Origin of the sequence: Streptomyces sp. NPDC047971, from assembly GCF_040653355.1 — a bacterium.
Classification (GTDB): domain Bacteria; phylum Actinomycetota; class Actinomycetes; order Streptomycetales; family Streptomycetaceae; genus Streptomyces.
Genome location: NZ_JBEZNW010000014.1, coordinates 112,377 through 165,938, shown reverse-complemented (window position 1 = coordinate 165,938; position 53,562 = coordinate 112,377). Strand labels below are relative to the sequence as shown.

56 protein-coding genes and 1 tRNA gene (2 of these 57 running past the window's edge) are annotated in these 53,562 nt (G+C 72.5%); 27 read left to right on the top strand and 30 right to left on the bottom strand.

The genetic code is table 11. From position 1 onward, the window contains the following. The 4 genes from mshC to AB0D99_RS16345 all read right to left on the bottom strand — a co-directional run. On the bottom strand, positions 1–919 hold the 5' portion of the coding sequence (gene mshC, locus AB0D99_RS16360) for a cysteine--1-D-myo-inosityl 2-amino-2-deoxy-alpha-D-glucopyranoside ligase (RefSeq protein ID WP_362361443.1). 311 nt of this gene lie to the left of the window's left edge; 919 of the gene's 1,230 nt are visible here — the first part of the coding sequence; the start codon lies at positions 917–919; its stop codon lies beyond the left edge, outside the window. A 144-nt stretch (positions 920–1,063) separates the two neighbouring features. Continuing rightward, entirely contained in the window at positions 1,064–1,867 is an 804-nt protein-coding gene (locus tag AB0D99_RS16355) for an SCO1664 family protein (protein ID WP_362361440.1), read from the bottom strand. Beyond that, complete coding sequence (locus AB0D99_RS16350; protein WP_329122516.1) at positions 1,864–2,454, bottom strand: DUF3090 domain-containing protein; 591 nt, start codon at positions 2,452–2,454, stop codon at positions 1,864–1,866. Before AB0D99_RS16350 ends, AB0D99_RS16355 begins: the two co-directional genes overlap by 4 nt. Before the next feature lie 76 nt (positions 2,455–2,530). Further along, positions 2,531–3,220, bottom strand: a complete 690-nt coding sequence (locus tag AB0D99_RS16345) for a histidine phosphatase family protein (protein WP_362361437.1) — start codon at positions 3,218–3,220, stop codon at positions 2,531–2,533. Between the two features lie 131 nt (positions 3,221–3,351). Here AB0D99_RS16345 and corA point away from each other — a divergent pair, with 131 nt between their 5' ends. Then, positions 3,352–4,344: a magnesium/cobalt transporter CorA gene (corA, locus tag AB0D99_RS16340; protein ID WP_362361473.1), complete on the top strand. Its 993-nt coding sequence runs from the start codon at positions 3,352–3,354 to the stop codon at positions 4,342–4,344. Positions 4,345–4,368: 24 nt separating this feature from the next. Here the strand turns inward: corA and AB0D99_RS16335 are convergent, their stop codons facing one another. After that, the gene (locus tag AB0D99_RS16335) at positions 4,369–5,154 is read right to left on the bottom strand and encodes a ferritin-like domain-containing protein (protein WP_362361434.1); all 786 of its coding nucleotides are present in this window, start codon (positions 5,152–5,154) and stop codon (positions 4,369–4,371) included. Between the two features lie 213 nt (positions 5,155–5,367). Continuing rightward, positions 5,368–6,417 carry an LLM class F420-dependent oxidoreductase gene (locus AB0D99_RS16330; RefSeq protein ID WP_362361431.1) on the bottom strand — a complete coding sequence of 350 codons (1,050 nt, stop codon included), beginning with the start codon at positions 6,415–6,417 and terminating at the stop codon, positions 5,368–5,370. A 129-nt stretch (positions 6,418–6,546) separates the two neighbouring features. Here AB0D99_RS16330 and AB0D99_RS16325 point away from each other — a divergent pair, with 129 nt between their 5' ends. Continuing rightward, positions 6,547–7,533, top strand: a complete 987-nt coding sequence (locus tag AB0D99_RS16325; RefSeq protein ID WP_362361428.1) for an aldo/keto reductase — start codon at positions 6,547–6,549, stop codon at positions 7,531–7,533. Beyond that, positions 7,530–9,782, top strand: a complete 2,253-nt coding sequence (locus AB0D99_RS16320) for a helix-hairpin-helix domain-containing protein (protein WP_362361425.1) — start codon at positions 7,530–7,532, stop codon at positions 9,780–9,782. Before AB0D99_RS16325 ends, AB0D99_RS16320 begins: the two co-directional genes overlap by 4 nt. 91 nt (positions 9,783–9,873) lie before the next feature. Here the strand turns inward: AB0D99_RS16320 and AB0D99_RS16315 are convergent, their stop codons facing one another. After that, entirely contained in the window at positions 9,874–10,521 is a 648-nt protein-coding gene (locus AB0D99_RS16315) for a hypothetical protein (protein WP_362361422.1), read from the bottom strand. 47 nt (positions 10,522–10,568) lie between these two features. Here AB0D99_RS16315 and AB0D99_RS16310 point away from each other — a divergent pair, with 47 nt between their 5' ends. Next, complete coding sequence (locus AB0D99_RS16310) at positions 10,569–10,757, top strand: DUF5703 family protein (protein ID WP_362361419.1); 189 nt, start codon at positions 10,569–10,571, stop codon at positions 10,755–10,757. Between the two features lie 52 nt (positions 10,758–10,809). Here AB0D99_RS16310 and AB0D99_RS16305 read toward each other — a convergent pair whose 3' ends face one another. The 3 genes from AB0D99_RS16305 to AB0D99_RS16295 form a co-directional block, all read right to left on the bottom strand. Continuing rightward, the gene (locus tag AB0D99_RS16305) at positions 10,810–11,610 is read right to left on the bottom strand and encodes a chaplin (RefSeq protein WP_362361416.1); all 801 of its coding nucleotides are present in this window, start codon (positions 11,608–11,610) and stop codon (positions 10,810–10,812) included. 173 nt (positions 11,611–11,783) lie between these two features. Beyond that, positions 11,784–12,017, bottom strand: coding sequence for a chaplin ChpH (gene chpH, locus AB0D99_RS16300; RefSeq protein ID WP_329122503.1), 234 nt, complete (start codon positions 12,015–12,017; stop codon positions 11,784–11,786). A gap of 166 nt (positions 12,018–12,183) precedes the next feature. Further along, entirely contained in the window at positions 12,184–13,509 is a 1,326-nt protein-coding gene (locus AB0D99_RS16295; RefSeq protein ID WP_362361411.1) for a M20/M25/M40 family metallo-hydrolase, read from the bottom strand. A gap of 210 nt (positions 13,510–13,719) precedes the next feature. Here AB0D99_RS16295 and AB0D99_RS16290 point away from each other — a divergent pair. Continuing rightward, positions 13,720–13,807, top strand: a tRNA-Leu gene (locus AB0D99_RS16290). Between the two features lie 83 nt (positions 13,808–13,890). Here the strand turns inward: AB0D99_RS16290 and AB0D99_RS16285 are convergent. After that, positions 13,891–14,343 (bottom strand): hypothetical protein, encoded by a 453-nt coding sequence (locus AB0D99_RS16285; RefSeq protein WP_362361408.1) that lies wholly within the window; start codon positions 14,341–14,343, stop codon positions 13,891–13,893. 152 nt (positions 14,344–14,495) lie between these two features. Between AB0D99_RS16285 and AB0D99_RS16280 the strand changes: the two genes are divergently transcribed. After that, positions 14,496–15,422 carry an RluA family pseudouridine synthase gene (locus tag AB0D99_RS16280; RefSeq protein WP_362361405.1) on the top strand — a complete coding sequence of 309 codons (927 nt, stop codon included), beginning with the start codon at positions 14,496–14,498 and terminating at the stop codon, positions 15,420–15,422. On the opposite strand, the gene AB0D99_RS16275 is transcribed toward AB0D99_RS16280, so the two are convergent. The 4 genes from AB0D99_RS16275 to AB0D99_RS16260 form a co-directional block, all read right to left on the bottom strand. Beyond that, on the bottom strand, positions 15,406–16,035 hold the full coding sequence (locus AB0D99_RS16275) for an MBL fold metallo-hydrolase (protein WP_362361402.1): 630 nt from the start codon (positions 16,033–16,035) through the stop codon (positions 15,406–15,408). The genes AB0D99_RS16280 and AB0D99_RS16275 overlap by 17 nt on opposite strands. Then, a complete protein-coding gene (locus AB0D99_RS16270) occupies positions 16,035–17,123 on the bottom strand; it encodes an S-(hydroxymethyl)mycothiol dehydrogenase (RefSeq protein ID WP_362361399.1) in 1,089 nt (362 codons plus the stop codon). Before AB0D99_RS16270 ends, AB0D99_RS16275 begins: the two co-directional genes overlap by 1 nt. 136 nt (positions 17,124–17,259) lie before the next feature. Further along, positions 17,260–18,726 carry an amino acid permease gene (locus AB0D99_RS16265; protein WP_362361396.1) on the bottom strand — a complete coding sequence of 489 codons (1,467 nt, stop codon included), beginning with the start codon at positions 18,724–18,726 and terminating at the stop codon, positions 17,260–17,262. Positions 18,727–18,921: 195 nt separating this feature from the next. Next, positions 18,922–19,623 carry an FCD domain-containing protein gene (locus tag AB0D99_RS16260; RefSeq protein ID WP_362361393.1) on the bottom strand — a complete coding sequence of 234 codons (702 nt, stop codon included), beginning with the start codon at positions 19,621–19,623 and terminating at the stop codon, positions 18,922–18,924. Between the two features lie 139 nt (positions 19,624–19,762). On the opposite strand from AB0D99_RS16260, the gene AB0D99_RS16255 reads away from it, so the two are divergent. Next, complete coding sequence (locus AB0D99_RS16255) at positions 19,763–20,287, top strand: gluconokinase (protein WP_362361470.1); 525 nt, start codon at positions 19,763–19,765, stop codon at positions 20,285–20,287. Positions 20,288–20,350: 63 nt separating this feature from the next. After that, positions 20,351–21,748 (top strand): gluconate:H+ symporter, encoded by a 1,398-nt coding sequence (locus AB0D99_RS16250; RefSeq protein WP_362361390.1) that lies wholly within the window; start codon positions 20,351–20,353, stop codon positions 21,746–21,748. Positions 21,749–21,997: 249 nt separating this feature from the next. On the opposite strand, the gene AB0D99_RS16245 is transcribed toward AB0D99_RS16250, so the two are convergent. After that, a complete protein-coding gene (locus AB0D99_RS16245) occupies positions 21,998–23,653 on the bottom strand; it encodes an FAD-binding dehydrogenase (protein WP_362361387.1) in 1,656 nt (551 codons plus the stop codon). 93 nt (positions 23,654–23,746) lie between these two features. On the opposite strand from AB0D99_RS16245, the gene AB0D99_RS16240 reads away from it, so the two are divergent. From AB0D99_RS16240 to AB0D99_RS16220, 5 genes are read left to right on the top strand one after another with little or no spacing between them, the layout of a single operon-like run. Next, the gene (locus tag AB0D99_RS16240) at positions 23,747–24,382 is read left to right on the top strand and encodes a TetR family transcriptional regulator (protein WP_362361384.1); all 636 of its coding nucleotides are present in this window, start codon (positions 23,747–23,749) and stop codon (positions 24,380–24,382) included. Further along, a complete protein-coding gene (locus AB0D99_RS16235; protein ID WP_362361381.1) occupies positions 24,379–25,179 on the top strand; it encodes a glucose 1-dehydrogenase in 801 nt (266 codons plus the stop codon). The genes AB0D99_RS16240 and AB0D99_RS16235 overlap by 4 nt, the downstream gene beginning before the upstream one ends. A 35-nt stretch (positions 25,180–25,214) precedes the next feature. Then, positions 25,215–25,730 carry an NUDIX domain-containing protein gene (locus AB0D99_RS16230; RefSeq protein WP_362361378.1) on the top strand — a complete coding sequence of 172 codons (516 nt, stop codon included), beginning with the start codon at positions 25,215–25,217 and terminating at the stop codon, positions 25,728–25,730. Positions 25,731–25,739: 9 nt separating this feature from the next. After that, entirely contained in the window at positions 25,740–26,135 is a 396-nt protein-coding gene (locus tag AB0D99_RS16225) for a DUF202 domain-containing protein (protein WP_355116201.1), read from the top strand. Continuing rightward, the gene (locus tag AB0D99_RS16220; protein ID WP_362361374.1) at positions 26,132–26,452 is read left to right on the top strand and encodes a DUF202 domain-containing protein; all 321 of its coding nucleotides are present in this window, start codon (positions 26,132–26,134) and stop codon (positions 26,450–26,452) included. Before AB0D99_RS16225 ends, AB0D99_RS16220 begins: the two co-directional genes overlap by 4 nt. Positions 26,453–26,518: 66 nt before the next feature. Here AB0D99_RS16220 and AB0D99_RS16215 read toward each other — a convergent pair whose 3' ends face one another. Continuing rightward, on the bottom strand, positions 26,519–27,457 hold the full coding sequence (locus AB0D99_RS16215) for an NADP-dependent oxidoreductase (RefSeq protein WP_362361371.1): 939 nt from the start codon (positions 27,455–27,457) through the stop codon (positions 26,519–26,521). A 164-nt stretch (positions 27,458–27,621) separates the two neighbouring features. Here AB0D99_RS16215 and AB0D99_RS16210 point away from each other — a divergent pair, with 164 nt between their 5' ends. Together AB0D99_RS16210 and AB0D99_RS16205 are read left to right on the top strand one after the other, a co-directional pair. Continuing rightward, on the top strand, positions 27,622–27,918 hold the full coding sequence (locus tag AB0D99_RS16210; protein ID WP_362361369.1) for a hypothetical protein: 297 nt from the start codon (positions 27,622–27,624) through the stop codon (positions 27,916–27,918). An 87-nt stretch (positions 27,919–28,005) separates the two neighbouring features. Further along, positions 28,006–28,917: an MBL fold metallo-hydrolase gene (locus tag AB0D99_RS16205; protein WP_362361366.1), complete on the top strand. Its 912-nt coding sequence runs from the start codon at positions 28,006–28,008 to the stop codon at positions 28,915–28,917. Between the two features lie 19 nt (positions 28,918–28,936). Here AB0D99_RS16205 and AB0D99_RS16200 read toward each other — a convergent pair whose 3' ends face one another. Next, the gene (locus AB0D99_RS16200; RefSeq protein WP_362361363.1) at positions 28,937–30,190 is read right to left on the bottom strand and encodes an enolase C-terminal domain-like protein; all 1,254 of its coding nucleotides are present in this window, start codon (positions 30,188–30,190) and stop codon (positions 28,937–28,939) included. 133 nt (positions 30,191–30,323) lie between these two features. Between AB0D99_RS16200 and AB0D99_RS16195 the strand changes: the two genes are divergently transcribed. Both AB0D99_RS16195 and AB0D99_RS16190 read left to right on the top strand, forming a co-directional pair. After that, positions 30,324–31,346, top strand: coding sequence for a phosphotransferase family protein (locus AB0D99_RS16195; protein ID WP_362361360.1), 1,023 nt, complete (start codon positions 30,324–30,326; stop codon positions 31,344–31,346). Positions 31,347–31,351: 5 nt separating this feature from the next. After that, positions 31,352–32,566 carry an acyl-CoA dehydrogenase family protein gene (locus AB0D99_RS16190; protein ID WP_362361357.1) on the top strand — a complete coding sequence of 405 codons (1,215 nt, stop codon included), beginning with the start codon at positions 31,352–31,354 and terminating at the stop codon, positions 32,564–32,566. 55 nt (positions 32,567–32,621) lie between these two features. Here AB0D99_RS16190 and AB0D99_RS16185 read toward each other — a convergent pair whose 3' ends face one another. From AB0D99_RS16185 to AB0D99_RS16175, 3 genes are read right to left on the bottom strand one after another with little or no spacing between them, the layout of a single operon-like run. Then, positions 32,622–33,215, bottom strand: a complete 594-nt coding sequence (locus AB0D99_RS16185) for a TetR/AcrR family transcriptional regulator (protein ID WP_362361354.1) — start codon at positions 33,213–33,215, stop codon at positions 32,622–32,624. Between the two features lie 26 nt (positions 33,216–33,241). Next, entirely contained in the window at positions 33,242–34,900 is a 1,659-nt protein-coding gene (locus AB0D99_RS16180; protein ID WP_362361351.1) for an AMP-binding protein, read from the bottom strand. Beyond that, positions 34,897–35,661, bottom strand: a complete 765-nt coding sequence (locus AB0D99_RS16175; RefSeq protein ID WP_362361348.1) for an SDR family oxidoreductase — start codon at positions 35,659–35,661, stop codon at positions 34,897–34,899. Before AB0D99_RS16175 ends, AB0D99_RS16180 begins: the two co-directional genes overlap by 4 nt. A 152-nt stretch (positions 35,662–35,813) precedes the next feature. On the opposite strand from AB0D99_RS16175, the gene AB0D99_RS16170 reads away from it, so the two are divergent. From AB0D99_RS16170 to AB0D99_RS16160, 3 genes are all read left to right on the top strand, one after another. Beyond that, positions 35,814–37,109: a DUF1343 domain-containing protein gene (locus AB0D99_RS16170; RefSeq protein ID WP_362361345.1), complete on the top strand. Its 1,296-nt coding sequence runs from the start codon at positions 35,814–35,816 to the stop codon at positions 37,107–37,109. A 109-nt stretch (positions 37,110–37,218) separates the two neighbouring features. Next, the gene (locus AB0D99_RS16165; RefSeq protein WP_362361342.1) at positions 37,219–38,541 is read left to right on the top strand and encodes an erythromycin esterase family protein; all 1,323 of its coding nucleotides are present in this window, start codon (positions 37,219–37,221) and stop codon (positions 38,539–38,541) included. A gap of 111 nt (positions 38,542–38,652) precedes the next feature. Further along, entirely contained in the window at positions 38,653–39,864 is a 1,212-nt protein-coding gene (locus tag AB0D99_RS16160; RefSeq protein WP_362361339.1) for an alpha/beta hydrolase, read from the top strand. On the opposite strand, the gene AB0D99_RS16155 is transcribed toward AB0D99_RS16160, so the two are convergent. Further along, positions 39,865–41,280, bottom strand: coding sequence for a hypothetical protein (locus tag AB0D99_RS16155; protein ID WP_362361336.1), 1,416 nt, complete (start codon positions 41,278–41,280; stop codon positions 39,865–39,867). It lies immediately after the preceding gene. A gap of 120 nt (positions 41,281–41,400) precedes the next feature. Between AB0D99_RS16155 and AB0D99_RS16150 the strand changes: the two genes are divergently transcribed. The 3 genes from AB0D99_RS16150 to AB0D99_RS16140 all read left to right on the top strand — a co-directional run bounded on the left by AB0D99_RS16150 (position 41,401) and on the right by AB0D99_RS16140 (position 43,899). Beyond that, positions 41,401–42,012 (top strand): hypothetical protein, encoded by a 612-nt coding sequence (locus AB0D99_RS16150; RefSeq protein WP_362361334.1) that lies wholly within the window; start codon positions 41,401–41,403, stop codon positions 42,010–42,012. Continuing rightward, a complete protein-coding gene (locus tag AB0D99_RS16145) occupies positions 42,009–42,704 on the top strand; it encodes a 3-keto-5-aminohexanoate cleavage protein (protein WP_362361331.1) in 696 nt (231 codons plus the stop codon). Before AB0D99_RS16150 ends, AB0D99_RS16145 begins: the two co-directional genes overlap by 4 nt. 124 nt (positions 42,705–42,828) lie before the next feature. Further along, positions 42,829–43,899 carry an RNA ligase (ATP) gene (locus AB0D99_RS16140; RefSeq protein WP_362361328.1) on the top strand — a complete coding sequence of 357 codons (1,071 nt, stop codon included), beginning with the start codon at positions 42,829–42,831 and terminating at the stop codon, positions 43,897–43,899. Between the two features lie 158 nt (positions 43,900–44,057). Here the strand turns inward: AB0D99_RS16140 and soxR are convergent, their stop codons facing one another. After that, the gene (soxR, locus tag AB0D99_RS16135; RefSeq protein WP_362361325.1) at positions 44,058–44,543 is read right to left on the bottom strand and encodes a redox-sensitive transcriptional activator SoxR; all 486 of its coding nucleotides are present in this window, start codon (positions 44,541–44,543) and stop codon (positions 44,058–44,060) included. Positions 44,544–44,673: 130 nt separating this feature from the next. Between soxR and AB0D99_RS16130 the strand changes: the two genes are divergently transcribed. Continuing rightward, on the top strand, positions 44,674–45,135 hold the full coding sequence (locus AB0D99_RS16130) for a MaoC family dehydratase (protein ID WP_362361323.1): 462 nt from the start codon (positions 44,674–44,676) through the stop codon (positions 45,133–45,135). Here AB0D99_RS16130 and AB0D99_RS16125 read toward each other — a convergent pair. The 3 genes from AB0D99_RS16125 to AB0D99_RS16115 all read right to left on the bottom strand — a co-directional run bounded on the left by AB0D99_RS16125 (position 45,126) and on the right by AB0D99_RS16115 (position 47,321). Beyond that, positions 45,126–45,752 (bottom strand): TetR/AcrR family transcriptional regulator, encoded by a 627-nt coding sequence (locus AB0D99_RS16125; RefSeq protein ID WP_362361320.1) that lies wholly within the window; start codon positions 45,750–45,752, stop codon positions 45,126–45,128. The two genes, AB0D99_RS16130 and AB0D99_RS16125, sit on opposite strands and share 10 nt — an antisense overlap. Before the next feature lie 59 nt (positions 45,753–45,811). Further along, complete coding sequence (locus AB0D99_RS16120; protein WP_362361317.1) at positions 45,812–46,099, bottom strand: YiaA/YiaB family inner membrane protein; 288 nt, start codon at positions 46,097–46,099, stop codon at positions 45,812–45,814. 70 nt (positions 46,100–46,169) lie between these two features. After that, positions 46,170–47,321 carry an acyl-CoA dehydrogenase family protein gene (locus tag AB0D99_RS16115; RefSeq protein ID WP_362361314.1) on the bottom strand — a complete coding sequence of 384 codons (1,152 nt, stop codon included), beginning with the start codon at positions 47,319–47,321 and terminating at the stop codon, positions 46,170–46,172. Between the two features lie 73 nt (positions 47,322–47,394). Here AB0D99_RS16115 and AB0D99_RS16110 point away from each other — a divergent pair, with 73 nt between their 5' ends. The 3 genes from AB0D99_RS16110 to AB0D99_RS16100 all read left to right on the top strand — a co-directional run bounded on the left by AB0D99_RS16110 (position 47,395) and on the right by AB0D99_RS16100 (position 49,838). Then, positions 47,395–48,072: a TetR/AcrR family transcriptional regulator C-terminal domain-containing protein gene (locus AB0D99_RS16110; RefSeq protein WP_362361311.1), complete on the top strand. Its 678-nt coding sequence runs from the start codon at positions 47,395–47,397 to the stop codon at positions 48,070–48,072. Between the two features lie 111 nt (positions 48,073–48,183). Next, positions 48,184–48,879, top strand: coding sequence for a winged helix-turn-helix domain-containing protein (locus AB0D99_RS16105; RefSeq protein WP_362361308.1), 696 nt, complete (start codon positions 48,184–48,186; stop codon positions 48,877–48,879). Positions 48,880–48,911: 32 nt separating this feature from the next. Continuing rightward, positions 48,912–49,838 (top strand): DMT family transporter, encoded by a 927-nt coding sequence (locus AB0D99_RS16100; protein ID WP_362361305.1) that lies wholly within the window; start codon positions 48,912–48,914, stop codon positions 49,836–49,838. Here the strand turns inward: AB0D99_RS16100 and AB0D99_RS16095 are convergent. The 4 genes from AB0D99_RS16095 to AB0D99_RS16080 form a co-directional block, all read right to left on the bottom strand. Beyond that, positions 49,835–50,914, bottom strand: coding sequence for a Zn-dependent alcohol dehydrogenase (locus AB0D99_RS16095; protein WP_362361467.1), 1,080 nt, complete (start codon positions 50,912–50,914; stop codon positions 49,835–49,837). The genes AB0D99_RS16100 and AB0D99_RS16095 overlap by 4 nt on opposite strands. A gap of 82 nt (positions 50,915–50,996) precedes the next feature. Further along, the gene (locus AB0D99_RS16090; protein WP_362361302.1) at positions 50,997–52,388 is read right to left on the bottom strand and encodes an aldehyde dehydrogenase family protein; all 1,392 of its coding nucleotides are present in this window, start codon (positions 52,386–52,388) and stop codon (positions 50,997–50,999) included. A 123-nt stretch (positions 52,389–52,511) separates the two neighbouring features. After that, complete coding sequence (locus AB0D99_RS16085) at positions 52,512–52,994, bottom strand: DUF3574 domain-containing protein (RefSeq protein ID WP_362361299.1); 483 nt, start codon at positions 52,992–52,994, stop codon at positions 52,512–52,514. Positions 52,995–53,202: 208 nt separating this feature from the next. Then, positions 53,203–53,562, bottom strand: partial view of a class F sortase gene (locus tag AB0D99_RS16080; protein WP_362361296.1) — the final stretch only. It continues 432 nt past the right edge of the window; the window shows 360 of its 792 coding nt (coding positions 433–792); its start codon lies beyond the right edge, outside the window; it ends in the stop codon at positions 53,203–53,205.

Genomic DNA, 53,562 nt, shown 5'->3' with positions numbered 1-53,562 from the left:
GGTCGACGCCCTCGCGGCGCAGCGCGGAGACGAAGACGAGGTTGCCCTTGGACTTGGACATCTTCTCGCCGTGCAGCGCGACCATGCCGGCGTGGACGTACGCCTTGGCCATGGGGAACTCGCCGGTCAGCGACTGGGCGTGGGAGGCGCCCATCTCGTGGTGCGGGAAGATCAGGTCGGATCCGCCGCCCTGCACGTCGAAGCCCATGCCCAGGTGGTCGAGGGCGATGGCGACGCACTCGATGTGCCAGCCGGGGCGGCCGGGGCCGAGGGAGCCGCCGTCCCAGCTCGGCTCGCCCTCGCGGGCGGCCATCCAGAGCATGGGGTCGAGCGGGTTCTTCTTGCCCGGGCGGTCCGGGTCGCCGCCGCGCTCGGCGGAGAGGTGGCGCATCAGCTCGGTGTCGTAGTTCGACACCTGACCGAAGTGCGGGTCGGCCTCGACGGAGAAGTAGATGTCGCCCTCGAGTTCGTACGCGGCACCGGAGTCCCGCAGGCGCTCGACGAGCGGCACGATGCCCGGTATGGCCTCGACGGCGCCGATGTAGTGCTGCGGCGGCAGCATCCGCAGGGCGGTCATGTCCTCACGGAACAGGGCGGTCTCGCGCTCGGCCAGGCCGACCCAGTCGATGCCGTCGCGCAGCGCCCGCTCCAGGAGGGGATCGTCGACGTCGGTGACGTTCTGGACGTAGTGGACCTGCCGCTTGGTGTCGAGCCACACGCGCTGAACGAGGTCGAACGCGTTGTAGGTCGCCGCGTGACCCATGTGGGTCGCGTCGTACGGCGTGATGCCGCAGACGTAGATACGGGCGACGGGGCCGGGGGCGAGGGTCACTCGTCCGCCGGTCGCGGTGTCGTGGATCCGGAGGTCGCGGCCCTTGCCGGGCAGGGCGGGGACCTCAGAAGCGGGCCAGGCATGCATGACCTGAGCGTAACCGGACACCTGTTCCGGATACGAACCGGATGGGGGATCTTGGCCGACAAGGCGGTCTTGCAGCTCGCGGCCGTTCGTGCATACCCCCTGGGGGTTCGACGCCACCCTTCCGGCTTGGCCGGATCCGATCGGTCAGACCGGTGGCCAGGGAATCGCCGGCCACTGCCCGGAGGGCTCAGGGTGCCGGCCGCCGGCGCGCAGGGCGCTCACCCGGCCGCGCAGGGCGTCCACCTCGGCCGCGGTGAGCAGCTCCGCCAGCCGGGTGGTGAGCGGTGTGCCGGGGGCCAGGGAGCCCTGGAGCCGGTCGAGCACCTCGGCGGCCTCGGCGGGCAGCTCCTCGCCCGCCCAGCCCCACAGCAGGGTGCGCAGCTTGTCGTCCACGTTGAAGGTCACACCGTGGTCGATGGCGTACAGGCGCCCGTCCGCGGCCGGCAGCAGATGCCCGCCCTTGCGGTCGCCGTTGTTGATGACCGCGTCCAGGACGGCGAGCCGGCGCAGATCGGGGCTGTCGGCATGGACGAGGAGCGCGGTGCGGTCCTCGCCGATCTGGGCGGGGCCGACCGCCTTCCAGCCCTCCGCCGCCCGCTCGTCCTCGGTGAGCGCGAGCAGGTTCGCCGAGGGGTCGGCCTCGATCCACAGCTGGACCATGCCCTCGCCGTAGGGGCCGTCGCGCAGCACGGTGGGCGGTACGAGCCCCCAGCCGGTGGCCTCGGAGAGCTCGTAGGCGGCGACCTCGCGCTGGGCGAGGGTGCCGTCGGGGAAGTCCCAGAGCGGCCGCTCGCCGGCCACGGGCTTGTAGACGCAGGAGACCTCCTCACCCGCGTGGGCGACGGAGCAGAGGAGCACCGCGTTGGACGCCTCGCGCACCTGGCCGCGCACGGTCAGCTCCCCCTTGGTGAGGAGGTCGATCACCGCCCGTTCGTCGGGACCGCTCATGCGCCGCGTCGGTATCCGTTCTGGCGCGGGCACACATGGCCCTCGGGGTCGAGCGGCAGGCTGCACAGGGGGCACGGCGGGCGGCCCGCGTTGACCACGTCGAGAGCGCGCTTGGCGAAGGCCCTGGCCTGGGCGCCGGTGAGGCGGACGCGCAGCATCGGCGGGCCGTTCTCCTCGTCCTGGAGCATCCGCTCCTCGGCCTCGGCGAGGTCCTCGTCGGTCTCGGCGTCGAGTTCGACCAGCGCCTGCGCCTCGACGATCATGCGCTGTTCCTCACCGTCCCAGGCGAGCGCCATCGTGCCGACCCGGAACTCCTCCTCGACCGGGATGTCGAGGGGGGCGGTGTCCGCGATGTCGGCGGGGGCGACGGCGGGGACGGGTGCGTTCCCCCCGGTGCGGCGCACGACCTCGTCGAGGAGTTCGTCGATGCGTTCGGCGAGCGCGGCGACCTGGGTCTTCTCCAGGGCCACGCTGGTGACCCGGCCCGCCGCGGACGCCTGAAGGAAGAACGTACGGCGGCCAGGCAGCCCGACCGTACCGGCCACGAAACGCTCCGGTGGGTCGTAGAGGAACACCTGACGGGACACGTCCCTGACTCCCTTGAGTCTCGACAGTGGTGGAGCCCGCGCTACAGCGGCCCGTCCACCCTACTGCGCGGATGGATCACGGTGCGCCCGCACCACCCCCGACCTCGGCGGCCCCGCCCGTGTCGCCGCCCTCCTTGGGGGCGAAGCCGGTGAAGTCGCCGGTGTCGCCGAGGCGTACGAGGAAGGGGCGCAGCCGCGTGTAGCGGATGGCGGTGACCGAACAGGGGTCGACGTGGATCCGCTGGAAGAGGTCGAGGTGCATCCCGAGGGCGTCGGCGACGATCGACTTGATGACGTCTCCGTGCGAGCACATCGCGTAGACGGCGTCCTCGCCGTGCTCGGACTCGATCCGGGCGTTCCAGTCACGCACGGCGTCGACCGCGCGCGTCTGCATGGCGCGCATCGACTCGCCGCCGGGGAAGGCCGCGGCGGAGGCGTGGCCCTGGACGACCTCCATCAGCGGCTCGTCGCCCAGTTCGGCGAGCTTGCGGCCCGACCAGTCGCCGTAGTCGCACTCGTTGATCCGCTCCTCGGTGTGGAACGGCAGACCGGGGCGGGCGTCGAGGAGCGGCCGCACCGTCTCTCGGCAGCGCTGCAGCGGGCTGGAGACGACGGCGGCCAGCGGCACCCCCGCCAGGCGTCCGGGCAGGGCGGCGGCCTGCGCGGCGCCCCGCTCGTCGAGGGCGACCCCGGGCAGCCGTCCGGCGAGGACCCCTGAGGTGTTGGCGGTGGAGCGTCCGTGACGGACGAGGATCAGCGTGGCCATGGCGGCAAGCGTATGCGCCCGCACGCGCGCGCGGGCGGGCCTGTGGACGATCAGGGGCGCACGCGCGCGTACCGGGCGCGCGGAGGATCCGGGCGCGCGCAGGGGTGCGGGACGGGTGCGGGCGGGGAAGAATACGCCGCGTGATCGTGGACTCCGCCATCTATCGCGAGGGGCGCCGCAAGGACGGTCCCGCCGACCTGTCGGACGCCCTGCGGGAGGCGAGGGCGTCCGGCGACGCGTTCCTGTGGGTGGGGCTGTACGAGCCGACGGAGGCCGAGTTCGACCACGTCTCGGCCGAGTTCGCACTGCATCCGCTGGCCGTCGAGGACGCCTTGAAGGCCCATCAGCGGCCCAAGCTGGAGGTCTACGACGACTCGCTCTTCATGGTCCTCAAGCCGGTGCTGTACGAGCCGGAGAGCGACCGGGTCTCCACGGGCGAACTGATGGTCTTCGTCGGTGACTCGTTCGTGGTGACGGTCCGGCACGGCGAGGGCGCGCCGCTGGCCGCCGTGCGCCGCCGTCTGGAGGCCGAGCCCGAGGTGCTGCGGCACGGCCCGACGGCCGTCCTGTACGCGATCGGTGACGCGGTCGTCGACCACTACATCGAGGTGGCCGGCGAGCTCCAGGTGGACCTGGAGGAGCTGGAGACCGACGTGTTCGCGCCGGCCGGCGGGAACCCGGGGAGCACGGCGGAGCGGATCTACACCGCCAAGCGCCAGGTGCTCGAGTTCCGCCGGGCCGCGGGTCCGCTGGCGGCGCCGGTGGAGAGGCTCGCGACCGGCGCCGTGCCGTTCGTGAACCGGCACGCGCAGCCCTTCTTCCGGGATGTCAGCGACCATCTGATCCGTGTCAACGAGCAGGTGGAGGGCTTGAACCAGCTGCTCTCGGACGTGTTGGCGGCCCATCTGGCGCAGATGGGCGTGCGGCAGAACGACGACGTGCGGAAGATCTCGGCGTGGGCGGCCATGGCCGCGGTCCCCACGATGGTCGCGGGGATCTACGGAATGAACTTCGAGCACATGCCGGAGCTCGGCTGGGTCTGGGCGTATCCGGCCGTGATCCTCGTGATGGTCGGCATCGAGGTCGGTCTCTACCGGATGTTCAAGCGCCGCGGCTGGATGTAGCCGCGGCGCCTTCGGCCCGTGGGGTCAGAACGCGGGGGCGGGGGTCATGGGGCCGCCCAGCGCGTCGAGCCGCTCGGGCATCGCCAGGCCGACCATCTTGTGCCAGCCGGCGGCCCGTTCCCATGCGTACATGCCGTGGATGCCGGCCACGAGGGCGGCCGACTTGGGCTTCGGCCAGCCGAGGATGCGGCCCATGTGGCTCATCACGGCGAGGCTCACATCGCGGTAGACCTTGATCTCGGCGAGCGCGGACTCCCGCAGGGTGTGCTGGATGAGGCGGCCGTGGCCCGCGCGGGCGAGGCGCAGCAGCTCCTCGTGGCAGTAGGCGAGGTGGTTCACCTCGTCGTTGTCGATCATGTGAATGGCCTTGCCGAGCTCGGGGTGGTCCCCGAAGTACTTGACCAGCATGTCCATCTGGTCCGCGGCCCGTTGCTCGGTGACCCTGCTGTGCGCGAGGTAGACGACGATGTCCTGCTCGGTCAGCGGCTCGTCGCGGCGGAGCTTGTCGTGGGCGAGGCCGATGCCGCGCTGTTCGAGGAGCATCGTGTAGTCGGTCTCGGGCGGCACCGGCACCGGGTCGAGGCCGCGCTTCTTCAGCAGGGCGTTGAAGATCCGGCCGTGCTTGTCCTCGTCGGCGCCGTGCCGGGTGATCTTGGGTGCGAGATCCCGCATCCCCGGCGCGACCAGGGCCGCGATCCGGGCGTTCTCCCAGCCGCCCTGGGACTCGCCGCTCGCGGCGATGGAGCAGAAGAGCCGGAAGGACTCGTCGTCGTCGATGATTTCCTGGAACAGGCCCTTGGCCGTGAGCATGGCTGCCACCTCCCATGCGGGCGTCCGCACGCCGCACGTCCGCAGAGAACGAGTCAAATGCGGGATCGGCGAGCGGGCAACAGGAGCGGCGGGGGACTCGGCCGAAAGAAGGAACGCCGTGCTCGTAACCAGGAGCTCCCTGGCGCGTTGTGCTGGATGACGGCCGTGGCGGGGAAGACCCCCCGAGCCCCCACCACGGCCGCAGACCTTCCGTTACGCGAGGCCGGCCCGCTCCAGCGCCTCGGTGCCCGCCCGCAGCGCCGTCAGCCGCTCGTCGAGGGTGAAGCCGGCGGGGGCGAGGGTGAGGGTGGTGACGCCGGCCTCCGCGTAGGCCGTCATCCGGTCGGCGATCCGCTCGACGGAGCCGAGCAGGGAGGTCTGGTCGATGAGCTGCCGCGGTACGGCGGCGGCCGCACCGGTCTTGTCGCCCGCCAGGTACTTGTCCTGGATCTCGGCGGCCTGCTTCTCGTAGCCCATGCGCTGGGCGAGCTGGTTGTAGAAGTTCTGCTTGCGGCTGCCCATGCCACCGACGTACAGGGCGGTGTACGGACGGAAGATGTCGGCGAGGGCGTCGATGTCGTCGCCGAGCGCGAGCGGCAGCGTGGGGTGGACGTCGAAGCCGTCCATGGTCAGTCCGGCATTCTCACGGCCGGCGCGGAGGTGACGCAGCGCGGTCTCCTCCAGGTGCTCGGCCGAGGGGAAGATGAGCAGCGCGCCGTCGGCGATCTCGCCGGTCTGCTCCAGGTTCTTCGGGCCGATCGCGGCGATGTAGAGCGGGATGTGCTCGCGCTGGGGGTGGACGGTGAGCTTGATGGGCTTGCCCGGGCCGTCCGGCAGCGGGAGCGTCCAGTGCTCGCCCTCGTAGGTGAGGCGCTCGCGCGACATGGCCTTGCGGACGATCTCGACGTACTCGCGCGTGCGGGCCAGCGGCTTGTCGAACTTGACGCCGTACCAGCCCTCGGAGACCTGCGGGCCAGAGACGCCGAGGCCGAGCCGGAAGCGGCCGCCGGAGAGCGAGTCGAGGGTGGCGGCGGTCATCGCCGTCATCGCGGGCTGGCGTGCCGGGATCTGCATGATCGCGGAGCCGACGTCGATCCGCTCCGTCTTGGCGGCCACCCAGGAGAGCACGGTCGGCGCGTCGGAGCCGTACGCCTCGGCGGCCCAGCACACGTCGTAGCCGAGGCGGTCCGCCTCCTGGGCGACGGCGAGATTGTCGCCGTCCATGCCGGCGCCCCAGTAGCCGAGGTTGATGCCGAGCCTCATGACCACACCCTCTTTACTGATCAGTAACGTCCCTTGGCCCGGACTCTAGCGCGCGGGTGCGCGATCCGTCAGGGGGAGGTTGTCCACAGGCTCTCTCCGCGTGGGGTCTTGGCCAGTAATCTCGCGCCCATGGAGCAGAGGCATCTCGGCCGTACCGGCCTGCGCGTGTCCCGGATCGGCCTCGGCACCCTCACCTGGGGCCGGGACACCGACGAGCACGACGCCGCCGACCAGTTGAAGGCGTTCTGGGACGCGGGCGGCACGCTGGTCGACACCGCGGACGTGTACGGCGGCGGCGAGGCGGAGTACGTGCTGGGGCAGCTCATGGAGCGGCTCGTGCCCCGGCGCGATCTCGTCGTCTCCACGAAGGCGGGGAGCGTGCCCGATCCCGACCGGAGGACGGACGGATCGCGCGGGCACCTGCTGGCCGCGCTCGACGCCTCCCTGGCCCGCCTCGGCACCGACCACGTGGATCTGTGGCAGCTCCACGCCTTCGATCCGCACACCCCGCTGGAGGAGTCCCTGCAGGCGCTGGACATCGCCGTGAGCAGTGGACGGGCGCGGTACGTGGGGGTGTCGAACTTCTGCGGGTGGCAGCTGGCGAAGGCCGGGACCTGGCAGCTCGGCTCCGGGGGCGCGGCGAGGACGCGGCTGGCGGCGACGCAGATGGAGTACTCGCTGCTGCAGCGGGGCGTGGAGCGGGAGGTGCTGCCGGCCGCCCTCGATCTGGGAATAGGTCTGCTCCCGTCCTCGCCGCTGGGCCGAGGGGTGCTGACGGGCAAGTACCGGCACGGCACCCCGACGGACTCGCGGGGCGGCTCGGAGACCATGGCTCCGTTCGTGGAGCCCTATCTGGACGAGGCGGCGAGCCGGATCGTGGACGCCGTCGCGACGGCGGCGGACGGCCTGTCGACGACGCCTCTCCAGGTGGCGCTCGCCTGGGTGCGCGACCGTCCCGGGGTGACCGCCCCGATCGTCGGCGCGCGCAACGCGCAGCAGCTCACGGCGGCGTTGTCAGTGGAGAGCCTTAGTCTTCCTGACGAGATCTGCCGGGCGCTCGACGATGTGTCTGCGCCCGTGCACCGCTATCCGGACCAGGACTGGAGCACCCTGTGACCGAGCCTTCCCGGGAGACCCCTCCCGAGGCAGCCGAGCCCGCGCCGGGCGAGGACGAGGCCACGACCGAGCGTCCCGTGGAGGGCGCCGACGACGGCGAGGTCCGAGCGGGTGCCGCCGACGCGGCGCAGTCCGCCGACGAGGACACCGCGTCGGCCGTGGACGCGGAGCCGGCGCGGGACGAGGCGGCCGACGGCGGCGAGGCGACGTCCGCCGAGCTCTCGGAGGCCCAGGCCGAGCTCGCCGCGCAGCGCGAGCTGCGGGCCCGGATCGAGCAGCGCAAGGCGGAGAAGGAGGGGCCCGTAGCCGCCGGCGCCAAGCTGAGCGGCAAGGCCGCCGATCTCCTGGCGGCGGTAAGGGCCGTGGAGAGCGGTACGAAGCCGGTGGGCTCGCTCCTGGAGGCGCCCGAGCCCGAGACCCGGCGCCCGGCCCCCGCGGCGGCGCCGGCCACGACGGTGCGCCCGGCCCCGGTCGAGCGGGCGGCGGCCTCCGCCGAGACGCTGACGGCCGTGCGGGAGGTCCTGGCGCTCGGCGGGGCACCGGAGTCCCTGACCGGACAGGTCGCCGCCGTGCTCGGCGAGGGCGCGGCCGAGGTGCTGCGCGAGGACCCCTGGCAGCTGCTCTCGGTGCCCGGGGTCCAGCCCGAGCACGCGGACGGCTTCGCGCGGGCCCTGCTCGGCGCGGAGTGCGGTCCCGGCGATCCCCGCCGCTCGGTCGCCCTGGTGGCCTGGTTGCTGGAACGGGCCGCGCTGAAGGGACACACGGCCCTGGAGGACGCGGCGGTGCGCGCCGGCCTCTCCACGATGTCGGTGCCGGACCCGGAGGAGGCCGTGCAGCAGGCGGTGTCCGAGGGCGCGGTGCTGGTGTTCCAGGAGGAGGACGACCAGGTCGCCGAGGAGGACGCCGAGAAGGACGAGGAGGCGGCGCCGGAGGAGGTGGACGTCCCCGTCCTGCTGGGGCTCGACCGGTACGCCCTCGCGGAGGAGAGCCTCGCGGACGGCCTCGCCCGGCTGGCCAGGACCGTCACGGCGGACGACTGGGAGGGGCCGGAGCTGGTCCGCGCGGCGGGCGCGCACGGGCTGGTGGCGCACACCGGTGGCGAGGCGGCCCGCGGCGAGCCGGTCGCGCTCGCCGAGGCCGCCCGGACTCGCGGTCTGCGCGTCGCGGTGGCGGCGCACAGCGAGAACGGAGTGCGCCGCCTGAGGTCGCTCGCTCCGGCCGGCCGGGGCGCCGAGCCGTCGTCCGCCGACACGGCGGAGTCGGCGGGACCGGCCGGCGGGCGTCCGGACACGGACCCGGTGACCGTCGCCGCCCTGCTGTCCGGCGCGGCCGGACCGGGGCGCGACGAGGAGGGCGCCCTCGCCCTGGACCTGCTGGTGGTGCTCGACGCGCCGCAGCTGGACGTCGAGACCGCCGCGATGCTCGTGGAGTCGCTGCCGGACGGCTGCCGTCTGGTGCTGAGCGGCGATCCCGGGGTCCTCGGCTCGGCGGGGGCCGGCCGGGTGTTCGGCGATGTGCTGGCGGCTCGGGTCTGCCCCCAGGTCGCGTCCCGGGTGCCGGATCCCGGACCGATCGGCGAGCTCGTCTCGGGCATCGGCGTCGGCGAGCTGAACCAGGTGGAGGCGCCCGGCAAGGAGATCGTGATCGTTCCGGTCCGGGACGCGGGCGAGGCGGTCCACCGGACGGTGCAGCTCGTCGCCGACTCCGTGCCGCGGGCGATCGGCGTGCCGGCCGAGCAGACCCAGGTGATCACGGTCGGCCACGGCGGCTCGGCGGGCACCCGCGCGCTGAACGCCGCGCTGAAGCAGCGGCTCAACCCCGGCCCGGGACGCTTCGGCGGCTTCGACCCGGGCGACCGGGTGGGCTATGGCACGGCCCCCGGCCACACGGTGACCGGGACGGTCGTCTCGGCCGACGCGGAGGGCCTGCGGCTGGAGTGCGAGGGCGAGGAGCTCGTGGTGCCGAAGGAGCGGGTGGAGTCGGCCCTCAGGCACGGCTGGGCGCTCACCGCGCACCAGGCCGCCGGGATGCGCTGGCCCGCCGCCGTCGTGGTGCTGCCGGGGGACGCGGCCCAGGGCCTGGACCGCGCCTGGGTGTACACGGCCTTCGGCCGCGGCGAGCGCCATCTGTCGGTCGTCCACGGCGTGGACCAGGCGCTGCCCCGCGCGGTGTCGGAGGGGGTGGCACAGGAGCGTACGACCCGGCTGCGGCCGCTCCTGGAGGCCCTGCTGGCCGCCGGGGAGGAATGACCCGACGGGGAGGGCGGACGGAGAACGGCGGAGGGCGGGACACTCTGAAGGTGTCCCGCCCTCCGCCGTGCGTCCGCCGCATGCGTCCGGATCAGGCGTCCTGCCGCTCCATGCCGTCGTCCGGTTCGTCGTCGAAGACGGCGCTGACGTCGAAGCGGCAGACGATCTGCTCGGGATCGGCGTGCTCGAAGGGGGCGTTCAGCCACTCCCCCGGGTCGGGCAGCTCCTCCGCGGCCGAGACCCAGAGGGTGGAGTCGCCCTCCTCCAGGCCGAACTCCTTGTGCCGCGAGGCGATCTCGTCCGGTTCGTACTCCCCGAAGAGCACGCCGAGGGCAGCATGTGTGCTGGTGCCGACGACGGCCGTGGCGTCCGCGCCCTCCTCGTCGCTCTCCAGATCGGCGATGCGCTGTGCCTGGGCGAGCAGCCGCTTCGGCTCCACCACCGCGTAGTCGCGGCGGATCAGCACGCTGAGGGCGTGCGGCTCCTCGGGACCCGCGTACGGCGGCAGGGAGCCGTCGGCACCCGGGATCTCGAAGGGGGTGACCTCGTCGTACCGGTCGTAGAGCCGCTCGTCGTACGCCTCGGCCGCCGCGGCGAGGGCGTTGAAGGCTTCGTAGACGGCCGGGTCGTCGTCCCCCGAGCGGCGCTCGACCGCCTCGAGGTGACGGTCCAGTGCGGCTTTGACCGCCTCGGCGGCGGCACGTACCTCGGCAGCGGTGGGCTGCGCAGCATCAGACATGAGACGCACGCTATCCGTACCGGGCCGGTGCCCGCACAATAGATGCGATGCCGGAATACGAATTTGTCGACGTGTACGTGCCGCGCGGCGTCTCCCGCAAGGAGGCGACGCGGCTCCTGACCGACCATGCCGAGTACGGGCACTGGGAGTTGGACCGACTGACGCTGCACCGGGACGGCAGCCGCAGGGTGCGGCTGCGCCGGCGCGTCATCCGTCAGGTCCGCGCCACCTGGTGACATGAGAAGGGGCCCCGCCGCGCGGGGCCCCTGTTTGCGTCGCGCGACCGTCCTAGGCGGAGTGGCGGGCGCGGCGGTAGAGCAGCGATCCGGCCAGCAGCAGACCTGCGCCGGCCGGGACGATCATCCCGAGCGGGCCGGAACCGGTCTCCGCCAGCTCCTCGGTCCCCTCCGGGTGCGTGATCGTGTGCGTACCGGGCGTGTTCGGCCCGTTCGGCGTGCCGGGACCGCCGGGCTCGCCGGAGTCACCGGGGTTGCCCGGAGTCCCGGGGTTGCCGGGCGTGCCCGGGTTACCGGGGTTGCCCGGGTTCCCAGGGTTACCGGGGTTTCCGGGATTCCCAGGGTTGCCCGGGTTACCGGGGTTGCCCGGGTTCCCAGGGTTACCGGGGTTTCCGGGGTTGCCCGGATTCCCGGGGTTGCCCGGGTGGGTGGGCTCGACGCCGTTGCCGCACCCGTTGCCGAACGCGGGGTTGATGCCGCCGATGACCGTGACGCTGTTGCCGCAGGCGTTGACCGGGACGTGGACCGGGACCTGCACGGTGTTGCCCGAAGCGACGCCCGGCGAGTTGCTCGTGCCGCCCTCGGCCGAGGAACCGCCGCGTCCCGGCTTCGAGACATTGGCGCACGTGTTGCCGAAAGCCGGATTGATCAACCCGATGACGCTGATGGTGTTTCCGCAGGCGTTCACGGGAACGTGAACCGGCACCTGGACGGAGTTCCCGGACGCGACGCCCGGGGAATTCGTGGCCTTGCCGTTCGCACCCGAATCGGCATTCGCGTAACCACCACCGAGGGCGATGACGCCGCCCGCGGCCGCGATGGTGATCAGACCCTTGCGCGTGACCTGTCGCATAGTTGTTCCCTGCCTTCTCGGCTTCTGCCTTCCGAGCTTCGGAGCCGCCGAGCCTTGGAAGAAGAGGGCCACCGGGCACGGCGCCCGGGGCGGAAATGGCCACCGGCCCCGGAGTGCATGGCACGCACTCCGGGGCCGGACCGGCTCAGACCCTCACGGGTCGAGGCACAACGTCAGGCGTTGATGCAGGTGTTGCCGAAGGTGGGGTTCAGCAGCCCGATCACGGAGACCGTGTTGCCGCACACGTTCACGGGGACGTGAACCGGCACCTGGACGACGTTGCCCGAGAGCACGCCGGGGGAACCGATGGCGGCACCCTGGGCACCCGAATCGGCAACGGCCATGCCCGCACCCGCGAGAACGAGACCGCCGGTGGCAGCCGCAGCAGCGACGACCTTCTTGATCATTATTCCTCCTTGTTGGCAATGCGATCCCAGCCGCGGACCGCACCACCTGTAACGAGGGGGAGGTATTGGGGCTACGAGCCTATGAGCGCATTCACTCTTTCCGGTCACATGCGTACGCGCGGCCGAATAGCGGACGGCGCCGCGGAAAGAGCGCGGAACGCCGGGCTCAGGAGGCGTCGATGAAGCGGTCGAGGACGCGGACGCCGAACTTCAGCCCGTCGACCGGCACGCGCTCGTCCACGCCGTGGAACATCCCGGCGAAGTCGAGCTCCGGGGGGAGCTGGAGCGGCGCGAAGCCGAAGCAGCGGATGCCGAGGTCGTCGAAGGACTTGGCGTCCGTGCCGCCGGAGAGCATGTACGGCACGGCCCGGGCGATCGGGTCCTCGGCCTTGAGCGCCAGCTGCATCGCGTCGACGAGGTCGCCGTCGAAGCTGGTCTCCAGGGCCTTGTCCCCGTGCACGTCCTCGCGCTTGACCCGCGGCCCGAGGATCCGGTCGAGATCGGCCAGGAACTCCTCCTCGTACCCCGGCAGGAACCGGCCGTCGACGTGTGCCGTGGCCTGGCCCGGGATGACGTTGACCTTGTACCCGGCACCGAGCATGGTCGGGGCGGCGGAGTTGCGCAGCGTCGCGCCGACCATCTTGGCGATACCGCCGAGCTTGGCGAGCGTCGCCTCCATGTCCTCGGGGTCGAGCGGGGTGCCCAGGGCGTCCGAGAGCTCGTCCAGGAAGGACCGCACGGTCTTGGTGACCCTGACCGGCCACTGGTGACGGCCGAGCCGGCCGACGGCCTCGCAGAGCTCGGTGATCGCGTTGTCGTTGTTCGTCATCGAGCCGTGGCCCGCGGTGCCCTCGACGGTCAGCCGCATCCAGTGCATGCCCTTCTGGGCCGTCTCGACCAGGTAGAGCCGCAGGTTCTCGTTGACGGTGAAGGAGAAGCCGCCGACCTCGCCGATCGCCTCCGTCACCCCGTCGAAGAGGTCCCGGTGGTGGTCGACCAGGTGCCGGGCGCCGTACGTGCCGCCCGCCTCCTCGTCGGCGAGAAAGGCGAGGACGATGTCGCGCGGGGGCTTGCGGCCGCTGCGCATCCGGTCCCGGACGACCGCGAGGGTCATCGCGTCCATGTCCTTCATGTCGACCGCGCCCCGGCCCCAGACGCAGCCGTCGGCCACCTCGCCCGAGAAGGGGTGGTGGGTCCAGTCCTCGGCGTTGGCCGGCACGACGTCGGTGTGGCCGTGGATCAGCAGGGCCGGCCGGGAGGGGTCCTCGCCCTCGATGCGGGCGACGGTGGAGGCCCGGCCCTTGTGCGACTCGATGATCTTCGGCTCCAGCCCGACCTCCGCGAGCTTCTCGGCGACGTACTCCGCCGCCGCCCGCTCGCCGGGGCCGGAGTGGTCGCCGTAGTTGCTGGTGTCGATGCGGATGAGGTCGCGACACAGGTCGACGACCTCGTCCTCGCCGGTGACGCTCCGGGCGGTGTTCGACTCGCTCACGCTGCTTCCTCCCACTACGTGCCCCACGTGCTTGCTGGTGGTCGCCCCCATCCTCCCGCGCCGGGGCCCCGGGACCCAAGGGCGGCCCTCGGCCGGCATCCGCCCGTCACACCGTTCCGGCCCCGAACGGGGGTGGTGATCGGCCACCCCGAATGTTTGCTATGGTTTTCCACGTCGGAACGGCCCAGCGGCCGGAAAGACAGACACCTTGTCCGGGTGGCGGAATGGCAGACGCGCTAGCTTGAGGTGCTAGTGCCCTTTATCGGGCGTGGGGGTTCAAGTCCCCCCTCGGACACCACACGGAGCCCCCGTCGAGATCTTCTCGACGGGGGCTTCGGCGTTCACCCGGGAACCGGAGGCCCGACGCGGTGCCGGTGCCGGTCAGCCGTTCTCGATGGACGGTCGGGCCGCCGGGATGAACGGTCCGTCGACCTTCACGTACCGGCCCGCCGCGAACGGACCGCCACGGGTCTCCGCCATCGGGACGTCGGCGACGGCTCCGCCCGCGCCGTCGTCCCGCGCGGTGCCCGCGCCGTCCTCGGTGCCGGTGGCCGCCCGCAGGAGCGTGGCGAGCGAGAGGGCGAACTCGGGCTCGTTCTCGGCCAGTTCCTCGAGGTGGTCCTCGACGGCGCCGCGCCGCTTGGTGTTGCCGGGCTGGGCCCGGAGGCGGCGCAGGGCGCCCGCGGCCACCGGGTCGCCGCTGAAGCGGGCGGTGACGGTGTCCCAGAGGGGGCGCAGCCGGTCGGTGGCGGGGGTCTCGGCCTCGCCGTCGGCGAGGTGTTCGGCGTAGCGGGCGACCAGTGCGACGACTGCGCCCACGGCGAGCGGTTCCATGCGGCCCCCTAGGTATCAGCGGCAAGTGTGGTCCTTCCCCCGCGCACGGGTCGCTACGCGGCGTACGGACGGGCTCGCTCTACGCAGTTCGGCCGAGGCCGGTGCTCGGCGGTCGGCGTAGGGAGGCGTAGAAGGCTGGTTACCGTGGTGCGGTGAGACGCAGAACGAAGCCCCTGGTGGCGCCGCTCCCCCAGCGTGACGGGATCGATCCGGCGCACGTACGGCTGCCGGAGGATCCCGACGGCGCGTGGGCGACCGTCGGGGATCATCTGCGGGACCGCTTCGGGGGCGCGGTCGGGGTCGCACGGGTCCAGGAGATGCTCGCGGGCGGGCGGTTCGTGGGTACGGACGGGCCCCTGGACGGCGAGGAGCCGTACACCGCCGGGCTGCGGCTCTGGTTCCACCGGGACTTCCCCGCGGAGGAGCGGGTGCCGTTCGAGATCGGGGTCGTGCACCGGGACGAGCGGATCCTGGTCGTCGACAAGCCGCACTTCCTCGCGACGATGCCGCGCGGGCGGCATGTGACCGAGACGGCGCTCGCGCGGCTGCGGCGGGAGCTGGGGCTGCCCACGCTGCAGCCCGCCCACCGGCTCGACCGGCTGACGGCGGGGCTGGTGCTGTTCGTCGTGCGGCCCGGGGACCGGGGGGCGTACCAGACGATGTTCCGCGACCGGTCGGTCGGCAAGGAGTACGAGGCGGTGGCGCCGTACGACCCGGCGGTCGCGCTGCCCGTGACGGTGCGGAGCCGGATCGTGAAGGAGCGCGGGGTGATGGCGGCCCGGGAGGAGCCGGGCGAGCCGAACGCCGAGAGCCGGATCGAGCTGGTGGAGCACCGGGGCGGGCTCGGGCGCTACCGGCTGCTGCCCGCGACCGGCCGCACCCATCAGCTGCGGGTGCACATGAACGCTCTGGGCCTGCCGATCCTGCACGATCCGGTCTACCCCGTGGTGCGCGAGGACGGGCCGGAGGACTTCGCGCGTCCGCTGCAGCTGCTCGCGCGGAAGCTGGAGTTCACCGACCCGTTCTCGGGCACGCGGTTGAGGTTCGAGAGCCGGCTGCGGCTCAGTGGCCTCGGTTGAGCCACTCCTCCAGGTGCGGGGCCTCGGCGCCGATGGTGGTGGTGTCGCCGTGGCCGGTGCGGACGACCGTCTCCGGGGGGAGGGTCAGCAGCCGGTCGCGGATCGAGTCGATGATCGTGGGGAAGTGGGAGAAGGACCGGCCCGTCGCGCCGGGGCCGCCCTGGAAGAGGGTGTCGCCGGTGAAGACGGTGCCCAGGTCGGGGGCGTGGAGGCAGACCGCTCCCGGGGCGTGACCGGGGGTGTGCAGGACCTTGAGGTCCGTACCGGCGATGGTGAGGGTCTGGCCGTCGGCGAGTTCGCCGTCGGGGGTGTGGTCGGGGTGGGTCTGCTTCCAGAGGGGATGGTCGTCGGGGTGGAGCAGGATCCGGGCGCCGGTGGCGGCCGCGAGGGCCGGGGCTGCGTCGATGTGGTCGTTGTGGGCGTGCGTGCAGACGATCGCGCGCAGGGTCCGGCCGTCCAGCGCGGCGAGGATGGCGGCGGCGTCATGGGCGGCGTCGATGACGATCGCCTCGGTCTCGTCGCCCACGATCCAGACGTTGTTGTCGACGTCCCAGGTGCCGCCGTCGAGGCTGAAGGTGCCGGAGGTGACGAGGTGGTCGATCCGCGCCGCCATCAGAGGACCACCACGGAGCGCAGGACGTCGCCCTCGTGCATCCGGGCGAAGGCCTTCTCGACGTCGCCGAGGCCGATGGTCTCGGTGACGAAGGCGGCGAGGTCGATGCGGCCCTGCTGGTGCAGGTCGATGAGCATCGGGAAGTCACGGGAGGGCAGGCAGTCGCCGTACCAGGAGGACTTGAGCGCGCCGCCGCGGCCGAAGACGTCCAGGAGCGGGAGTTCGAGCCGCATCTCGGGTGTGGGGACGCCGACGAGGACGACGGTTCCGGCGAGGTCGCGGGCGTAGAACGCCTGCTCGTACGTCTCCGGGCGGCCGACGGCCTCGATGACGACGTCGGCGCCGAAGCCGCCGGTGAGCTCGCGGATGGCCTCGACGGGGTCGGTGGAGCGGGAGTTGACGGTGTGGGTGGCGCCCATCGCCCGCGCGGTCTCCAGCTTGCGGTCGTCGATGTCGACGGCGATGATCCGCGCCGCTCCGGCGAGGCGGGAGCCGACGACGGCCGCGTCGCCGACGCCGCCGCAGCCGATGACCGCGACGGTGTCGCCGCGGCCGACCTCGCCGGTGTTGATCGCGGCACCGATGCCGGCCATGACGCCGCAGCCCAGGAGTCCGGCGACCTCGGGGGCGACGGAGGCGTCGACCTTGGTGCACTGGCCGGCGGCGACGAGGGTCTTCTCGGCGAAGGCACCGATCCCCAGCGCGGGGGAGAGTTCCTGGCCGGTGGAGGCCAGCGTCATCTTCTGCTCGGCGTTGTGGGTGGCGAAGCAGTACTGGGGGCGGCCGCGCAGACAGGCGCGGCAGGCGCCGCACACGGCGCGCCAGTTGAGGATGACGAAGTCCCCGGGGGCCACGTCGGTGACGCCCGCGCCGACCGATTCGACGATGCCCGCCGCCTCGTGGCCGAGGAGGAAGGGGAAGTCGTCGTTGATGGCGCCCTGCTTGTAGTGGAGATCGGTGTGGCAGACCCCGCATGCCTGGATCCTCACCACGGCCTCACCCGGGCCGGGGTCGGGGATCACGATCGTCTCCACCCGCACGGGTTCGTTCCTGCCGGGGGCGACGACCCCTCGGACCTGCTGCGCCATCGGGTACTTCCCTTCCTCGGTAAGGCTCTTGGGTACCACTATCTCCTGACAAAGGGCGAGACCCCCGCAGGTTGAACCTGCGGGGGTCTCGTCACCCGTGGGGGGAGTACGGGGCGCGTACCCCGTGAACGCGCCGTCAGTCCTTGTGACCGGCGGCGGTCTCACGGACGCGGTTGCGGACCAGGAACCAGCCGCCGACGAGCAGGAGCCCGATCAGCGGGAGGCAGTTCACGGTGGTGCGGCTGATGCCGCCGTCCATCCACATGAGGACGAGGACCGAGCCGAGGAAGATCAGGGTGACGATCTGCGTGTACGGGGCCCAGGGCAGGCGGTAGCCGGGGCGGGTGACCCGGCCTTCCTTGGAGCGGTTCACGAACAGCAGCGAGCAGACCATGATCATGGCCCAGGTGCCGATGATGCCGATGGAGGCGAAGTTCAGGACGAGCTCGAAGGCCTCGCCGGGCATCACGTAGTTCAGGCCGACACCGACGACGCCGAAGGCCGCGGTGAGGAGGATGCCGCCGTAGGGCACGCCGCCCTTGTTCATGACGCCGGTGAACTTGGGCGCGGAGCCCGCCAGCGACATGGAGCGCAGGATCCGGCCGGTGGAGTAGAGGCCGGAGTTCAGGCTGGAGAGGGCGGCGGTGAGGACGACCAGGTTCATGACGCCGGCGGCGCCGGGGATGCCCAGCTTGTCGAAGACCGTGACGAACGGGCTCTGGTCGCCGGAGTACGCGGTGTACGGCAGGAGCAGCGCGAGGAGGACGACGGAGCCGACGTAGAAGAGGCCCACGCGCCACATGATCGAGTTGATCGCCTTCGGCATGATCTTCTCGGGGTTCTCGGTCTCGCCGGCGGCGACGCCGCACAGCTCGACGGAGGCGTACGCGAAGACGACACCCTGGATCAGCAGCAGCATCGGCATCACGCCGCTGGGGAAGATGCCCCCGTTGTCGGTGATGGTGGAGAGACCCGGGGTGTGACCGCCGATGTCGTGCGACGTCACGATCAGGAAGATGCCGATCAGCATGAAGGCGACGAGCGCGCCGACCTTGATGATCGCGAACCAGAACTCCATCTCGCCGAAGTACTTCACCGAGATGAGGTTGGCGGCGAGGACGACCGCGAGCGCGATCAGGGCGAGGATCCACTGCGGGACGTCGCTGAACATGGCCCAGAAGTGGGCGTAGGTCGCGGCCGCGGTGATGTCGGCGATGGCGGTGGTCGACCAGTTGAGGAAGTACAGCCAGCCCGCCGTGTAGGCGCCCTTCTCGCCCATGAACTCACGGGCGTAGGAGACGAAGGCGCCGGAGGAGGGGCGGTAGAGGACCAGCTCGCCGAGGGCCCGCACCACGAAGAAGGCGAAGACTCCGCAGACCGCGTACGCGATGAAGAGGGACGGTCCGGCATTGGCCATGCGGCCACCGGCGCCGAGGAAGAGCCCGGTGCCGATCGCGCCGCCGATGGCGATCATGTTGATGTGCCGGGACTTCAGGTCCTTGCGGTACCCGGCGTCGCCGGCGTCTACGTGGGGGGACGCTCCGGTTGCCGTCGCCGGTGGCGTGGCGGACAGCGTGTCGGCCGCAGAGGTGCGGTCACTCATGGAGTTGTTCGCCTTCGTGAGGGGGAGGGTCTGTGCGGTACCCGGCCGCGCGCGTGGAGGTGATCCACGGCTCTCACGGCCAGCGCACATCGTCACGGCAAGGCGGGGATTTCAGCAGTGGCCAATGTCACTGAACGCCCATATTTGAGCTACTTCTGAGGTTCCTCCAAGGGTAACGCCTTGGAAAGGAAGGCCCTACGGCGCGAGAACGTCCAGTTCCTTCAGTGCGCCGACCGCGATCTGCCGGGTGAGCTCCTCGGCGCGGGCCGCGTCCCGCTCCCGCACCGCCTCGGCGACCTGGACGTGGAGGGTGACGGCGGCCGGGTCGGGGTCCTCGAACATCACCTGGTGGTGCGTGCGGCCCGTCAGCACCTCGGCGACCACGTCGCCGAGCCGGGCGAACATCTCGTTGCCGGAGGCGTTGAGGACGACCCGGTGGAAGGCGATGTCATGGACGAGGTACGCCTCCAGCTGCCCGCCGCGCGAGGTGGCGACCATGCCGAGGGCATGCTCGGTCAGCTCGCGGCACTGCTCGGGGGTGGCGTGGACGGCGGCGAGCCCGGCGGCGACGGGCTCGACGGCGGAACGGAGCACCGTGAGCGAGCGCAGCTGGCGGGGCCGGTCGGCGCCGGCCAGGCGCCAGCGGATGACCTGGGGGTCGTAGACGTTCCACTGCGCCGTGGGCAGGACGATCACGCCGACGCGGCGGCGCGACTCGACGAGGTGCATGGACTCCAGGACGCGGACGACCTCGCGCACGACCGTGCGGGAGACGTCGAAGCGCTGGGCCAGCTCGTCGGTGCGCAGCACGCTGCCGGGCGGGTACTCCCCCGCGGTGATCGCGAGACCCAGGGTGGCGAGGACGTGCGGATGGAGCCCCTGGGCCGGTGTCGTCATGGGTGTCAGCCTACGCGGGCGCCAAGATCGAGAACAAAAAGTATGACTTCAATGTCACAAGCTCTTGAATACGTCGTACTCAATGGGTTTCATGAGCGCGACGGAATCGATGTCGAAGAAGACAGCGAGGCACCACCCCATGAGCACCACCTCCCCGACGGTCCCCCGGGTCGTCGTCGTGATGGGCGTCGCCGGCACCGGCAAGACGACCATCGGTCCGCTGGTCGCGGACGCCCTCGGAGTCCCCTATGCCGAGGGCGACGACTTCCACCCGGCGGCGAACGTCGCCAAGATGTCGGCCGGCGTCCCGCTGGACGACGCGGACCGCGGCCCGTGGCTCGACGCGATCGGCGAGTGGGCCCACGGCCGTGAGGGCCGCGGCGGGGTGGTGAGCAGCTCCGCCCTCAAGCGGATCTACCGGGACCGGCTGCGGTCGGCCGCCCCGGGAGTGGTCTTCCTCCATCTGACCGGCGACCGCGAGCTGATCGAGCGCCGGATGAGCGAGCGCAAGGGGCACTTCATGCCGACCGCGCTGCTCGACTCCCAGTTCGCCGCCCTGCAGCCGCTGCGGGACGACGAGGCGGGTGTCGCCGTCGACGTCTCCGGATCCCCCGAGGAGATCGCGGCCCGGGCGGTCGCCGCGCTGCGCGAGCTCGCCGGCTGATCCCCGTACCTCCGCCGCCGTACCTCTCCCCTCCTGCCCCCACCCGTCCCCTAAGGAATCACCGTGACCAGTCTCAGCGTCGAGATGCTGGCAGCGGACGCCGTCGAGCCGATCACCTCGGCCGGCAACGCCCAGCTCGGCTTCGCCGTGCTCGCCGGCATAGCCGTCATCGTCCTGCTCATCACCACATACAAGCTGCACGCCTTCCTGGCGCTGACCATCGGGTCGCTGGCCCTGGGCGCGTTCGCCGGAGCGCCGCTCGCCGCGACCATCGACTCCTTCACCGTCGGCCTCGGCAAGACCGTCGCCGGCGTGGGTGTGCTGATCGCGCTGGGCGCGATCCTGGGCAAGCTGCTCGCCGACTCCGGCGGCGCGGACCAGATCGTCGACACGATCCTCGCCAAGGCGAAGGGCAGGGCCATGCCCTGGGCGATGGTGCTGATCGCCTCCGTGATCGGTCTGCCGCTCTTCTTCGAGGTCGGCATCGTGCTGCTGATCCCGGTGGTGCTGCTCGTCGCCAAGCGCGGCAACTACTCCCTGATGCGGATCGGCATCCCGGCCCTGGCCGGCCTGTCGGTGATGCACGGGCTGATCCCGCCGCACCCCGGCCCGCTGGTCGCCATCGACGCGCTGGGCGCCAACCTGGGTGTCACGCTCGCGCTGGGCGTCCTGGTCGCCATCCCGACCGTGATCATCGCCGGTCCCGTCTTCTCCAAGTACGCCGCCCGTTGGGTGGACGTCCCGATCCCCGAGAACATGATCCCGGCGCGCCCCTCGGAGGACCTGGAGAAGCGCCCCGGCTTCGGCGCCACCGTCGCGACCGTGCTGCTGCCCGTCGTCCTGATGCTGGTCAAGGCGCTGGTCGACATCGTCGTGGACAACCCCGACAACGCGCTGCAGAAGGTCACCGACGTGATCGGCTCGCCGCTGATCGCGCTGCTGGCCGCCGTCATCGTCGGCCTGTTCACGCTGGGCCGCGCGGCCGGCTTCACCAAGCAGCGGCTCTCCACGACCGTCGAGAAGTCCCTCGCCCCGATCGCGGGCGTGCTGCTGATCGTCGGCGCGGGCGGCGGCTTCAAGCAGACGCTGATCGACGTCGGCGTGGGCCAGATGATCCTGGACTTCTCCAAGAACTGGTCGATCCCGGCGCTGCTCCTGGCCTGGCTGATCGCGGTGGCCATCCGCCTCGCGACCGGCTCGGCGACGGTGGCCACGATCTCGGCGGCCGGTCTGGTGGCCCCGCTCGCGGAGGGCATGGGCACGAGCGAGACGGCGCTCCTGGTGCTGGCCATCGGTGCCGGTTCGCTCTTCTTCAGCCACGTCAACGACGCGGGCTTCTGGCTGGTGAAGGAGTACTTCGGGATGAGCGTCGGCCAGACGATCAAGACCTGGTCGGTGATGGAGACGATCATCTCGGTCGTCGGCATCGTCTTCGTCCTGCTGCTGTCGCTGGTGTTGTAGCCGCGACCCCCGACTCCCCCGCACACGGACCGGGTCCGGACGCCGCCCAGGCGCTCCGGACCCGGTCCGTCACTCGATGGGCCCGGCGCGTGCCGGCCTGCCCGGTCGCCGAACGGTTCACGGTCGTACGACGGCCGGGCCGGGGCCCGCGGGGGCTTGGCCCGCGGGGCTGTGGCCCGGGGCTGGGGCGGCGCATCGGGTGTGCCACCCGTGTCAGCCCGGGCTCGGCACTCCCGCCCGGCCCGGCGGCTAGCCGACCGCCTGCGCCGCCGCCCGGCCCGCCGCGCGGCCGGAGAAGATGCAGCCGCCGAGGAAGGTGCCCTCCAGGGAGCGGTAGCCGTGGACGCCTCCGCCGCCGAATCCGGCCGCCTCGCCCGCCGCGTAGACCCCCTCCAGCACCTCGCCGTCCTCCCTCAGGACCCGCGAGGACAGATCCGTCTCCAGGCCGCCGAGCGACTTCCGGGTGAGGATGTTCAGGCGTACGGCGATCAGGGGACCGGCCTTGGGGTCCAGGATCCGGTGCGGGGACGCCGTACGGATCAGCTTGTCGCCCAGGTATTTGCGGGCGCCCCGGATCGCCGTGACCTGGAGGTCCTTGGTGAACGGGTTGGCGATCTCGCGGTCCCGGGCGGTGATCTCGCGGCGCAGCTCGGCCTCGTCGATCAGCGGCTCGTCCGTGAGGGCGTTCATCCCCCGGACCAGCGCGGACAGGTCCTTCTCGACGACGAAGTCGACGCCGTTGTCCATGAACGCCTTCACCGGCCCCGGCACGTCCGCGCGGGCCCGGCCGATGACGTCCCGGATCGACTTGCCGGTGAGATCGGGGTTCTGCTCGGAGCCCGACAGCGCGAACTCCTTGCCGATGATGCGCTGGTCGAGCACGAACCAGGTGTGGTCGTACCCGGTCCGCATGATGTGTTCGAGCGTGCCGAGGGTGTCGAACCCGGGGAAGAGCGGGACGGGCAGCCGGCGGCCGCGGGCGTCCAGCCAGAGCGAGGACGGACCCGGCAGGATGCGGATGCCGTGCTTGGCCCAGATCGGGTTCCAGTTCTCGATGCCCTCGGTGTAGTGCCACATCCGGTCGCGGTTGATGTGGTGGGCTCCGGCCGCCTCGGTGATGCCGAGCATCAGCCCGTCCACATGGGCGGGCACGCCGGAGAGCAGCTTGGCGGGCGGGGTGCCGAGCCGGTCGGGCCACTGCGCGCGGACGAGGTCGTGGTTGCCGCCGATGCCGCCCGAGGTGACGATCACGGCCTGGGCCCGGAGTTCGAAGGTGCCGGTGGCCTCCCGGCTGCTCGCGGCGCCGCGCTCGGCGGTGGAGGGCTCCAGGATCTCGCCGCTGACGGTGTCCACGGCTCCCGCCGTACGACCGAGGCCGGTCACCCGGTGGCGGAAGCGGAAGGTGACGAGGCCCCGCGCGACACCCTCGCGGACCCGCTGCTCGAAGGGGGCGACGAGGCCGGGGCCGGTACCCCAGGTGATGTGGAAGCGGGGCACCGAGTTGCCGTGTCCGGTCGCGTCGTAGCCGCCGCGCTCGGCCCAGCCGACGACCGGGAAGAAGCGCACGCCGCGGGAGTGCAGCCAGCTGCGCTTCTCGCCCGCGGCGAAGTCGACGTACGCCTCCGCCCAGCGCCGCGGCCAGTGGTCCTCCTTGCGGTCGAACCCGGCGGTGCCGAGCCAGTCCTGGAGGGCGAGCTCGTGGCTGTCCTTGATCCGCATCCGGCGCTGCTCGGGCGAGTCCACGAGGAAGAGGCCGCCGAAGGACCAGTGGGCCTGGCCCCCGAGCGACTGCTCGGGCTCCTGGTCGAGCAGGATCACGCTCCGGCCCGCCTCCACGAGTTCGGCGGTGGCCACGAGCCCGGCGAGGCCGGCTCCGATCACGATCACATCAGCGTCGTACGACATGGACCGAATCTTGGATACACGGATGTATCGAGTCAACAGTTCGGACCGTGCGCGCCCTTCCCGCTTTCTAATGTCGAGCATTAATATGAACGCATGGCGAGGACATCGGGACCCGAGACCAGGGACAGGCTGATCCGCGCGGCGGAGGAGATCTTCGCCGCCCAGGGCGTCGACGGCGCCCAGCTCCGCGACATCGTCGCGCTGGCGGGACAGGGCAACCCCTCGGCCGTGCAGTACCACTTCGGTTCGCGCGGCGGTCTCCTCGACGCGGTGATGGCCGGGCGTCAGCGCCGTACGGAGAAGGTCCTCGGCCCCCTCCTCGCCGCGGCCTCCGACGAACCGCGTGCGCTGCTGCGCGCCCTCGTCACCGCCGAGGCGAGCGAGCTGCGCACCGAGAGCGGACGGCGCTGCCTGCGGATCTCCGCGCAACTCAGCCACGAGAGCGGCGTCCGCACCCGCACCCCCCATCCCACGCTCGACGGCACCGTGTACTGGCGGCTGATCGAGCGGGTCGAGGCGTGTCTGGACACGCTGCCCGAACCCCTGCGCCTGGAGCGCCTCGATCTGGCGCTCACCGTCGTCGGCGCCGCCATGGCCGACCGCGCCCGGCAGTACCTCGACGGCACCCGACCCCTCACGAGTGAGGCGCTCTTCCTCGCCGATCTCGTCGAGACCACCACCGCCCTGCTCCGGGCCCCGCTGCCCGCGATCCGAGAGGACCTCCCATGACCGAGCCCACCGCCACCCCCGCATCCGCCCGTCTCCACGACCTGACCGGCAGGACCGTCCTGATCACCGGGGGCGCCCGCGGTCTGGGCGCCGAGGCCGCGCGGCAGGCCGTCGCCGCGGGAGCGAACGTCGTGATCACCGACGTGCTGGACGAGGAGGGCAAGGCGACCGCGGCCGAGCTGGGCGAACGGGCGCGCTTCGTCCACCACGACGTCACCTCCGAGGAGGAGTGGGCCGCCGCCGTCGCGTACGCCGTCGCCGAGTTCGGCGCTCTCCACGGCCTGGTGAACAACGCCGGGATAGCCACCGGGGCCTTCCTGGAGACCGAGTCCGTCGAGAACTTCCGCAAGGTGCTGGACATCAACCTGACCGGGGTCTTCATCGGCATGAAGGCCGCGATCCCGGCGATGAAGGAGGCCGGCGGCGGCTCGATCGTCAACATCTCCTCGGCGGCGGGTCTGATGGGTCTCGCCCTGACCGCGGGCTACGGCGCCTCCAAGTGGGGCGTGCGCGGGCTGACGAAGATCGGCGCGGTGGAGCTGGGCACGGCGAGGATCCGCGTCAACTCGGTCCACCCCGGCATGACGTACACCCCGATGACCGCCGCCGTCGGCATCGAGCGCGGCGAGGGCAGGTACCCGAACACCCCCATGGGACGGGTCGGCGAGGCTCCCGAGATCGCGGGCGCCGTCGTCTTCCTGCTGTCGGACGGCGCCTCGTACGTGACGGGCGCGGAGCTGGCCGTGGACGGCGGCTGGACGACCGGTCCGACCGTCAAGTACGTCATGGGCCAGTGAGGACGACGCCGGCCGGCCGGTGATTTCATGGCGGGATGACGAACCCCGCCGAAGAGATCCTGGACGTCGTCGACGAGAACGACGAGGTGGTCGGCCGGGCCCCGCGCGCCGAGGTGTACGCGCGGGGCCTGATCCATCGCAGCGCCTTCGTCCAGGTGAGGGACGCCGAGGACCGGATCTTCGTGCACCGCCGCACACCGACGAAGCTGCTCTACCCGTCCCTGTACGACATGTTCGTCGGCGGGGTCGTCGGCACGGGCGAGTCGTACGACGAGTGCGCGCTGCGCGAGGCCGAGGAGGAGCTGGGCGTGTCGGGGCTGCCGCGGCCGGAGCCGCTGTTCCGCTTCCTCTACGACTCCGGGGGCGTCGCGGGGAAGTGGTGGTCGGCCGTCTACGAGGTGCGCTGCACGCTGCCGGTGCGCCCCCAGCCGGAAGAGGTCGCCTGGCACGCGTTCCTCCCGGAGGCGGAGGTGGTCGGGCGGCTCGGGGAGTGGGCGTGGGTCCCGGACGGCCTGGCGGCCTTTGAACGGCTGCGCGCGCACCGCGGTTAAGGTTCCCGGGTGAGTGACTTCGTGCAGAGTCTTCGGCTGTGGTTCGCGCCGCAGCGGATCCGGGACGAGGGCGAGACTCCGGACTACCGGTTCTCCCTCGCCAACGAACGCACCTTCCTCGCCTGGATCCGGACCGCGCTGGCGCTCGTCGGCGGTGGATTCGCCGTCGACCAGTTCCTGCCCGATCTGCGCTGGGGAGTACGGGTCGGGCTCGCCCTGGCCCTGCTCGGCGCGGGCGTGCTGTGCGCGCTGCGGGCGGTGAACCACTGGGTCCGGTGCGAGCGGGCGATGCGACGCGGCGAGGACCTGCCGGTGTCACGGTTCCCGACGGTGCTGAGTCTCGCGGTGGCCGTGGTGGCGCTGGCGATGGTGGTGGTCATCGTCTTCGGCTGGGCCGGGCGGTGACGCCGTCGGCGGCCGAGGCCCGGGATCCCGGGCTGCAGCCGGAGCGGACGCGGCTCGCCTGGCGGCGGACGACGCTGACCTGCACGGTCGTGGCGGTCCTCGCCGCGAAAGCGGCGATCAGTGACGAGATCACGGCGGCGGGCGCCGCGGGCGCCGCGTTGTCGGCACTGGTCTGGGTGGGCTTCCTGGCCGTCGCCCACCGCCGGATCCACGCCCTGGACGCGGCGCGACCGGGCCCGCTCTCGCACCGCGGCGCGCTGCTCGCGACGGCCTGCACGGTGGCGCTGGCGGCTTTCGCGGTGGCCGTCGTCCTGTAGCGGCCCTGCCGCCGTCCCGTGCCTGGAGCCCCCGCCGCCGGCCCGATGGCGCCTGGCGAACGCGCCCTAGTCGGGCCACTCCACGGTGACCACGACCTTGCCGTTCAGGCCGCCCTCCTGGTTGGCGCGCTGGGCGTCGGCGGCCTCTTCCAGCGGGAAGGAGCGCGCGACCCGTACGGACAGCGCGCCCTCGTCGACCAGGGCGGCGAGCGCGGCGAGGTCACGGGGGTCGGGGCGGACCCAGAAGTACCGGCCGCCGAGGCCGATGACCTCGCCGTCGGCGATCGAGGCGAGGCGGCCTTCGGGAGCCAGCACGCGGGGGCCGAGCTTGAGGAACGGGCCGCCGATGGTGTCGAAGACCGCGTCCACGCCGTCGGGTGCCAGGGCGCGGACCTGCTGGACGAACGTCCCCTCGTCGAAGAGGACCGGCTCGGCGCCCAGCTCCCTGATCCGCTCCTGGCCCGCTTCGCGCGCCGCGCCGATCACCCGGCAGCCGTGGTGGCGGGCGATCTGGACGGCCATGGAGCCGACCCCGCCCGCCGCCGCGTGCACCAGGACGGTCTCGCCGGAGCGGACGGCGAGGGCCTGGTGGAGCACCTGGTAGGCGGTGAGTCCGGCCAGCGGCAGGGCGGCGGACTCCTCGAAGCTCATGGTGCGCGGTTTGCGGGCGAGGGTGCGGACCGGGGCGGCGACGTACTCGGCGAAGGTGCCGCGGGAGAGGAAGTCCTCCCGGACGTAGCCCATGACCTCGTCACCGACGGTGAACTCGGGGACCGAGACGCCGGGCTGGACGACGACGCCGGAGACGTCCCAGCCGGGGACGACGGGGAAGACGGCGTCGATCATCCCGTCGAGGTAGCCGGCCTGCGCCTTCCAGTCGACGGGGTTCACGGCCGCGGCGCGCACTTTCACCAGCACGTCGTCGGGCCCGACCTTCGGGTCGGGCAGCTCGCCGTATTCGAGCACCTCGGGTCCGCCGTACCGGCTGTAGCTGATCGCCTTCATACCCCGAACGATCACGTCGCCCCCCACGCCCCGCAAGCCGGACTGGCCCGGCAGAGCGGGTCGGAGGTGCGGGGACACCGCGACGGAGGCCGTCCCGACGCAGGGACGAAAGGTGCATTTCAGACTAGCCTGGGGTGGTCATATCCCCTCACAGAGGCGATGCCATGACCGTTCTCCACCATGAGCACCCCACGCACGCGCACACCCACGGCCCGTCGTGCGGGCACACGGCCGTCACGCACCGCGACCACGTGGACTACGCCCACGACGGGCATCTCCACCGTGAGCACGCGGGGCACTGGGACGAGTGCGAGTCCACGGCGCACGTCGCGCACACCCACCCCGACCACACGCACGGGCCGGAGTGCGGGCACACGGCCGTCCCGCACGGGGACCATGTCGACTACGCCCACGACGGACACCGGCACGCGGCGCACGGCAACCACTGGGACGATCACTGAGGTTCCGCCGAACGGGCCCGGCCGGCAGGCACACTGGGCTTCCTGCCGACGCCAGTCGGGCCCGTCCTTCATGTCCGGGGGGATTCCTTGTCCGTCACCGATCCGTATGTCGTCCGCCTCGCGCCGCGCGCGCATGCCTTCGTCCAGCCGGACGGCGGCTGGTGCCTGAACAACGCCGGGTTCGTGGGGGACGCCCACGAGTCGCTGCTCGTGGACACGGCCGCGACCGAGCGGCGGGCGCGACTGCTGCGTGAGGCCGTCCTCGCCGAGGGCCTGCCCCTCCCCCGCACGATCGTCTCCACGCACCACCACGGCGACCACACCTACGGCAACGGGGTGTTCCTGCCCGAGGCGCGGATCGTGGGACACGACAACTGCCGGACGGAGCAGCTCGCGGCCGGGCACCAGCTTCATCTGCTGTGGCCGCGGACCGACTTCGGCGAGGTCGTGGTGACCCCGCCCTCGCTGACGTACGGCGAACGTCTGACGCTGCACGTGGGCGAGCTGGAGGTGCGCGTGCTGCACCCGGGGCCGGCGCACACGACCGGCGACTCGATCGTCCATCTCCCGGAGCAGGGCGTCGTGTTCACCGGGGACCTCGTCTTCCACGGCGGGACACCGTTCCTGCCGATGGGTTCGCTGTCGGGGTCGTTGCGGGCGCTGGGCGTGCTGCGCGAGCTGGACGCGCCGACGGTGGTTCCCGGGCACGGCCGGGTCACCGACCCGTCGGCGTACGACGCGACGGAGCGCTATCTGCGCTGGCTGGCCGAGCTGGCGCGCGAGGGCCACGGAAAGGGGGCGACTCCGCTGGAGACCGCCCGCCGGGCCGACCTCGGGGAGTTCGCGGCCTGGCGGGAGAGCGAGCGGCTGGTGGCCAACCTGCATCGGGCGTACGCGGAGCTGGACGGTCTGCCCGAGGGATCCCCGCTGGACGCGGCGGTGGTGTTCGGGGACATGGCGGCGATGAACGGGGGCGTGCCGGTCGCGTGCCACGCGTGACTCACGCGACTCACGCGCCTCACGCGCCCCCGGGCCGGTCCAGGCGCCGCATCGCCGCCGCGTCGTCCCGGTCGCGCAGGGTGCCGTCGTCGTCGAGCCAGCGGCGGTGGAGGGCGCCGAGGGCGTCGCGGTCCAGTTCCACGCCGAGTCCGGGGGCGTCGGAGACCGCCAGACGGCCGTCGCGGAAGGCGGCGCGGGTGGTGACGACGTCCTCGGTCTGCCAGGGGTGGTGGGTGTCGCAGGCGTGGTCGAGGTGGGGCAGGGTCGCGGCGACCTGCGTCATCGCGGCGAGGCTGATACCGAGGTGGGTGTTGGAGTGCATGGAGAGCCCGACGCCGAACGTGCGGCAGAGCGCGGCCAGTTCGCGGGTGCGGTGCAGGCCGCCCCAGTAGTGGTGGTCGCAGAGCACGATGCGTACCGCGTCACGGGCGAAGGCTTCCGGGACCTCCTCGAAGGTCGTCACGCACATGTTCGTCGCGAGCGGGACGTCCGTGCGGGCGGCGACCTCGGCCATGGCGTCGGTGCCGGTCACCGGGTCCTCCAGGTACTCCAGGACCCCCTTCAGCTCCCGCGCCACCGCGAGCGCGGTCTCCACCGACCAGGAGCCGTTCGGGTCGAGGCGGAGCGGCCGGCCGGGGAACTCCTCGGCCAGGGCGCGGATCGCGGCGATCTCCTGCTCGACGGGGAAGACGCCACCCTTGAGCTTGAACGAGCGGAAGCCGTACATCCGGTCGAAGCGGCGGGCCTGTTCGACGATCCCCGCCGGATCGAGGGCCGGCCCCCAGTCGTCCGCCCCCTCGAACTTGTAGAAGAGGTACGCGCTGTACTCGACGGCGTCACGGACCTTGCCGCCGAGGAGGGCGTGGACGGGCAGGCCGAGAGCCTTGCCCAGGGCGTCGAGGCAGGCGACCTCGAAGGCGGAGACGACGGAGAGCCGGAGCTTGTCGGCGGTCTGGACCCCGCGCAGGCCGCCCGCGTCGACGCGGTCGTCGACGGCCGGCGAGTCGCCGCACACCCGAGCGGACAGCGAGAACAGGCCATTCACGTCCGTGACCGATCGGCCGGGCAGCGCCGCCGCCAGCGGACGCGCGAGGTCCAGGTACCGCGTGTCGCCGTAGGTCTCCCCGAGGCCGACGACACCGCCATGCGTGACGACCTCGACCACGAGTCGGGGGGTGGAGGGCTGGTGTACGCCCTGAGTGTTGAGCAGAGGTGGGTCGGAGATCAGGATCGGGGTCAGCCGGACTTCCTCGACGAACAACTCTGGATTCATATGTGAACCCTATTCATGGTTCCGACCGAAGACCAGAGCGCCGACACCGCTTTCCGCTCCGGACCCTGGACGACATACCGACTGGTCGGTCATCATGAACGCCGACCAGCCCGCGTCCCCGGAGGTACACACGATGAGCGCAGTCCAGCCGCCAGGTCTCGATCCCGAGCAGTTGCGCGGATTCCTCGACCGCGAGCGGCCCGGACTCGTCGGCGGCCCGCTCGACGCCCGGCTGATCGAGGGGGGCCGGTCCAACCTCACGTACGTCGTCACCGACGGCACCCGTCAGTGGGTGGTCCGCAGGCCCCCGCTCGGGCATGTGCTGGCCACCGCGCACGACATGAAGCGCGAGCACCGTGTGATCAGCGCCCTGCACGGCACGGCCGTGCCCGTCCCCGAGCCCGTGCTGCTCTGCGAGGACGACAGCGTGCTCGGGGCGCCCTTCTACGTCATGGAGTACGTCACCGGCACCCCGTACCGCTCGGCCGAGCAGCTCGCCCCGCTCGGCCCCGCGCGCACCCGCGAGGCCGTCCTCGGCCTGGTCGACACGCTCGTCGACCTGCATGCCGTCGACCCCGCGGAGGTGGGCCTGGGCGACTTCGGGCGGCCCGACGGCTTCCTCGACCGGCAGCTGCGCCGCTGGGGCAAGCAGCTCGACGCCTCCCGCAACCGCGAGCTGGCGGGCATCGACGAGCTGCACGCCGCCCTCGGGCGCGCGCTCCCCGCCTCCCCCGCCCCGACCGTCGTCCACGGCGACTACCGCCTGGACAACGTCCTGATCGGCGACGACGACCGCATCAAGGCCGTCCTCGACTGGGAGATGTCCACGCTCGGCGACCCGCTGACCGACCTCGGACTGCTCGCGATGTACAGCGCGCCGCTCGACGTCCCGCACTCCCCCGTCAGCACGACCGCCACCGCCGCCGGCCACCCCACGCCCGCCGAGCTGATCGAGCGCTACGCCGCCCGCTCGGGCCGCGACACCTCCGCCATCGCCTGGTACACCGCCTTCGCCTGGTTCAAGCTCGCCGTGATCCTGGAGGGCATCCACTACCGGTACACCCTCGGCCAGACCGTCGGCGCCGGCTTCGACCGCATCGGCGAACTCGTCCCCGTCTTCATCGAGCACGGCCTCACCACCCTTCAGGAAGGCTGATCCGCATGGACTTCGCATTCGACGCCCGGACCGAGGAACTACGGGCGAAGCTGCTCGCCTTCATGGACGAGCACGTCTACCCCGCCGAGCAGACCGCGCACGAGCAGCGGGCGCAGCTCGCCTCGCCGTGGGACACCCCGCAGATCGTCGAGGACCTGAAGGCCGAAGCCCGCCGCCAGGGTCTCTGGAACCTCTTCCTGCCCGACGCCGAGCACGGCGCGGGACTGACCAACCTCCAGTACGCGCCGCTGGCGGAGATCACCGGCCGCAGCCCCGAACTGGCCCCCACGGCCCTCAACTGCGCCGCGCCCGACACCGGGAACATGGAGGTGCTCGCCCAGTTCGGCGACGAGGCGCAGAAGAAGCAGTGGCTGGAACCGCTGCTGGCCGGCGAGATCCGCTCGGCGTTCGCGATGACGGAGCCCGAGGTCGCCTCCTCCGACGCGACGAACATCGAGACCCGGATCACGCGGGATGGCGACGATTACGTCCTCAACGGCCGCAAGTGGTACATCTCCGGGGCGATGAACCCCGACTGCAAGATCTTCATCGTCATGGGCAAGACCGACCCGGAGGGCGCCGACGTGCGCCGCCAGCAGTCGATGGTCCTCGTCCCGCGCGACACCCCCGGTGTCGAGGTGCGGCGGGCCATGCAGGTGTACGGCTACGAGGACCACTCCCACGGCGGACACGCCGAGGTGCTGTTCCACGACGCCCGGGTCCCGGTGTCGAACCTGATCGGCGAGGAGGGCGGCGGCTTCGCCATCGCCCAGGCCCGGCTCGGACCGGGCCGGATCCACCACTGCATGCGGCTGATCGGCATGGCCGAGCGGGCGATCGAGCTGATGTGCAGGCGGGCCGTGTCCCGCACCGCCTTCGGCAAGGCGATCGCACAGCAGGGGGTGGTGCAGAACTGGATCGCCGACGCCCGGGTGACGGTCGAGCAGCTGCGCCTGCTCGTCCTCAAGACCGCCTGGCTGATGGACACGGTCGGCAACCGGGGCGCGCACACGGAGATCCAGGCCATCAAGATCGCGACCCCGCGGGCGGTCGTCGACATCATCGACAAGGCCGTGCAGGTGCACGGTGCGGGCGGGGTGTCCCAGGACTTCCCGCTGGCGCAGCTCTGGGCCGCGGCGCGGACGCTGAAGCTGGCGGACGGCCCGGACGAGGTGCACCAGCGGTCGCTGGCCCGGCGGGAGCTGAAGCGGTACCTGTGAGCCGACGAGGGCGCCCGGGGCGGAATCGCCCCGGGCGCCCTCGGCCGCGCGGGACCTACGGCCGCAGCGCCCGCAGCAGCAGGTCGGCGAGCTGGTCGGCGACCTGCTGCGGGGTGAGCGGGCCGTCCGGGCGGTACCAGGTGGACAGGTGGTGGACCGAGCCGAAGTGGTAGTCCACGACCAGGTCCGCGGGGGTCGCCGCGGAGAACACCCCTGCCTGCTGGCCCTCCTCGATCAGGGCCCGGAACCGCTCGTGGTAGCGCCGCCGCTCGGCCCGCACCTGCTTGTTCTTCTCCGGGCTGAGGTGGTGCATCGAGCGGAAGAAGATCGAGGCGTCGTCGAGGTTCTCGATCGTGGTGACCACGACGTCGGCGGCGGCGTCCCGCAACCGCTGCTCGACCGGCGCGTCCGCGTCCGCGAAGGCGTCGAGCCGCTCCTGCTGGAGCCGCAGCACCCGCGAGTAGACCTCCTGGAGCAGGTCCTCCTTGGAGCCGAAGTAGTGGTAGAGCGCGCCCTTGGTGACGCCCGCCGCCTCCACGATCTCCTGGACGGAGGTGCGGTCGTAGCCACGCTCCGCGAAGAGCCGGGTGGCGGCGGCCAGCAGCCTCTGGGGGACGGGGGTACCGCTCCCGTCCGTCGTCCTGGCCATGCGCCGCCGCCTTTCCCTTGTGCTCGTCATGTGGTGCGGGAACGGAGTTCCCGCCTCAGGATCTTCCCACTTGTCGTTTTCGGCAGCTCCGCCAGGATCTCGACCTCGCGCGGATACTTGTACGCGGCCAGCCGCAGCTCGCAGTGGGCGGCGAGTTCGGCGGGCTCGGCGGTGGCGCCGGGACGCAGGCTCACGTACGCCTTCACCGTCTCGCCCCGGTAGGCGTCGGGGATGCCGACGACGGCGGCCTCCCGGACGGCCGGGTGGGTGTAGAGGACGTCCTCGACCTCCCTCGGCCAGACCTTGAACCCCGAGGCGTTGATCATGTCCTTCTTGCGGTCGACGACGTAGAGCCAGCCGTCGGCGTCCATGAAGCCGATGTCGCCGGTGCGCAGCTCCCCGTCGGGGAAGGTCTGCTCGGTGGCCTCCGGGAGCCGCCAGTAGCCGGGGACGACCTGGGGGCCGCGTACCGCTATCTCGCCGGGCTCTCCGAACGGCACCTCGGCGCCGGTCTCGTCGAGGATGCGGACGACGGTGTCGGGTCCGGGGAGGCCGACCGACAGGGTGCCGGAGGCGGGGTCCACCGGGGCCTCCAGCTCGGGCGGTACGGCGGCGCAGGGGGCGGTGCACTCGGTGAGGCCGTAGCCGTTGCGGATGTACGGGCCGAATCCGGCGCGGAACTTCTCCACCAGCGCGGGCGGCACCGGCGCCCCGCCCGAGGAGATGATCAGGAAGGAGGAGAAGTGGTCGCGGGTCGCCCCGGGATGGGCGCCGAGCGCCATGAAGGCCGTGGAGGGACCGACCGTGTACGCGGGGCGGTGCTCCAGGAAGGCGTCGAGGACGACCCCGGCGTCGAAGCGGTAGGCGAGGACGAGGGTGCCGGCGTTGCCGAAGCAGGCGGCGAGTTCGCAGACCAGGCCGGTGATGTGGAAGAGCGGGGCGAGGGCGAAGTAGCCGGCGCCCTCCGGGACCGGGTGCCCGGTGCGCTGGCGCTCGGCGTTGTAGCTGATGCCGCGGTGCAGGTTGAGCGCGCCCTTGGGGGTGCCGCTGGTGCCGGAGGTGTAGCTGATCAGGGCCACGTCGTCGGCGGAGAGCTCACGGCCGGCGGGGGCGGGGTGTCCGGCGCGGGCGACCGTCAGCAGGTCGTCGGCCTCGGTGGGCACGGGCTCGAAGGCGAGGACGCGGGGGTCGTCGCGGGTCTGGAGCCCGCGTTCGCAGGCGGTGAGCGCGATCCGTACGGAGGAGTCGGCGGCGGTCTCCCGCAGATACGCGTCCCAGGCCCGGTCGGAGCAGATCAGGGCGGTGGCGCCGGAGTCCCGCAGGGCGTGCCCGACCTCGGCCGACTTGTACATCGGGTTGAGCGGGACGACGGTCGCGCCGGCCTTCCAGGCGCCGAGGAGGGCGAGGACGAAGTGCGGGCTGTTCTGGAGCATGATCGCGACCCGGTCGCCGCGCTCCAGGCCCTGGGCGGCGAGGTGTCCGGCGACCGAGTCCGAGAGGTCGTCGGTCTCGCGGTAGGTGAGGCGGCCGTCGAAGTAGGCGAGGGCCGGGCGCTCGGGCACCCGGGCGGCGGAGGCCCGGAAGGCGTGGAGGACGGTGGGCGGAGGGGTGACGGGCCCCCGCTGGGCCTCGGTGAGCCGGCCGAGCCAGGGCTTGGCCGCGTAGAGCGACCCGGTCGGGGTCATGCGCCGGCTCCTTCCCACTTCCGCTGGATGTGGTTCATGTTGCCGAGCCATCGCTCGGGGTCGGTCGCCCTGGCCCGGTAGAACTCGGCGACCTCGGGGTGCGGGAGGACCAGGAAGCGGTCGGCCTCGATGGCGTCGAAGAGGGAGTCGGCGACGTCCTCGGGCTCGATGGCGGTGGGGGCGAGGACCAGTTCCCCGGCCGATCCGGCGGCGGTGAGCATGTCCGTGCGCACGCCCTGCGGGCAGATCGCGTGGACCTTGACCCCGCGGTGACGGTAGGTCAGGGAGAGCCATTCGGCGAAGGCGTACGCGCCGTGCTTGGAGACGCTGTACGGGGCGGCGCCGACCATGGTCAGCAGGCCGGCGGCGGAGACCGTGGAGACGAAGCGGCCGCTGCCGCGCTCCAGCCAGTCGGGCAGCAGCGCGCGGGCGGCGCGGACATGCGCCATGACGTTGACGTCCCAGGCTGCGGCCCAGACGGCCTCGTCGGCGAAGGCGTCACCGGGCGAGGCGAGTCCGGCGTTGGCGCACCAGACGTCGATCGTGCCGCCGAGGGCCTCCCGCGCCTCGTCGACGATCTCCGAGGCGTCGCCGGGGACGGCGACGGCGCCGATCTCCTCGGCGACGGCCTTCGTGCGGCCGGGGTCGAGGTCGTTGACGACGACCCGGGCGCCCTCGGCGGCGAACCGGCGGGCCAGCGCGGCTCCGATCCCGCCCCCCGCGCCCGTGACGACCACCCCAGCGCCCTGCACCGTACTCATCGAGACCCGCCTCTCCGTTGCGACAGTGCCGGCAGACTAACCAGTCGGTATGTGGCTGGGGAAGACCCCTGACGCACGCCTCGTTCCCTGGGGCCGTCAGGAGCGCTAGCGTGCGGGCCCATGTCAGGGAAGGCGATCAAGGAGGTTTCCGCATGATGCCGTCGAGCCCGTCGAACCCGTCCCGCCGGTCCAACCCCGCGAACGCGTCGGGCCTGTCGAGACGCGGTCTGCTCGCCGCCGGGGGTGCGGTCGGGCTGGGAGCCGTGGCCGCCCCCGCGGCCGCGGCGCACGGCGGCGACCACCGGGTCCGCACCGGCTTCGACCGGCTGGTCGCGGACGGATACGCCCCGCTCGCCGGGCAGAAGGTCGGCGTCGTCACCAATCCGACCGGGATCACCTCGGACGTGCGCCACATCGTGGACGTCATGCACGCGGACGAACGTGTCGACCTGGTGGCCGTCTTCGGCCCGGAGCACGGCTTCCGGGGCACGGCGCAGGCCGGCGGCTCCGAGGGCCGCTACGACGACCCGGCGACCGGGCTTCCCGTCTACGACACCTACCTCAAGAGCGGGCAGCCGCTGGCGGACGTCTTCACCGCGTCGGGCGTCGACACCGTCGTCTTCGACATCCAGGACGCCGGCGCCCGCTTCTACACGTACATCTGGACGCTCTACGACTGCATGGTGGCGGCCGCCCTGGCGGGGAAACGGTTCGTCGTCCTCGACCGGCCGAATCCGGTCAGCGGGCGGGCGGCGCTGGGCCCCGTCCTCGACCGCGCCTTCGCCACCTTCGTGGGCCGCGAACCGATCGCGCAGGCGCACGGGATGACGGTGTCGGAGCTGGCCCGGCTCTTCAACGGGGAGTTCCTGGCGAAGCCGGTGGAGCTGCGGACCGTCCAGATGTCGGGCTGGAAGCGGCGCGACTTCTTCGACACGACCGGGCTTCCGTGGGTGCCGCCGAGCCCCAACATGCCCACGCCCGACACCGCGCTCGTCTACTCCGGCACCTGCCTCTTCGAGGGCACCAACCTCTCCGAGGGGCGCGGCACGACCCGCCCCTTCGAACTGCTCGGCGCGGAGGGCGTCGACCGGCGGTGGGCGGAGGCCGCGAACGCCCTGGAGCTGCCCGGAGTGCGCTTCCGCGAGGCGTACTTCGCGCCGACCTTCTCCAAGTTCCAGGGGAAGACGGTCGGCGGGGTCCAGGTGCAGGTGCACGACAGGGACGCCTTCGACCCCGTACGGACCGGGATCGGGCTGCTGGTCAGCGCGAAGCGTTCGTGGAGCGGCTTCGCCTGGCGGCCGGACAACTGGATCGACAAGCTGACGGGCTCGACACGCGTGCGGACCCTGATCGACGCGGGGGCCGGCACCGACGAGGTGGTGGGCGCGTGGGCCGCGGACCTGGCCGCGTTCCGGGCCGTACGGAAGGAGTACCTGCTCTACCGGTGACGGGTGGCGGGTGAGGCCCGGCCCCGGCCCGCGGGTGGGGCAGACCCCCGCATGATCACGGGTGCGGGCAGGTTGGCCGCCGGGGTGCCGTCGTCGACAGGCTTGGTCCATGAAGACCTTGACGCGACATCGGTTACCGCTGGTGGGGGCGGTCGTGGCGCTCTGCCTCGCCGCCCTCGCCCCCGCCGCGAGCGCGGACAGCGGGGCGGCCCCGGACCCCGCCCGTGAACTCGCCCGAACCGCGATGCCCCTGGACGACCTGCGACCGCTGGACCGGATGATCGGTTCGGCCAGGGTGCTCGGCATCGGGGAGGCGACCCACAGCTCCTCCGAGTTCTTCGAGACCAAGCACCGTGTCTTCGAGCACCTGGTGGAGAAGCAGGGCTTCAGGACCTTCGCCCTGGAGGCCAACTGGTCGACCGGTCTGCTGATCGACGACTACGTACGGTTCGGCACGGGCGACCCACGGCGGATCCTGGACGACGAGTTCCAGAACGCCTACCGGTTCTGGAACACCGAGGAGTACCTCGACCTGATCACCTGGATGCGGCAGCACAACCTGCGCCATCCGGACCACCAGGTGCGGTTCATGGGCAACGACCTGGGCTACGCGGGTCCGAACCTGTTCGACAAGGTCACCTCGTACGTCGCCCGCACCCACCCGCGGCTGCTGCCGCGCTTCGAGGAGCTGTACCGGGCCTCGCGACCGGTCGGTGACGTCGACGCCTGGATGAACGGGTACCTCGCCCGGCCGCTGGAGCAGCGCCGGAGCATGGCGGCGGACGTGAACCGCGCCCTCGCGCTCCTGGAGCGGCAGAAGCCCGGCCGCGACCGTGAGGCGCACACCTGGACGGTCCAGCACGCCCGGGCGATCGCCCAGGTCGGCACCGAGATGGCGCACGACGCGGAGAGCGCCTCGGGCGTCGCCGACGCGATGCTCTACCGCGACCGGATCATGGCCGAGAACACGGTGTGGTGGCAGCGGACGACCGGCGACCGGATCGTGCTGTCCGCGCACAACAACCACGTCGGCTACGAGACGACGAAGCCGGACCAGTACCCCCGCCTCCAGGGGGCGTTCCTGCGGGACGCGCTCGGCCGGGACTACGTGAGCATGGGGGCGTCCTTCGGGCGGGGCTCGTTCAACGCCCATGACACCGGGGCACCGGGCGAGCCGGTCCGGGTGTTCACCGTCGGCCGGCCGGGGACGGACAGCGCCGCCGAGACCCTGGACCGGGTCTCGCCGCGCCCCTTCTACCTGGACCTGCGCGCGACCACGCCCGCCGCGCGGGACTGGCTGGGCGTGCACCGTCCGGCGTGGCTGATCGGCACGGCGTTCCCGTGGGAGGGCAACCAGGCACCGGTCCGGCTGACGACGGCGTACGACCTGCTCGTCCACTTCCCGGAGGTCTCCGCGGCGCGCCTGCGCTGAAAGCCTGGCCGTCCCTCCGTGCGCGCAGGATGCTGTCGCGGGGAGAGCCGCCTCGGCGGCTTCCCCAGGAACTTCCCCAGCACTTCCTCGACGCGGAGGGACGGGCAGAGCATGGCCGGAACGAGTGTGGAGCCGTACCGCGAGATCACCTTCGACAAGGACGGCGACGGTGCGGCCCGGCAGCACGAGGCGCTCGCGGCGCTGGGCGCGCAGGGGGTCACGGATCTGGTGATGTTCGCCCACGGGTGGAACAACACCAGGTCGGTGGCCACCCGCCTGTACGGGGCGTTCTTCGCGCCCTTCCCGGGGACCCTGAGGCCGGATGTGCGGGTGGGGTACGTGGGGGTGGTGTGGCCGTCGATGATGTTCTCGGACGAGCCGATCCCCGACTTCGAGAGCGTGGCGGCCGTGCACCCGGGCAAGGAGACGGTGGTGGAACGGCTGGCCGCGCTGCTGCGGGAGCAGCCGGACGACGAGACGGCCCTGGCCGACTTCAGCGAACTTCTGAGGCAGTTGACCGACACGGACGGCTCGGCGGGCTTCGCCCGGGACGCCCCGGAGGTGCCGGACTTCCTGCTCGCGGACCCGGTGGCGGTCTTCGCGATGTTCGCCGACGCGTTGGAGGAGGCGGCGGGGCCGGGGCGTCTCCCCACCCCGCGCGAGGCGTTCGGGGGCAGGCTGACGCGGTACTGGAAGGGTGCGCGGGAGGCCCTGCGGCAGGCCACGTACTACACGATGAAGCGCCGCTCCGGCACGGTCGGCGAGCGGGGGCTCGGCCCGCTGCTCGGTGAACTCGCCCGCTCCTCCCCCGCACTGCGGATCCATCTCGTCGGCCACAGCATGGGTGCCAGGCTCGTCTCGTTCGCCCTGCGCGGCCTGCCCGCCGAAGTCCGCAACGTGGCCTCGGTGACGCTCCTTCAGGGAGCCTTCTCCCACTACGCGTTCGCGGCCCGCCTCCCGCACGACCCGGGCAGGGGCGGTGCGCTGCGCGATCTCCAGCGCCGGGTCGACGGCCCGGTGGTCGCCTGCTACTCCCGCCACGACACCGCGCTGCGCGTGATCTACCCCCTGGCCTCCCGCCTGGCCCGCGACGCCGACTCGCTGCTCGGCAGCGACAAGCGCTGGTGGGCGATCGGCCACGACGGTGTCCAGGCGGTCCCGGGGACCCCCTCGCTCCCCCTCGCCAAGGCCCTGCGCGACGGCGTCCCCGCGGCGGGGTGCGTGAGCGTCGACGCGGCCGAGGTGGTCGGCGAGCACAGTGACATCTGCCACCCGGAACTGGCCCGGCTGGTGGCGTCGGCGGGCCGGATCGGGGGGCGGTAGTCAGGCCGGCGCACCGTCCTCACCTCCCCGGTCGATGATCCGCTCCATCACCTCCACCGGCAGGGACGGGTGGCCGGCGGCCGCGCCGGCCACCCTCCTGTCGGGATCCGTCAGCAGGCTCTCGACGACGTCCGGCGGCAGGGCGGGGTGCACGGCGATGGTGCGCAGCGCCTTGCGTACGGAGCCCGCGTCCCGCGCCATGCGGCGGAGCAGCGCTCCGGGACAGCCGGGGTTGCGGGCGACGGCGCCGTACACCGGTGGTCCGTGCCGCTCGACCAGCTCGGCGAGCCGGTGGTCGCCGAGCTCCGGGTGCGGTGCGATGCGCCGGGCCACCCCGATGTCGGGATCGGCCGCGAGGCGGTCCACCAGTGCGGCGGGGAGGTCGGGCCGGGCGGCGACGAGGGCGCGTACCTGGGCCACGCGGCTCGCGGCTAGCTCGGACAGCTCCGACTCCGTGGCGGCCAGGATGCGCGGCAGCGGCTCGTGCGGGAGGCGCCGCTCGGCCGCGAGGGCCGTGAGCCAGGGGAGGGGGACGGCGGGGTTCTCCACCACGGCCATGCGCACGGCGGGTTCGGGGTCGTCGGCGAGCTGCCGGAGCAGGGTTTCGCCGATGGTGGGGTTGCGCGCCGACGTCGCGCGCACGAAGGCGACCGGATGGGCGGCCAGGCGGGGGTGGAAGGAGGCCGGCAGGTCGGTCCGTTCCGCGATCGCGTCCACGACGTGGGCTTCGTCGGCCTCCAGGAACTCCTCCAGGCCGGGCGGTGGCACGGCGGGGTTGGCGGCGGCGGCCAGGCGTATCCGGCGCACGCCGGGCCGGTGGTGGGCGCAGCGCGCGGCCCGGTCGTGGCAGGCGGCGCAGCTCGTGGGCGCCGGCCGGCCGCCGTGGGCGAGGAGGGCGGCGAGCAGGGCGGGCGGCGCGTGCGTGTTCCTCGCGAATTCCGCCCGTACGACCACATGGGGATGGCGGGCGAGTTCCTCGGCGAGGCCGGAGGGCAGCTCGTCGGATGACGCGGCGTTCTCGGCCACGTACGGGTCGGTGTCGCGGACGAGGGCCGCGAGGACGTCCCGCGGCAGGTCCGTGACGGAGGAGGCCACGGCCCCGCGGACCTCGCGGTCGGGGTGCGCGGCGAGGTCGCGCAGGGCCGGCTCCGGGACGAGTCCGGCCGCGGCCGCGGCCACCAGGAGGTGAGGATCGTCACGTGGTACGTCGGCCCAGGTGATCCTGCCGTGGACGACGAGGCTCCAGACGTCGGCGTCGTCGTGGGCCCGCAGGGAGCGCGCCTGTGACGCGGTGAGGCCGTCGCGGCCTGCCAGGAGGAGGCCGACGTCCTCGCCGCCGATCTCCAGCAGTCGCGCGAACAGCCGCTCCGGCAGCGCCGGATTCTCCGCGAGCCCCAGTACGACGTTCCGTCTCACAGCTCCCCCGCGCGCCTCTGATGGCCCCCATCGAATTTTCGATGGAACACGAAGGGGTACTCGTTCGTCCATTCCATAACGTCCTTGACGCCGAAGTACCACCGACGGAGGTGCGAAGCGATGGCGGGTTTCCGGAGTCTTGCGAGACAGGTGCGCGATCCCGGGAGTGACACGGCGCTGCGGAGGTACTCGCTGCGCAAGTGCCTGGAGCGGTTCGCCCCGTACGGGCACCGCGCGACCTGGGACCACCTGTGCCGCAGGCACAGGTTCGGGCCCGAGGATCGGGAGCTGGATCCTGGGCGGCTGGTGGCCGCTCTGGAGGAGCTGGAGGAGGCGCGGGCGGTCTGGCTCGCGTACGAGGAGGAGTTCGCGGCGCGGCGGCGGCGCGAGAAGCACGGCGGGCTGCGGCGGCCCGGCGCCCTGGACGACTGGCACCGGCGGACCTGGGGCGGCAACGGGGTGGCCCGGTGCGACGACCCGGCGGTGCATCCCTCGGAGCCGCTGGCCGTGGTGCTGCGGCGGCTGATCACCGCGCTGCAGTCCGCGCCCGGGGAGCGTTGCCCGGTGTGCGCGGGGCCCCGGATCGAGTGGCGGCCGGATCTGGACGACGAGCCGTGGTTCGGTCCGGTGTGCGGTGACTGCGGGGTCGTGGTGCCGCGTGCGGTGCTGACGGCGAGGGCGCTGGCACGGGCGCGGGGCGAGGCGGTTCCCCGGCTGGTGTCCGCGGCGTGATGCAGGTCTGTCTGAACGGGGGCCGCGGTCCGGGGGATTCGGCGGCCGTGCCGATGTCGCCGGCCGCGATGGCGGAAGCGGCGGCACGGGCGGTCGCGGCCGGGGCGTCGGAGGTGCACGTGCACCCCAGGACTCCGTGCGGCGGGCAGACGCTCTCGCCCCGGGTGCTGGCCCAGACCCTGGCGGCGATCCGCGCGGCCGTGGACGTTCCCGTCGGGGTGACGACCGGCGTGGCGGAGGAGCCCGATCCGGTGCGGCGAGTGGAGCGCGTCCGCGCGTGGACGGTCATCCCCGACCACGCGGTGGTGCTCTGGCACGAACCGGGCGCCGAGGAACTGGCGGCCGCGCTGCTGGAGCGGGGTGTGGGTGTGGAGGCGGGCATCCGGCCGGCCACGGAGGCTCCCGAGCGGTTTCTGGCATCGCCTCTGGCGCGCCGCGTGCTGCGCGTCGTCGCGGGGGTCGGCGGCCCCGATCCGGTGGCGGCCGCTCGTGCCCTGCTCGCCGAGGTGGGTGGGGCCCACGGCCTCCCGGTCCTCCTCCACGGCACGGACGCCGGCGCGTGGCCGGTCCTGCGCCTGGCCCGTCGTCTCGGCCTGGCGGCGCGTATCGGTCTGGAGGACACGCTGTTCCTGCCGGACGGGAGCCTCGCGCGGGACAACGCCGAGCTGGTCTCCGCCGCGCTCTCGCGGTAGCGCCGTCCGCCGGGCGCGGGAGGCTACCAGCGTGAAATCCGCTGGCCCAGGGGGTTTTCGCACGGGCAGAGTGTCCGGCGACGAGAACGCCACGTGACCGTCCCCGAGCCGCCGGAGCACCGACATGTCGACCTTGCGCGTCACCGCCGAGACCCTGACCGTCCACGACCACCCCAACGCCGACGCGCTGGAACTGGCCCAGGTGGGCCTGTATCGAGCCGTCGTCGCCAAGGGCGCGTACCGCACCGGTGACGTCGCGGTCTACATCCCCGAGCAGGCCGTGCTGCCGATCGCGCTCGTCGACGAGCTGGGGCTGACCGGGCGGCTGGCCGGAAAGTCGTCGGACCGGGTCAAGGCGGTGCGGCTGCGGGGCGAGTTGTCGCAGGGGATCGTCTGCCGGCCCGAGGCGCTCGCGGATGTCGACCTGGTCTCCGCTGCCGTCGAGGGGACCGACTTCGCCGCACTCCTCGGCATCACCAAGTGGGTGCCGCCGATACCGCCGACGATGAGCGGTGACGTCGAGTCCGCGCCGGACCTGCTGCCGTGGGTCGACATCGAGAACCTCCAGCGGTACCCGGACGTCTTCGAGCCCGGCGAGCTGGTGGTCCTGACGGAGAAGCTGCACGGTACGGCGTGCCTGGCGACGTACGTCGTCGAGGACGACCGGCTGCGGGTCTCCTCGAAGGGCTTCGGCGCCAAGGGTCTCGCCCTCCAGGAGGACCCGCGCAACCTGTACTGGCGCGCGGTCCACGGCCATGGTGTGCGAGCGGTCGCGGCGCGGCTCGCCGCGCGTCTCGGCGCGAGCCGGGTCGGGCTCTTCGCCGAGGTGTACGGGGCCGGTGTGCAGGACCTCGGCTACGGCGCGAACGCCCGCAGCGAGGGGGTCGGTTACGCCGTCTTCGACGTGTCGGCCGAGATCGACGGCCAGGTGCGCTGGCTGGACCCGGCCGAGGTCCTGGAGCCCGGCGAACTGCCCCTCGTACCCAGGCTGTACACCGGTCCGTACGACCTGGACCGGGTGCTGGAGGTGGCGAGCGGCCGGGAGACCGTCTCCGGGCGGGAGCTCCATCTGCGGGAGGGTGTCGTGATCCGCCCGGTGACGGAGCGGTACAGCCCGGTGGTGGGCGGCCGCGCCATCGCCAAGGCGGTCAGCCCGGCCTATCTGACCCGCAAGGGCGGCACCGAGTTCGAGTGATCCGCCCTGCCTGAACCGAGGGGCCCGTCCACGGGGGTGGCGGGCCCCTCCTCGCACGCGGTACGGCCGACGGGCCCTACGTCCCGTGGGGCCGCGAGGGCGGTCGAGGCCGTCGGCCGCCGTGGGGCCGGGACAGCCCGCGAGGGGTCGGGCGGCTGTCAGACCGCCCCCGGTCCGGCCTGCGCCTCCCGGCGCTCCGGGAGCAGCCGCGAGCCCGTCATCTGTTCGCCGATGACGTCGTCGGGGTTGGACAGCACGCAGTTCTGCAGCGACAGGCATCCGCATCCGATGCAGTCCGTCAGGTGGTCGCGCAGCCGTCCGAGCTGCTTGATCCGCTCGTCCAGTTCCGTGCGCCAGGCGGCCGAGAGGCGTGCCCAGTCCTCGTTGGTGGGGGTGCGCTCCTCGGGAAGTTCGGCGAGCGCGTCACGGATGGTCGCCAGCGGGATGCCGACGCGCTGCGCGGCCCGGATGAAGGCGACGCGGCGCAGGATGTCGCGGCTGTAGCGGCGCTGGTTGCCGCTGGTGCGGCGGCTGCTGATCAGGCCCTTGGTCTCGTAGAAGTGCAGGGCGGAGACGGCGGCGCCGCTGCGCGCGGACAGCTGGCCGACGGTGAGTTCGTGGATCTTCTCTGGAATCTGCGGCACTCCTCGAACCCTACTGCTCGGGCCTTCCGACCCGTTGACAGAGCCCCTCGGAGGCCGCCAGACTAAGCAGTCGCTTAGATGAGCGTCGAACGACAGACGTCAAGCCGGGTGAGAGACAGGGAGCAGGGACATGGCCGAGCCGAGGATCTTCACCTCCGCCGAGGAGCTGCGCGCCGGGGTCGGCGAGCAGCTGGGGTACAGCGACTGGCTGGAGATCGAGCAGAAGCGGATCGACCTGTTCGCCGACGCGACCGGCGACCACCAGTGGATCCACGTGGACGCGGAGCGCGCGGCGGCCGGGCCCTTCGGGAAGACGATCGCCCACGGCTATCTGACCCTGTCGCTGCTGCCGACGCTGGTCCCGCAGATCATGCGCGTCGAGGGCATGAAGATGGGCATCAACTACGGCACGGAGAAGGTGCGGTTCCCCTCCCCCGTGCCGGTCGGCTCACGGCTGCGCGCCACCGCCGTGCTGACGAACGTCGTCGAGGCGGGCGGCGGGGTACAGGTCACCGCGACCGTGACAGTGGAGCGCGAGGGCGGCGACAAGCCGGTCTGCGTCGCCGAGTCGGTGTCGCGCTACTACTTCTGAGCGCCGACCATCCGCAGGACGAGGTCGGCGTAGAGCGCCCCGACCTCGTCCGGCGTCCGGCGCCCCCGCACGTTGAACCAGCGCGACACGTCGATGCAGAGCGAGAGCACGGCGACGGTGGTGCCGGCGACGTCCGGCACGTCGAACTCCCCGGCCGCCACGCCCTCGTTGATGATCCGGCGCACGGCCGCGTCCGACTCGCGGCGCAGCTCGACGATCTCGGCGCGGTGCTCGGGACCGAGCGCGTCCAGCTCGTACTGCACGACCCGCGCGGTGGTGTGCCGCTCGGCGTGCCAGCGCACGAAGGACCGTACGGCGTCGGCGAGCCGCTCCCCCGCCGTGCCCTCACCGTCGGCCGCCGCCCGGAGGATCTCCAGGGCCCGGTCGTGACCGATGCGGCTGATCCGGTGGAGCAGCTCTTCCTTGGTCTTGTAGTGGATGTAGAGCGCCGCCGGGCTCATGCCGGCCCGGCCCGCGATGTCCCGGGTCGTCGTGGCGTGGTACCCGCGCTCGGCGAACGCCTCGACGGCCGCGACGAGCAGCCGCCGGGCCGCCTCGGGAGTGACCTCGCCCCACGGCACGTCCTCGCCGCCGGGCGTCTCCTCCGCCACGCTCATCGCTCGCCCCTCACTCCAGCTGTCAGGACGAACACCATACAACGAAGCTGAGCAAGCGCTTAGAGCTTCTGGAAGGGGTCGTGCTCCGCGAGGAGCTTCTCGAGGCGGGCCTGGTCGACCCGGCTGACGATCTGGCCCGCCTCCTGGCGGTCGCGGACGACCTTGGCGAGCGTGAAGGACGAGGTCGTCAGGTAGAGGACGGCGATCGCGAGGAAGGCGCGCACCCACGCGTCGGCGTCCAGCTGATAGATGCCGATCGCCACGGCGGCGAGCGCGAGTCCGAAGGAGACGACGGCCTGCAGGTAGTAGGCGGCGGTGTTCTGCTGCTTGACGGGTGAGTCGCTCATGGACGAAGCATCGGGCGGATGTGGGCCCCGCCACATCCGCCCGGATACTCAGAGGCGCGCCGCGACGTACTCAGAACGCCGAGACGCCCGTGAGCGCGCGCCCGATGATGAGCTTCTGGATCTGGCTCGTGCCCTCGTACAGCGTCATCACGCGGGCGTCCCGCAGCAGCTTGCCGACCGGGTACTCGTCGATGTAGCCGTAGCCGCCGTAGACCTGGAGGGCGTTGTTCGCGGCGCGGACGGCGGCCTCGGAGGCGTACAGCTTCGCCTTCGACGCGGCGGTGGCGAACTCCTGGCCGCGGTCGATCAGATCGGCGACGCGCCAGGTCAGCAGCCGGGCCGCGTCGACGTCGACCGCGATGTCGCTGATCAGCTCCTGCACCAGCTGGTACGAGGCGATGGACTTGCCGAACTGCTCCCGCTCCCCCGCGTACCGGACGGCCGCGTCGAGAGCCGCCTGCGCGATGCCGACACAGCCGGCGGCGACCGACATCCGCCCCTTGGCCAGGGCGGACATGGCGACCGAGAAGCCCTTGCCCTCGGGACCCAGCATCGCCGAGGCGGGGACGCGGACGTCCTCCAGGACCAGTTCGGCCGTCGCCTGGCCGCGCAGGCCGAGCTTGCCGTGGATGGGGCGGCGGGTGAGGCCGGGGGTGTCCGTGGGCACGAGGAAGGCGGAGACGCCCTTGTGGCCGGGCGCGTCACCGGTGCGGGCGAAGAGCAGGACGACGTCGGCCCAGGTTCCGTTGGTGATGAACATCTTCGAGCCGTTGACGACGTACGCGTCCCCGTCACGGACGGCCCTGGTGGCCAGGCTGCCGGCGTCGGAGCCGGTGCCGGGCTCCGTGAGCCCGAAGCAGCCGAGCGCCTCGCCCGAGGCGAGCCGGGGCAGCCAGGCGGCCTTCTGCTCCTCGTCGCCCCAGGCGGCGACGGTCTTGGCGACGAGCCCGAGGGAGACGGAGACGATGCCGCGCACGGAGGAGTCCCCTCGCCCGAGCTCCTCCGTGACGAGGCAGTAGGTGAGGTGGTCGCCGCCGGAGCCGCCGTACTCCTCCGGGATCGTGAGGCCGAGGAAGCCGACGGCGCCGAGCTTCTTCACGATCGACCGGTCGACGCTCTCGGCGCGGTCCCACTCGACGACGTGCGGGGTGACCTCGCGGGCCACGAAGTCGCGAGCGAGCCGCCGTACGGCTTCCTGTTCCTCGCCGAGCTCCAGGTTCACGGCGCCACCTCGACTTCCGTCCACGTTAAATTACCACTGCTAGTTTTTAGCGGGCACGCCTACTATGTGGGCCATGGCCCGACCGCGCAAGCCCCTCCTCAGCCGAGACCGGATCGTCGCCACGGCGAGCGCGCTCGTGGACGCGGAGGGCCTCACCGCCGTCTCCACCCGGCGGCTCGCCGCCGAGCTGGGCGTGAGCGGGCCGTCGCTCTACAACCACTTCCGCACGAAGGACGAGATCCTCGACGCGGTCGCCGACGCCGTGAGCGCGAAGGTCGATCTGTCGATGTTCGCGGAGGACGACGCCCGCGACTGGCGCACGGCCCTGCGCGACTGGGCGGCCTCCTACCGCGCCGCCCTCGCCGACCACCCGAACATCGTCCCGGTCCTCGCCCAGGGCCCGGGCCGCCGCCCGGCGGGCCTGAAGGTGGCCGACGCCGTGTTCGGCGCGATGGTCCGCGCGGGCTGGCCGCCCGCCCAGGCGACGTACATCGGCGCGCTGATGCGCTACTTCGTCACCGGCTCGGCGCTGGGCTCCTTCGCCCGCGGCTTCGTCGACGACGAGACGGCCTACGACCCGGCGGACTACCCCCACCTGGGCCAGGCGCACCTCCTGGTGGAACACCGCCAGAAGGTCGACGAGGGCGCCTTCGAGACGGGCCTGAGGGCCCTGCTCGACGGACTGGCGATGCAGTACGAGACGGGGGTGCGGACCACCTGGACGCGCGAGGGCTCGACGAACGGCCCCTAGGGCGGGTGTCGAGAGCCGGGCGTCCCGGAGGCAAGCGGACCTTCGATACCCGCCCCGGCACCGCGCGACCGTTCGGCGGGCGCCGAACAGTGAGTGGGGCACCCTGGTGCCATGGCCGCCAAAGACCTCGCCGCCCTCGCGGCGCTCCTCGCGGACGAGACCCGCGCCGCCTTCCTCCTCGCCCTCCTCGACGGACGGGCCTGGACCGCGGGCGAGTTGGCGCGCCACGCGCGCGTGGCACCGTCCACGGCCAGTGAGCACCTGGGCAAGCTCGTCGCGGGCGGGGTGCTCGCCGAGGAGCGGCAGGGGCGGCACCGGTACGTCCGCCTCGCCGACGCCGGGATCGCCCACCTCGTCGAGGACCTCGCCGCCCGGTCCGAACCCGCGCGGACACCGCCCTCCGGCTCGTTGCGGGCCGCGAGCACCGGGCGGGCCATGGCGCGGGGACGGACCTGCTACGACCATCTCGCCGGACGGCTCGGCATCACGATCACCGAGGCGATGACGGGACGCGGACTGCTGCGCCAGGACACCGGGTTCGCGCTCACGGACGCGGGCGTGGAGTGGTTCGGGGAGCTGGGGATCGCCCTCGCGTCCGGAGGGCGACGGCCGGTCGCCCGCGCCTGTCTCGACTGGACCGAGCGGAAGCCTCACCTCGCGGGGGTGGCGGGCGCCGCGCTCTGCCGGCACGCGCTCGACGCGGGCTGGTGCGTACGGATCGGCTCCGAGCGGGCCGTGAAGGTGACCTCCCGGGGCGAGCAGGCCCTGCGGCTGGCCCTCGGCATCGAGCCGGAGACAATTCGGTGAGCGCCGAAGGGTCCAGGCCCTACGGTCACCCCATGACCGAGTCTTCCGCCACCTCCCGCCTGGCGCTCGCCGCGGCCGGTGTCACCGTCGTCCTCTGGGCCTCCGCCTTCGTCTCCATCCGCAGCGCCGGCGCCGCCTACTCCCCCGGCGCGCTCGCCCTCGGGCGGCTCCTCGCCGGGGCACTCGTCCTCGGAGCGGTCCTGCTGATACGGCGGGAGGGGCTTCCGTCGCGCGCCGCCTGGCCGGGGATCGCCGTGTCCGGACTCCTCTGGTTCGGCGCGTACATGGTGGCGCTCAACTGGGGCGAGCAGGAGGTCGACGCGGGCACGGCCGCGATGGTCGTGAACATCGGGCCCATCCTCATCGCGCTGCTCGGCTCCCGGTTCCTCGGCGAGAAGCTGCCTCCCCGGCTGATCGCGGGCATGGCGGTCTCCTTCGCCGGAGCGATCGCCGTCGGCCTCTCGATGTCCGGCGAGGGACACGCGTCCGTGCTCGGTGTCGCGCTCTGCCTGCTGGCGGCGGTGGCGTACGCGGGCGGTGTCGTCGCGCAGAAGCCCGCCCTGGCCCACGGCACCGCGCTGCAGATCACGACCTTCGGGTGTCTGGTCGGCGCCGTGGCCTGCCTCCCCTTCGCCGGGCGGCTCGTCGACGAGGCGAGCCGGGCACCGCTCTCCGCGACGCTGAACATGGTGTATCTCGGGGTGTTCCCGACCGCTCTCGCCTTCACGACCTGGGCCTACGCGCTGGCCCGTACGACCGCGGGCCGCATGGGCGCGACGACGTACGCCGTGCCCGCGCTCGTCGTCGTCATGGCCTGGGTGTTCCTCGGCGAGCTGCCGGGGCTGCTCACGCTCGCGGGCGGGGCGCTGTGCCTGGCGGGCGTGGCGGTCGCCCGCTCCCGGCCGAAGCCCCCGTCCAGGACTCCGGCCGACGGCGTCGAGGCCGGCAAGACCCTCTAGAAGACGACCAGCGCCCGGCCGCCCTTGCCCGCGAGCATGTTGTCGAAGGCGCCGGGAATGCCGTCCAGGGTGATCCGCTCGGTGACCAGGGCGCTCAGGTCGAGGCGGCCGGCCCGGACGTGCTCGGCGAGGACGGGCAGGTCCGCGGCCGGGTCGGAGTTCCCGTACACGCAGCCGGACAGGGTCCGGCCCCAGTGGAAGAGTTCCAGGGCGTTGAAGGTGACCTGCTGGTCCTTGCCGCCGATGCCGACGACCGTGGTGCGGCCGCCGCGCCGGGTGGAGTCCCAGGCGGCGCGGATCGTCGTGGCGCGGCCGACGCACTCGACGGCGACGTCGGCGCCGTGGCCGCCCGTCAGCTTCCGGACCTCCTTGGCGGTGGTCTCGGAGGCGACGACGTACTCGGTCGCCCCGGCGGCCCGGGCGAGGGCCTCCTTCTCGGGCGACACGTCGACCGCGACGACCGTCGAGGCGCCCGCGATCCGGGCGGCCTGAAGGGTGGCGAGACCGACGCCCCCGACCCCGAAGACGACGACGGACTCCCCCTCGCGCACCCGCGCCGAGTGGTGGATCGCTCCCCAGCCGGTGAGGACGGCGCAGCCGAGCAGGGCCGCGTCCGTGAGCGGAACCCCGTCGGGGACGGGCAGGACACAGTTCGCCGCGACCACGGTCTCCTCGGCGAAGGCCGCCACGTTGAGACCGGGGTGGAGGGCGGTGCCGTCCTCGGTCGTGGCGTACACGCTTCCCGCCCCGGTCAGGGCGTCGGCGCAGAGCCAGACCTCGCCGAGCGAGCAGGGGTGGCAGGAGCCGCAGGACGGCGCCCAGTTGAGGACGACGCCGTCGCCCGGGGCGACATGGGTGACGCCCTCGCCGACGGAGACGACCGTGCCGGCGCCCTCGTGGCCGAGGACGGCGGGGACGGGCACCCGCATCGTCCCGTTGGAGAGGGACAGGTCGGAGTGGCAGACCCCGGCGGCGGCGAGGCGGACCCTGACCTGGCCGGGGCCGGGCTCGGGCAGTCGGATTCCGGCTATCTCCAGCGGAGAGCCGACGGCGGGCAGGAAGGCGGCGCGGACCACGCTCATGACGCGTCTTGCTCCTCAGTGACTCGGACCAGGCTCGGAGCGGCTCGGAAGGGCTCGGAGCGGGCTCGGAACGGGCTCAGAACTGGAGGGACTTGGTCTGGAGGTACTCGGAGAGGCCGTGGGCGCCGAGTTCGCGGCCCACGCCCGACTGCTTGTAACCGCCGAAGGGGGCCAGCGGGTTGAAGCGGCCGCCGTTGATGTCGACCTGGCCCGTGTCCATGCGGCGGGCGAAGGCGACGGCCGCCTCCGGCTCGCCCCAGACGGCGCCGGCGAGGCCGTACACGGTCCCGTTGGCGATGGCCAGGGCGTCCTCCTCGTCCTCGTACCGGAGGATCGAGACGACCGGGCCGAAGATCTCCTCCTGGGCGATGGCCATGTCCGGGGTGACGTCGGCGAAGACGGTCGGGGAGACGTAGTAGCCGGTCTCTCGCGGGGCCTCGGGGCCGCCCGCAACGATCCGGGCGCCCTCCTCGACGCCCTTCTCGATGTAGCCGCGCACCCGCTGCTGCTGCTTGGCGTTGACGAGGGGGCCGACGCGCTCTCCCGGGACGTACTTCTTCACGGCCTCGGCGGCCAGCGCGACCGCCTCGTCGTAGCGGTCGGCGGGAACGAGCATCCGGGTCCAGGCGCTGCACGTCTGGCCGGAGTTGGCCATGACGTTGGCGATGCCGACGGAGACGGCCCTGCCGAGGTCGGCGCTCGGCAGGATGACGTTGGCGGACTTGCCGCCGAGCTCCAGCGCGACCCGCTTCACCGCGCCGCCCGCGAGGGCCCCGATCCGCCTGCCGACGGCGGTCGAGCCGGTGAAGGAGACGAGGTCGACGCCGGCGTGCTCGGCGAGCGCCTGGCCCGCGACCGGTCCGAGGCCGGTGACGAGGTTGAAGACGCCGCCCGGGATGCCCGCGGCGTGCACGGCCTCGGCGAAGAGCTGGGCGGTCAGCGGGGTGTCCTCGGCGGGCTTGAGGACGACGGTGCAGCCGGCCGCCAGCGCGGGGGCGACCTTGGCCACGATCTGGTGCAGCGGATAGTTCCAGGGGGTGATCGCGGCGACGACCCCGACGGGCTCGGAGTAGACGGTGGAGTTGCCCACCTTCTCCTCGAAGGGGTGGGCGGCGGCGAGCTCGGCGTAGGTGCCGGCGACGGCGATCGGCAGTCCCGCGTGGACCGTGGCGGCGAACTGCGGCGGGGCGCCGAGCTCGGCGGTGACCGTGGCGGCGATCTCCTCGGCGCGGGCCGCGAGGGCGTCGCGGAGCGCGCCGATCAGCTTGGCGCGCTCGGCCGGCGGCGTGGCGGCCCAGCCGGGGAACGCCGCGCGGGCGGCGTGCACGGCGGCGTCGACGTCCTCGACGGTACCGGCGGGCACATGGCCGATGACCTGTTCGTCCGCCGGGTTGACGACCGGAATCGTGTCGGTGGAGGCGGCGGGACGCCACTCCCCGCCGATGTACATCGCGTCATGGCTCTTCATCGGCTGTCTCTCCTCCGCACCGGTTCCCGGCCTGCCTGCCGGTTCGTCGTCCGCGACCCAAACTAGCGCTGATAGTTTTCCGGCGCCAGGGTCACTTCGTACGGTTCCCTCCATCGCACCGGTTCAGAAGTCGGCGCGGGTCGGCTCGTCGAGCCGCGCCACGGACTCCTGCCCGAACGCCTTCCTGTAAGCCTCCCTGACCCGCTCGATCCGCGCGTCGTGGAGCCCCGCCTCGGCCGCCGGATAGAAGAGGATCAGCTCGTACGAGCGCTCCCGCTCGATGGTGCCGTTCGCGTCCCGCCACTGTCCACGCCCCTCCTGGACCGTCAGGCCGGCCGGGAACCCCGGCGTGACCTCCTTGTCGACGAAGGCCATGAACTGCCGGTCGGTGACGTCCGGGCCGCCGTCGGGGCGCTCCGTCCCGAAGAACAACCGCGTCTCGACGTACGCCTTTCCCCGCGACTGCGCGGCGCCGGCCGTGACGGCGCCGGAGGAGGGCGCCTCCTCACCGAGAGTGGCGTACGCGGTGGGGGCGCCGGCCGCGATCAGCAGCCCGGCGGCGGCGAAGGCGACACGGGTACGGGTGGTCGGTGGGCGGAGGGGCATGCGCGACTTCCTCGATGGCTCGGGTCCGGGACTCGGGGCAGGGGCTCGGGGCGGGGGCTCGGGGCGGGGGCTCGGGGCGGGGGCTCGGCGGCTCGGGGGCTCGGCGGCTCGGCGGCTCGGCGGCTCGGCGGCTCGGGGCAGAGGGTTCGGGGCCGGGGCTCGGGCCTGTCGAGAGCCACGGCGCCCCAGGAGCGGACCGGTCACCCGGTCACATCTCCCGGTCGATGTCGGTGAGGTGGGCGTAGACGACGATGTTCGACTCGTACCCCTTCTTGGGGTCGAACGAGCCGCCGCAGGTGAGCAGCCTCAGTTCGGGGCGGCCCGTGGCGCCGTACACCTCCTGGTCGGGGAACTGCTCCTTCGTGTAGGTGCGGACCTTGTCGACCGTGAAGACGGCGACCCGGCCGTCGGCGCGGGCGACACGGACGGTGTTCCCGGGGGTGAGCGAGTCGAGGTTGAGGAAGATGGCCGGCCCGGTCCGGGTGTCGCGGTGGCCGACCACGATCGCCGTGCCGGCCTCACCCGGGGTCGGGCCGTCCTTGTACCAGCCGACGATCCGGGGGTCTTC

What these genes read in the sequence shown, in the direction of transcription:
- AB0D99_RS16240 (WP_362361384.1), top strand. Translation starts at nt 23,747, where the DNA reads ATGGCGAGGACATCGGGACCCGAGACCAGGGACAGGCTGATCCGCGCG.
- AB0D99_RS16345 (WP_362361437.1), bottom strand. Translation starts at nt 3,220, where the DNA reads ATGGCCACGCTGATCCTCGTCCGTCACGGACGCTCCACCGCCAACACC.
- AB0D99_RS16180 (WP_362361351.1), bottom strand. Translation starts at nt 34,900, where the DNA reads ATGACCCCGACCGGGTCGCTCTACGCGGCCAAGCCCTGGCTCGGCCGG.
- AB0D99_RS16165 (WP_362361342.1), top strand. Translation starts at nt 37,219, where the DNA reads ATGAAGACCTTGACGCGACATCGGTTACCGCTGGTGGGGGCGGTCGTG.
- AB0D99_RS16305 (WP_362361416.1), bottom strand. Translation starts at nt 11,610, where the DNA reads ATGCGACAGGTCACGCGCAAGGGTCTGATCACCATCGCGGCCGCGGGC.
- AB0D99_RS16150 (WP_362361334.1), top strand. Translation starts at nt 41,401, where the DNA reads ATGGCGGGTTTCCGGAGTCTTGCGAGACAGGTGCGCGATCCCGGGAGT.
- AB0D99_RS16245 (WP_362361387.1), bottom strand. Translation starts at nt 23,653, where the DNA reads ATGTCGTACGACGCTGATGTGATCGTGATCGGAGCCGGCCTCGCCGGG.
- AB0D99_RS16190 (WP_362361357.1), top strand. Translation starts at nt 31,352, where the DNA reads ATGGACTTCGCATTCGACGCCCGGACCGAGGAACTACGGGCGAAGCTG.
- AB0D99_RS16120 (WP_362361317.1), bottom strand. Translation starts at nt 46,099, where the DNA reads ATGAGCGACTCACCCGTCAAGCAGCAGAACACCGCCGCCTACTACCTG.
- AB0D99_RS16270 (WP_362361399.1), bottom strand. Translation starts at nt 17,123, where the DNA reads ATGGCGCAGCAGGTCCGAGGGGTCGTCGCCCCCGGCAGGAACGAACCC.
- AB0D99_RS16170 (WP_362361345.1), top strand. Translation starts at nt 35,814, where the DNA reads ATGATGCCGTCGAGCCCGTCGAACCCGTCCCGCCGGTCCAACCCCGCG.
- AB0D99_RS16195 (WP_362361360.1), top strand. Translation starts at nt 30,324, where the DNA reads ATGAGCGCAGTCCAGCCGCCAGGTCTCGATCCCGAGCAGTTGCGCGGA.
- AB0D99_RS16085 (WP_362361299.1), bottom strand. Translation starts at nt 52,994, where the DNA reads ATGCCCCTCCGCCCACCGACCACCCGTACCCGTGTCGCCTTCGCCGCC.
- AB0D99_RS16160 (WP_362361339.1), top strand. Translation starts at nt 38,653, where the DNA reads ATGGCCGGAACGAGTGTGGAGCCGTACCGCGAGATCACCTTCGACAAG.
- AB0D99_RS16310 (WP_362361419.1), top strand. Translation starts at nt 10,569, where the DNA reads ATGCCGGAATACGAATTTGTCGACGTGTACGTGCCGCGCGGCGTCTCC.
- AB0D99_RS16325 (WP_362361428.1), top strand. Translation starts at nt 6,547, where the DNA reads ATGGAGCAGAGGCATCTCGGCCGTACCGGCCTGCGCGTGTCCCGGATC.
- AB0D99_RS16130 (WP_362361323.1), top strand. Translation starts at nt 44,674, where the DNA reads ATGGCCGAGCCGAGGATCTTCACCTCCGCCGAGGAGCTGCGCGCCGGG.
- chpH (WP_329122503.1), bottom strand. Translation starts at nt 12,017, where the DNA reads ATGATCAAGAAGGTCGTCGCTGCTGCGGCTGCCACCGGCGGTCTCGTT.
- AB0D99_RS16265 (WP_362361396.1), bottom strand. Translation starts at nt 18,726, where the DNA reads ATGAGTGACCGCACCTCTGCGGCCGACACGCTGTCCGCCACGCCACCG.
- AB0D99_RS16090 (WP_362361302.1), bottom strand. Translation starts at nt 52,388, where the DNA reads ATGAAGAGCCATGACGCGATGTACATCGGCGGGGAGTGGCGTCCCGCC.
- AB0D99_RS16110 (WP_362361311.1), top strand. Translation starts at nt 47,395, where the DNA reads ATGGCCCGACCGCGCAAGCCCCTCCTCAGCCGAGACCGGATCGTCGCC.
- AB0D99_RS16355 (WP_362361440.1), bottom strand. Translation starts at nt 1,867, where the DNA reads ATGAGCGGTCCCGACGAACGGGCGGTGATCGACCTCCTCACCAAGGGG.
- AB0D99_RS16330 (WP_362361431.1), bottom strand. Translation starts at nt 6,417, where the DNA reads ATGAGGCTCGGCATCAACCTCGGCTACTGGGGCGCCGGCATGGACGGC.
- AB0D99_RS16255 (WP_362361470.1), top strand. Translation starts at nt 19,763, where the DNA reads ATGAGCACCACCTCCCCGACGGTCCCCCGGGTCGTCGTCGTGATGGGC.
- AB0D99_RS16275 (WP_362361402.1), bottom strand. Translation starts at nt 16,035, where the DNA reads ATGGCGGCGCGGATCGACCACCTCGTCACCTCCGGCACCTTCAGCCTC.
- AB0D99_RS16105 (WP_362361308.1), top strand. Translation starts at nt 48,184, where the DNA reads ATGGCCGCCAAAGACCTCGCCGCCCTCGCGGCGCTCCTCGCGGACGAG.
- AB0D99_RS16185 (WP_362361354.1), bottom strand. Translation starts at nt 33,215, where the DNA reads ATGGCCAGGACGACGGACGGGAGCGGTACCCCCGTCCCCCAGAGGCTG.
- AB0D99_RS16100 (WP_362361305.1), top strand. Translation starts at nt 48,912, where the DNA reads ATGACCGAGTCTTCCGCCACCTCCCGCCTGGCGCTCGCCGCGGCCGGT.
- AB0D99_RS16125 (WP_362361320.1), bottom strand. Translation starts at nt 45,752, where the DNA reads ATGAGCGTGGCGGAGGAGACGCCCGGCGGCGAGGACGTGCCGTGGGGC.
- AB0D99_RS16315 (WP_362361422.1), bottom strand. Translation starts at nt 10,521, where the DNA reads ATGTCTGATGCTGCGCAGCCCACCGCTGCCGAGGTACGTGCCGCCGCC.
- AB0D99_RS16140 (WP_362361328.1), top strand. Translation starts at nt 42,829, where the DNA reads ATGTCGACCTTGCGCGTCACCGCCGAGACCCTGACCGTCCACGACCAC.
- AB0D99_RS16285 (WP_362361408.1), bottom strand. Translation starts at nt 14,343, where the DNA reads ATGGAACCGCTCGCCGTGGGCGCAGTCGTCGCACTGGTCGCCCGCTAC.
- AB0D99_RS16215 (WP_362361371.1), bottom strand. Translation starts at nt 27,457, where the DNA reads ATGAAGGCGATCAGCTACAGCCGGTACGGCGGACCCGAGGTGCTCGAA.
- AB0D99_RS16235 (WP_362361381.1), top strand. Translation starts at nt 24,379, where the DNA reads ATGACCGAGCCCACCGCCACCCCCGCATCCGCCCGTCTCCACGACCTG.
- AB0D99_RS16335 (WP_362361434.1), bottom strand. Translation starts at nt 5,154, where the DNA reads ATGCTCACGGCCAAGGGCCTGTTCCAGGAAATCATCGACGACGACGAG.
- AB0D99_RS16260 (WP_362361393.1), bottom strand. Translation starts at nt 19,623, where the DNA reads ATGACGACACCGGCCCAGGGGCTCCATCCGCACGTCCTCGCCACCCTG.
- AB0D99_RS16175 (WP_362361348.1), bottom strand. Translation starts at nt 35,661, where the DNA reads ATGAGTACGGTGCAGGGCGCTGGGGTGGTCGTCACGGGCGCGGGGGGC.
- AB0D99_RS16210 (WP_362361369.1), top strand. Translation starts at nt 27,622, where the DNA reads ATGACCGTTCTCCACCATGAGCACCCCACGCACGCGCACACCCACGGC.
- AB0D99_RS16230 (WP_362361378.1), top strand. Translation starts at nt 25,215, where the DNA reads ATGACGAACCCCGCCGAAGAGATCCTGGACGTCGTCGACGAGAACGAC.
- AB0D99_RS16200 (WP_362361363.1), bottom strand. Translation starts at nt 30,190, where the DNA reads ATGAATCCAGAGTTGTTCGTCGAGGAAGTCCGGCTGACCCCGATCCTG.